This window comes from Nonomuraea sp. NPDC054003, assembly GCF_055585125.1.
Window position 1 is genome coordinate 1 of record NZ_JBVJKR010000029.1, and the last position, 54,366, is coordinate 54,366.

At 72.3% G+C, this 54,366-nt stretch carries 41 protein-coding genes and 2 pseudogenes; 21 read left to right on the forward strand and 22 right to left on the reverse strand.

Translation table 11 applies throughout. The features are described from left to right. Window positions 1-221: 221 nt before the first annotated feature. The 7 genes from ACZ6YG_RS43465 to ACZ6YG_RS43495 form a co-directional block, all read right to left on the reverse strand. Window positions 222-2,486, reverse strand: a complete 2,265-nt coding sequence (locus ACZ6YG_RS43465) for a hypothetical protein (RefSeq protein WP_466021227.1) — start codon at window positions 2,484-2,486, stop codon at window positions 222-224. 118 nt (window positions 2,487-2,604) lie between these two features. Then, a complete protein-coding gene (locus tag ACZ6YG_RS43470; RefSeq protein WP_466021228.1) occupies window positions 2,605-5,172 on the reverse strand; it encodes an ATP-dependent Clp protease ATP-binding subunit in 2,568 nt (855 codons plus the stop codon). Between the two features lie 90 nt (window positions 5,173-5,262). After that, window positions 5,263-6,042 carry an enoyl-CoA hydratase/isomerase family protein gene (locus tag ACZ6YG_RS43475; RefSeq protein ID WP_466021229.1) on the reverse strand — a complete coding sequence of 260 codons (780 nt, stop codon included), beginning with the start codon at window positions 6,040-6,042 and terminating at the stop codon, window positions 5,263-5,265. Window positions 6,043-6,068: 26 nt separating this feature from the next. Then, a complete protein-coding gene (locus tag ACZ6YG_RS43480) occupies window positions 6,069-7,106 on the reverse strand; it encodes a TIGR03617 family F420-dependent LLM class oxidoreductase (protein WP_466021230.1) in 1,038 nt (345 codons plus the stop codon). Beyond that, on the reverse strand, window positions 7,103-8,671 hold the full coding sequence (locus ACZ6YG_RS43485; protein WP_364234285.1) for an AMP-binding protein: 1,569 nt from the start codon (window positions 8,669-8,671) through the stop codon (window positions 7,103-7,105). Before ACZ6YG_RS43485 ends, ACZ6YG_RS43480 begins: the two co-directional genes overlap by 4 nt. Before the next feature lie 160 nt (window positions 8,672-8,831). Next, a complete protein-coding gene (locus ACZ6YG_RS43490) occupies window positions 8,832-9,749 on the reverse strand; it encodes an SDR family NAD(P)-dependent oxidoreductase (protein ID WP_466021231.1) in 918 nt (305 codons plus the stop codon). A gap of 95 nt (window positions 9,750-9,844) precedes the next feature. Next, window positions 9,845-10,684 (reverse strand): MaoC family dehydratase, encoded by an 840-nt coding sequence (locus ACZ6YG_RS43495; RefSeq protein ID WP_466021232.1) that lies wholly within the window; start codon window positions 10,682-10,684, stop codon window positions 9,845-9,847. Between the two features lie 223 nt (window positions 10,685-10,907). Between ACZ6YG_RS43495 and ACZ6YG_RS43500 the strand changes: the two genes are divergently transcribed. From ACZ6YG_RS43500 to ACZ6YG_RS43510, 3 genes are all read left to right on the forward strand, one after another. Continuing rightward, a complete protein-coding gene (locus ACZ6YG_RS43500; protein WP_364234280.1) occupies window positions 10,908-11,315 on the forward strand; it encodes a Zn-ribbon domain-containing OB-fold protein in 408 nt (135 codons plus the stop codon). Beyond that, complete coding sequence (locus ACZ6YG_RS43505; RefSeq protein WP_466021233.1) at window positions 11,312-12,469, forward strand: thiolase C-terminal domain-containing protein; 1,158 nt, start codon at window positions 11,312-11,314, stop codon at window positions 12,467-12,469. The genes ACZ6YG_RS43500 and ACZ6YG_RS43505 overlap by 4 nt, the downstream gene beginning before the upstream one ends. A gap of 209 nt (window positions 12,470-12,678) precedes the next feature. Beyond that, window positions 12,679-13,236, forward strand: coding sequence for a TetR family transcriptional regulator (locus ACZ6YG_RS43510; protein ID WP_148031111.1), 558 nt, complete (start codon window positions 12,679-12,681; stop codon window positions 13,234-13,236). Between the two features lie 6 nt (window positions 13,237-13,242). Here the strand turns inward: ACZ6YG_RS43510 and ACZ6YG_RS43515 are convergent, their stop codons facing one another. From ACZ6YG_RS43515 to ACZ6YG_RS43540, 6 genes are all read right to left on the reverse strand, one after another. Further along, entirely contained in the window at window positions 13,243-14,007 is a 765-nt protein-coding gene (locus ACZ6YG_RS43515) for an SDR family NAD(P)-dependent oxidoreductase (protein ID WP_466021234.1), read from the reverse strand. A 26-nt stretch (window positions 14,008-14,033) separates the two neighbouring features. After that, on the reverse strand, window positions 14,034-15,263 hold the full coding sequence (locus ACZ6YG_RS43520) for a CaiB/BaiF CoA transferase family protein (protein WP_466021235.1): 1,230 nt from the start codon (window positions 15,261-15,263) through the stop codon (window positions 14,034-14,036). After that, complete coding sequence (locus ACZ6YG_RS43525) at window positions 15,263-16,444, reverse strand: CaiB/BaiF CoA transferase family protein (protein ID WP_466021236.1); 1,182 nt, start codon at window positions 16,442-16,444, stop codon at window positions 15,263-15,265. Before ACZ6YG_RS43525 ends, ACZ6YG_RS43520 begins: the two co-directional genes overlap by 1 nt. Continuing rightward, a complete protein-coding gene (locus ACZ6YG_RS43530) occupies window positions 16,441-17,439 on the reverse strand; it encodes an NAD(P)H-dependent flavin oxidoreductase (RefSeq protein WP_466021237.1) in 999 nt (332 codons plus the stop codon). The genes ACZ6YG_RS43525 and ACZ6YG_RS43530 overlap by 4 nt, the downstream gene beginning before the upstream one ends. Window positions 17,440-17,504: 65 nt before the next feature. After that, complete coding sequence (locus ACZ6YG_RS43535; RefSeq protein ID WP_466021238.1) at window positions 17,505-18,614, reverse strand: acyl-CoA dehydrogenase family protein; 1,110 nt, start codon at window positions 18,612-18,614, stop codon at window positions 17,505-17,507. Between the two features lie 25 nt (window positions 18,615-18,639). Beyond that, window positions 18,640-19,836 (reverse strand): acyl-CoA dehydrogenase family protein, encoded by a 1,197-nt coding sequence (locus ACZ6YG_RS43540; protein ID WP_364234263.1) that lies wholly within the window; start codon window positions 19,834-19,836, stop codon window positions 18,640-18,642. 255 nt (window positions 19,837-20,091) lie between these two features. On the opposite strand from ACZ6YG_RS43540, the gene ACZ6YG_RS43545 reads away from it, so the two are divergent. The 14 genes and pseudogenes from ACZ6YG_RS43545 to ACZ6YG_RS43610 all read left to right on the forward strand — a co-directional run bounded on the left by ACZ6YG_RS43545 (window position 20,092) and on the right by ACZ6YG_RS43610 (window position 38,814). Next, window positions 20,092-20,904: an ABC transporter ATP-binding protein gene (locus tag ACZ6YG_RS43545; protein WP_466021239.1), complete on the forward strand. Its 813-nt coding sequence runs from the start codon at window positions 20,092-20,094 to the stop codon at window positions 20,902-20,904. Window positions 20,905-20,929: 25 nt separating this feature from the next. Beyond that, complete coding sequence (locus ACZ6YG_RS43550) at window positions 20,930-23,758, forward strand: ABC transporter permease subunit (protein WP_466021240.1); 2,829 nt, start codon at window positions 20,930-20,932, stop codon at window positions 23,756-23,758. A gap of 36 nt (window positions 23,759-23,794) precedes the next feature. Further along, window positions 23,795-25,204: pseudogene (locus ACZ6YG_RS43555) on the forward strand (ABC transporter substrate-binding protein). Between the two features lie 141 nt (window positions 25,205-25,345). Then, window positions 25,346-26,338 (forward strand): LacI family DNA-binding transcriptional regulator, encoded by a 993-nt coding sequence (locus ACZ6YG_RS43560; RefSeq protein ID WP_466021241.1) that lies wholly within the window; start codon window positions 25,346-25,348, stop codon window positions 26,336-26,338. A gap of 69 nt (window positions 26,339-26,407) precedes the next feature. Continuing rightward, window positions 26,408-27,868, forward strand: a complete 1,461-nt coding sequence (locus ACZ6YG_RS43565; RefSeq protein ID WP_466021242.1) for an FGGY-family carbohydrate kinase — start codon at window positions 26,408-26,410, stop codon at window positions 27,866-27,868. Between the two features lie 9 nt (window positions 27,869-27,877). Further along, window positions 27,878-29,518, forward strand: coding sequence for a hypothetical protein (locus ACZ6YG_RS43570; protein WP_466021243.1), 1,641 nt, complete (start codon window positions 27,878-27,880; stop codon window positions 29,516-29,518). Continuing rightward, window positions 29,515-31,005 carry a DUF4185 domain-containing protein gene (locus ACZ6YG_RS43575; protein WP_466021244.1) on the forward strand — a complete coding sequence of 497 codons (1,491 nt, stop codon included), beginning with the start codon at window positions 29,515-29,517 and terminating at the stop codon, window positions 31,003-31,005. The genes ACZ6YG_RS43570 and ACZ6YG_RS43575 overlap by 4 nt, the downstream gene beginning before the upstream one ends. Window positions 31,006-31,287: 282 nt before the next feature. Next, window positions 31,288-31,791 (forward strand): annotated as a pseudogene (locus ACZ6YG_RS43580) (glycoside hydrolase family 172 protein); the annotation flags it as partial. Between the two features lie 10 nt (window positions 31,792-31,801). Further along, window positions 31,802-32,182 (forward strand): DUF2961 domain-containing protein, encoded by a 381-nt coding sequence (locus ACZ6YG_RS43585; protein ID WP_466021257.1) that lies wholly within the window; start codon window positions 31,802-31,804, stop codon window positions 32,180-32,182. Window positions 32,183-32,198: 16 nt separating this feature from the next. Then, entirely contained in the window at window positions 32,199-33,515 is a 1,317-nt protein-coding gene (locus tag ACZ6YG_RS43590) for an ABC transporter substrate-binding protein (protein ID WP_466021245.1), read from the forward strand. A gap of 56 nt (window positions 33,516-33,571) precedes the next feature. Continuing rightward, complete coding sequence (locus tag ACZ6YG_RS43595) at window positions 33,572-34,504, forward strand: carbohydrate ABC transporter permease (protein WP_271277532.1); 933 nt, start codon at window positions 33,572-33,574, stop codon at window positions 34,502-34,504. Next, window positions 34,501-35,319, forward strand: a complete 819-nt coding sequence (locus ACZ6YG_RS43600) for a carbohydrate ABC transporter permease (RefSeq protein ID WP_466021246.1) — start codon at window positions 34,501-34,503, stop codon at window positions 35,317-35,319. Before ACZ6YG_RS43595 ends, ACZ6YG_RS43600 begins: the two co-directional genes overlap by 4 nt. Beyond that, a complete protein-coding gene (locus tag ACZ6YG_RS43605) occupies window positions 35,316-37,793 on the forward strand; it encodes a GH116 family glycosyl-hydrolase (RefSeq protein WP_466021247.1) in 2,478 nt (825 codons plus the stop codon). Before ACZ6YG_RS43600 ends, ACZ6YG_RS43605 begins: the two co-directional genes overlap by 4 nt. A gap of 148 nt (window positions 37,794-37,941) precedes the next feature. Next, window positions 37,942-38,814 (forward strand): hypothetical protein, encoded by an 873-nt coding sequence (locus tag ACZ6YG_RS43610; protein ID WP_271277535.1) that lies wholly within the window; start codon window positions 37,942-37,944, stop codon window positions 38,812-38,814. 40 nt (window positions 38,815-38,854) lie between these two features. Here ACZ6YG_RS43610 and ACZ6YG_RS43615 read toward each other — a convergent pair whose 3' ends face one another. Continuing rightward, complete coding sequence (locus tag ACZ6YG_RS43615; protein ID WP_466021248.1) at window positions 38,855-40,306, reverse strand: family 43 glycosylhydrolase; 1,452 nt, start codon at window positions 40,304-40,306, stop codon at window positions 38,855-38,857. A gap of 427 nt (window positions 40,307-40,733) precedes the next feature. Here ACZ6YG_RS43615 and ACZ6YG_RS43620 point away from each other — a divergent pair, with 427 nt between their 5' ends. Then, the gene (locus ACZ6YG_RS43620; protein WP_466021249.1) at window positions 40,734-41,936 is read left to right on the forward strand and encodes an erythromycin esterase family protein; all 1,203 of its coding nucleotides are present in this window, start codon (window positions 40,734-40,736) and stop codon (window positions 41,934-41,936) included. Window position 41,937: 1 nt separating this feature from the next. Here ACZ6YG_RS43620 and ACZ6YG_RS43625 read toward each other — a convergent pair whose 3' ends face one another. From ACZ6YG_RS43625 to ureA, 7 genes are all read right to left on the reverse strand, one after another. Further along, window positions 41,938-43,191, reverse strand: coding sequence for an MFS transporter (locus ACZ6YG_RS43625; protein ID WP_466021250.1), 1,254 nt, complete (start codon window positions 43,189-43,191; stop codon window positions 41,938-41,940). Between the two features lie 32 nt (window positions 43,192-43,223). Further along, window positions 43,224-43,802 (reverse strand): TetR/AcrR family transcriptional regulator, encoded by a 579-nt coding sequence (locus tag ACZ6YG_RS43630; protein ID WP_148031102.1) that lies wholly within the window; start codon window positions 43,800-43,802, stop codon window positions 43,224-43,226. Continuing rightward, the gene (locus ACZ6YG_RS43635) at window positions 43,799-44,431 is read right to left on the reverse strand and encodes a sugar O-acetyltransferase (protein ID WP_466021251.1); all 633 of its coding nucleotides are present in this window, start codon (window positions 44,429-44,431) and stop codon (window positions 43,799-43,801) included. The genes ACZ6YG_RS43630 and ACZ6YG_RS43635 overlap by 4 nt, the downstream gene beginning before the upstream one ends. Before the next feature lie 79 nt (window positions 44,432-44,510). Continuing rightward, window positions 44,511-45,881 carry an APC family permease gene (locus ACZ6YG_RS43640; protein ID WP_466021252.1) on the reverse strand — a complete coding sequence of 457 codons (1,371 nt, stop codon included), beginning with the start codon at window positions 45,879-45,881 and terminating at the stop codon, window positions 44,511-44,513. Between the two features lie 10 nt (window positions 45,882-45,891). Then, the gene (locus ACZ6YG_RS43645; RefSeq protein WP_466021253.1) at window positions 45,892-47,520 is read right to left on the reverse strand and encodes an amidohydrolase; all 1,629 of its coding nucleotides are present in this window, start codon (window positions 47,518-47,520) and stop codon (window positions 45,892-45,894) included. Window positions 47,521-47,540: 20 nt separating this feature from the next. After that, on the reverse strand, window positions 47,541-49,220 hold the full coding sequence (locus ACZ6YG_RS43650) for an urease subunit alpha (RefSeq protein WP_466021254.1): 1,680 nt from the start codon (window positions 49,218-49,220) through the stop codon (window positions 47,541-47,543). Further along, window positions 49,217-49,903 (reverse strand): urease subunit gamma, encoded by a 687-nt coding sequence (gene ureA / locus ACZ6YG_RS43655; protein ID WP_219549592.1) that lies wholly within the window; start codon window positions 49,901-49,903, stop codon window positions 49,217-49,219. Before ureA ends, ACZ6YG_RS43650 begins: the two co-directional genes overlap by 4 nt. 155 nt (window positions 49,904-50,058) lie before the next feature. Here ureA and ACZ6YG_RS43660 point away from each other — a divergent pair, with 155 nt between their 5' ends. Next, window positions 50,059-51,060: a LacI family DNA-binding transcriptional regulator gene (locus ACZ6YG_RS43660; protein ID WP_219549502.1), complete on the forward strand. Its 1,002-nt coding sequence runs from the start codon at window positions 50,059-50,061 to the stop codon at window positions 51,058-51,060. Here the strand turns inward: ACZ6YG_RS43660 and ACZ6YG_RS43665 are convergent. After that, window positions 51,046-52,254, reverse strand: coding sequence for an ROK family transcriptional regulator (locus ACZ6YG_RS43665; RefSeq protein ID WP_466021255.1), 1,209 nt, complete (start codon window positions 52,252-52,254; stop codon window positions 51,046-51,048). The two genes, ACZ6YG_RS43660 and ACZ6YG_RS43665, sit on opposite strands and share 15 nt — an antisense overlap. Before the next feature lie 236 nt (window positions 52,255-52,490). On the opposite strand from ACZ6YG_RS43665, the gene ACZ6YG_RS43670 reads away from it, so the two are divergent. Next, complete coding sequence (locus tag ACZ6YG_RS43670; protein WP_271279956.1) at window positions 52,491-53,081, forward strand: RNA polymerase sigma factor; 591 nt, start codon at window positions 52,491-52,493, stop codon at window positions 53,079-53,081. Between the two features lie 3 nt (window positions 53,082-53,084). Beyond that, entirely contained in the window at window positions 53,085-54,170 is a 1,086-nt protein-coding gene (locus ACZ6YG_RS43675; protein ID WP_466021256.1) for a CU044_5270 family protein, read from the forward strand. The last annotated feature ends 196 nt before the right edge of the window (window positions 54,171-54,366 follow it).

The window sequence follows — 54,366 nt, forward strand, 5'->3', positions numbered from 1 at the left end:
GTTCGACCACGTCCCGATCGGGATCTTCCGCAGCGTGGACCGCCCGGCCTACGACACCCTGATGACCAGCCAGCTCGACGAAGCGGTCGCACAGAAGGGCCGGGGCGACCTCACGCGCCTGTTCGACTCCGGCGACACCTGGCGCGTCCCCTGAGCGACCGGCGTACCGGCGCCGCACGCCGGGCGCCGTACCGGCGCCGACGGCGCGCGGGCGCCCACGCTCACGCGGCCAGCCCCGGCAGGTCGGGCCGGACCAGTTCCTGCTCGATCGCCTCCAGCAGCTCCCGAGCGGTCCTGATCTTGCCGGCGGGCGCGGCCCGGTCGTCGACCCGGCCCGCCTCGACCGCCTTGGTGTGGGCGATCCGTTCCGCCATCCGCTTGTCGACCTTGTCCGCGATCTCCGCGCTGCCTCCGGCGGTCGTGAACACCATCCGCAGCTCCGACCTCGACACCCCGTCGAACTCGCCGAACCAGTTGCCGGGCAGCCGCCCGCAGTGCCGGTGCAGCAGCGCCAGCCGGACCAGCCCGTACCGGCGCAGCGTCGGCGTCCGCTCCGCCAGCAGGAGAGTGCGCACGATCAGCGCCTCGATGTCGCGGCGCTGCGTGGCCAGATCGCGGCCGGACCAGCGCACACCGCGCAGGGCCACCCAGCGCGCGTCCAGCCAGCCGGACGGCCCCCCGGACCGCCCGGCCCCGCGCGGCGGCTGCGGCCTGGCCGACGAGTTGGCCGCGACGGCGCGCGCCGACTCGTCCCACAGGTCCGCGAAGCGGTCGGCCAGGTCCTGGTCGCGGCCCTTCCACGTGTCCTTGCGCGTGCGGGTGATACGGCCGCGCAGCAGCTCCAGTTCGCGGGTGGACGACAGGCGCAGATAGCGCTCCAGCCGCCGGAACGTCCGGTGGAACCAGCTCGACCCCATCCGCTGCGACCACAGCGACTTCGCCGTCACGCCCAGCACGATCGCGGCCAGCAGGCCGAGGACGCCCCACACCATGGCGTGCAGCCGGCGGTCCGCCATGAACAGGTCGTCCACGACCTGCTTGTGTTCGATCTCCATGAAGAAGTCCATAAAGGTGAGGACCGCGAAGGCGCCTATCGTCATGCTCAGCCAGAAGCCCGCCCGTTGCAGCACCTCCAGCTCCCTGACCCGGCGCTCGTCGAAGGCGTGCGCCATCGACTCGAGCAGGTTCTTGTACTGCTCGGTGGCGCGGTCGGCGACGTCCCGCGCCCGCGAGCCGAACCGTTTGAGTTCGGTGAAGTGGCTGGCGTCGGCCAGCGCCTCCCGCAGCCCGCGGCCCGCCCAGCCGAGCGTCTCGGCGAACCGCTCGTCGGCGAGGTGCTCCAGCCGTTCGATCCGGCTCACCCGTTCGTCGACGTGGCTGGCCACGTCGGCGAGGTCCGCCATGCCCTGCAGCAGCATCAGGTGGATCAGCTCCACCGCCCGGTGCGCGCGGTTCAGCCGCCACCAGCGCCGGATCGGCAGGTGGGTGGCCACCCCGTCCCACAGGGCCCCGGCCGTGCGGGCGGCGTGCTGGTAGATCATCGCGTGCTCGCGCCAGACCTGGAGCTGCTCGCGGATGTCGTTGCCGGAGGCGGCCAGCGCCTCCAGGGTCAGAAGCCCCGCCACCGCGGGACGTAATCGCTCCCCCACGACCGTGCCGTTGAGATGCGGCGTGTCGGGCAGCACCACGTAGCATTCGCGTACCGTGCGGTCGTCGCGCCGGGCGGGCTCCACACACACGTCCGCGCTGCTCAGCTCGGTGATGCCGGCGCCACCGAGCAGCCGGCGCAGCGGGAAGCGCCTGCGCGCCCCACCGGACGTGGCACCTCCGTGCACCACCTCGTACAGGTCACGCGCGTTCTTCAGGCTCGGCCGGTCCCCCGTGCCGTTGTCCTCCAGCGCGATCCAGAACTCCGGGGCCTCGTACTCCCTGATGTCCTGCTTCGCCTTGCGGAAGTGGGCTCTCACGTGGGTGCGGGCCTGCCGCTCGCAGCGCATGAACCATTCGTGCCGCCGGTGGGCGCTCGTCTCCCGCGGTGCGCGGCCCAGCGCCTCGTCGGGGATCCAGTTCGGATCGCCGACCCAGAAGCTGACGCCGATGAACATCATCCGCGAGCTCCAGCGGTTGCGGAACTGGATGTCGAACAGGATCCACGGCTTCCCGCCCCCGCCCTCCCGCTTGAACGGCCCCACTTCGTGGTCGGGGTGGATCAGGACGTGGTACCAGTGGAGGCTGTCGGCCGCGTCCAGGTAACCGGCCTCGATCTCCCGGTACGCCTGGTCGACCTTCTCGTTGCCCCGGTCGAGCTCCCGCAGCGCGGCGTCGCCGGTGCGCCAGGTGACCTGGTCGAGCAGGCCGTCGGGCGACGTCGCCAGCCACACCCCGGGTTCGGCGCCCCCGTTCGACTCGAGCAGCTCCCTGATGATGCGGTCGTCCGCCTCGCCGCCCCCGGGCCCCCACGCCCGCCACTCCCGCCAGTACGTCACCAGATAGACCAGATGTGTGGACGATTCCGACGACCCCACCGAGAACCCCCCTTCACTCCCCCCTCATGTGATGATCGGTGGAGTGAAGGGACTAACGCGACACATCGTCACGATCCGATTACAGATAGAGCCCGGGGTCGCTCCGGTCGCGGCGTTCCTCGGGGGAACGCGGCTCGGGCTTGGCCAGGACCTGCGGCTCGGTGTCCGGGCCCACCTCGGCCCCCGCGTCGAGGACGGTGATGGCCAGGTCGCCGTTCCTGACGCCGATGTGGGCGTGCTGTTCCGGCTTGAGCGTGCCGTCCAGCAGCAGCCGCGACAGCGTGTTGTCGAGCTTGCGCTGGATGGTGCGGCGCAGCGGCCGGGCTCCGTACTGCGGCTGGTAGCCCTCCTTGGCGAGCCAGTCGACGGCCGCCGGCTCGATCTCCATGACCACCTTCTGCGCGTGCAGCCGCCGCCGGGTCTCCTCCAGCAGCAGGACGGTGATCTGGCGGAGCTGCTCGGCGTCGAGGCCGCGGAAGATGATGATCTCGTCGACGCGGTTGAGGAACTCCGGCCTGAACTGCATCTGCAGCAGCCGCGAGAGCTGGCCGCGCAGCGCCTGCGGGTCCTCGCCGGCGTGCGCCATGATGAGGTCGGCGCCGAGGTTCGACGTCATGATCAGCACGGTGTTCCTGAAGTCCACCGTCCGGCCCTGCCCGTCGGTCAGCCGCCCGTCCTCCAGCACCTGCAGCAGCAGGTTGAACACGTCCGCGTGGGCCTTCTCGATCTCGTCCAGCAGGACCACCGCGTACGGCTTGCGCCGGACCTGCTCGGTGAGCTGGCCCGCCTCCTCGTAGCCCACGTAACCGGGGGGCGCCCCCACGAGCCGTGAGACGGTGTGCCGTTCCTGGAACTCGCTCATGTCCAGCCGGATCATCCGGTCCTGCTCGCCGAACAGCGCTTCGGCCAGGGCCCGGGCCAGCTCGGTCTTGCCCACGCCGGTGGGCCCGAGGAACAGGAAGGAGCCGATCGGCCGGGCAGGGTCGCTCAGGCCGGCGCGGGAGCGGCGCACGGCCTCGGCGACCGCCTCCACCGCCTGGTCCTGGCCGATGACGCGCTGGTGCAGGTGTTCCTCCAGGGCCAGGAGCCGGTCCCGCTCCTCCTCGGTGAGCTGGGCGACCGGGATGCCGGTGGCGCGGGAGACGACGGCGGCGATGTCGTCCGGGGTCACCTCGGCGACTCTCCCGCGGCCGTCGCGGGTCTGCTCGATCCTGGACTGGAGATCGGCGATCTCGTCGCGGAGCTCGCGGGCGCGTTCGTAGTCCTCGCGCGTCACCGCCTGCTCCTTCTCCCGCTGCCGGTGGCCGAGCTCCTCCTCCAGCTCGCGGGTGCCGGTCGGGGCGGTGCCGGTGCGCAGGGCCACCCGGGCGCCCGCCTCGTCCATCAGGTCGATCGCCTTGTCGGGCAGGAAACGGCTGGAGATGTAGCGGTCGGACAGGTCGGCCGCCGCCACCAGCGCCTCGTCGGTGAACTTGACCTGGTGGTGGGCCTCGTACCGGTCACGCAGGCCGCGCAGGATCTCGATGGTGTCCGCGACGTCCGGCTCGGGGATCAGGATGGGCTGGAAGCGCCGTTCGAGCGCGGCGTCCTTCTCCACGTGCCTGCGGTACTCGTCCAGCGTGGTGGCGCCGATCACGTGCAGTTCGCCGCGGGCCAGGGCGGGTTTGAGCATGTTGGAGGCGTCGATGGCGCCCTCGGCGCCGCCCGCGCCGACGACGGTGTGCAGCTCGTCGATGAAGATGATGAGCTCCTCGCTGTGCGCGCGGATCTCCTCCATGACCTTGCTCAGGCGCTCCTCGAACTCGCCGCGGAACTTCGTCCCCGCGACCAGGCCGGCCAGATCCAGCTGGACCACGCGCTTGCGCTTGAGCGTCTCGGGCACCTCGCCGTCCGCGATGCGCTGCGCCAGCCCTTCGACGACCGCCGTCTTGCCGACGCCCGGCTCGCCGATCAGCGCGGGGTTGTTCTTGGTCCGCCTCGACAGCACCTCCACCGCCCGGAGGATCTCCTGGTCCCGGCCCACCACCGGATCGATGCCGCCCTCGCGGGCCGCGCCGGTCAGGTCCCGGCCGTACTGGTCGAGCGTCGGGGTGCTGCTGGGCGGCGCCTGCTGGCCGGTCAGCGTCTCCCCGTTGCCCGCGCCTTCCTGGACGAACGACTGCGGGGTGACGTGCGCCTCCCGGAGCAGCCGCCCCGCCATCGACCGGGGGTTCGCCGACATGGCGAGCAGCAGGTGATGCGGGTCGATGTAGGAGGCGCCGGTGGCGTGCGCCACCTGCCTGGCGTCCAGCAGGGCCCGTTTGGCCGCCGGTGCGAGCGACATGGGATCCTGCCGGGGCTCGCGCTTCTCGACGGCCTGCTCGACCTGGCGGGCCAGCGCGTCCGGGTCGGCCCCGGCCCGCTCCAGGAACTGCCTGGCCGTGTCCACCTGGGCGGCCGCCCACAGCATGTGCTCGGTGTCCACGTAGTCGGCGCCCCACTCGGCCGCCTTCTCCGTCGCCGTGCGCAGGAGGTCGACCGCGTCCTCGCTGAGCAGCCTCCCGATGTCGACACGGCGGGGCAACGCCGGCTGGCCGTACCCGAAGAACCTGGCCAGGAGATCGTCCATGGGGCCGTGGCCGTAGTTCCAGAAATCACCCGTTGTCATGGTCCCCTCCCCCGAAGGTGACGTCGGTTACGCCCGCCTACCCCCGACGTCAGGAGGTAACCAACACCTCCCACCCAGGCGCCCACGACGCTACCGGTTGCGGAACACGGGATCCCGCTTCTCCAGGAAGGCCCGGATCGCCTCGCGGGTGTCCTCGGTGGTGCCGTTGATGTTCTGGGCGGCCGCCTCACGCAGGACGCTGTCGTGGAAGCTTCCCGAGGCGGCGAGGTTGAGCATCTCCTTGGTCTGCGACAGGGCGAGGGGCGCGAGGGCCAGCAGCTCACGGGCCCACTCGTACGCCTGCGTCAGGGCCTCCCCCTCGGGCACGACCTTGTTGAGCAGCCCGAGGGCGTGGACGTCGGCGGCGGGGAGCATCCGGCCGAAGAAGGCGAGTTCCTTGGCACGGTGGAGCCCCAGCATGTGCGTCAGGAACCAGGTCCCGCCGAAGTCGACGGAGAGCCCGCGCCTGGCGAAGATCTGCGAGAACCTCGCCGTCTCCTCGGCGACCGCCAGGTCGCAGGCGAGCGCCAGGTTGAAGCCGCCGCCCGCCGCGACCCCGGAGACCGCGGCGATCGTGGGCTGCGGCAGGTCGCGGACGGCGAGCAGCGCCGCGTTGACGATCCGCATCGCGCGGCGCGGCGAGTCCGCGGAGTCGCCGCCTCGCAGGTCGGAGCCGGAACAGAAGTCGCCGCCCGCGCCGGTGAGCACCACCACGCGGTCGTCCGCCCGGCCCGCGATGTCGCCGAACACCTCGGCGAGCTCGATCCAGCCGGCGCGCGGCACGCTGTTCTTGGTGTCGGGCCGGTCGAGCGTGACGGTGACGATGCCGCTTCTGTCACGTTCCACCAGGACGACAGGGTTGTCGGACACGTGATGCCGTTCCTCTCTCCCGCCGGTCAGCGGACGCCGGACGCCTGGTTCTTCAGCGACGCCAGCGCCGCGCGGATCTCCGCCGCGGGCGTGCCGGCCGGCGGCTGGATGTGGACCTGGTCGACCAGCCCGCCGAACCGGCGGGAGACCTCCGCCGTCACCTCCGCGAGGGAGCCGCTGACGCAGAACGTGTCGAGCACCTCGTCGTCGACGAGGTCGGCCATCCGGTCCCAGCGGTCCTCGTCGGGGGTGACCGACAGGGCGTGCAGCCGCTCGTGCAGCTCCTGCCAGCCGTGCAGGTCCAGCACGGCGCGGTAGGCCGGTGTGGAGCCGTAGAAGGCGACCCGCCCGCGCAGCATCCGCCGCTGCGCGTCGACGTCGTCGCCGGGGGCGTGGACGTGCACGAACCCCGGGCAGTGGACGGTCACCTCGGAGCGGTCGCGGCCGGCCCGCGCCAGTCCCTCCTCCAGGGCCGGGAGGGTCACCTCGCGGAAGTAGCGCTCGGTGCTGAAGCCGTGCGGGATCAGCCCGTCGGCCACCTCTCCGGCCAGCCGCGTCATGAGCGGCCCGACCGCGGCCAGGTGGATCGGCGGGTTGCCGTGGCCGTGCGGCGCCGGGCGGAAGGTCGCCGTCATCAGCGTGTGCCGGTAGTGCTCCCCTTCGTGCCGGACCGGGCGGCCGGTGTTCCAGTCGTCCCAGATCGCGCGCAGGGCGGTGATGTACTCGCGCATCCGCGCCGCCGGCCGGCCCCACGGCATGCCGAACCGGCGGGTGACGTGGGGCTTGGTCTGGGTACCGAGGCCGAGGACGAACCTGCCTCCGGAGAGCGCCTGCAGGTCGTTGGCGACGTACGCCATCGTCATCGGCGTGCGGGCGAAGGCCACCGCGATCGTGGTCGCCAGCCGCACCCGGCTGGTGTCACGGGCGGCCAGCGCCAGCGGCAGGAACGGGTCGTGGTCGACCTCGGCGCTGGCCACGACGTCGTAGCCGGCCTCCTCGGCCCACGCGGCGCAGGCGGCGACGTCGGCTATGCCGGCCTCGAAGGCGTGCACGCCGGTCTTCACGGCTTCTCCCCCTCACCCGCGTAGTGGTCGCGGAGCTTGCGGCGCTGCAGCTTGCCGGTCTCCGTCCGGGGGAAGTCGGCCCGGAACTCGAAACGCCGGGGGATCTTGAACGAGGCCAGGCGCTCGGCGCAGTGGGCGCGCAGCGCGGCGGCGAGCTCGTCGCCGGGGACCGCGTCCTCGGCCGGCTGGACGACGGCCAGCACGTTCTGGCCCCAGTCCGGGTCGGGGACCCCGATGACGGCGACGTCGGCGACGGCGGGATGCGTGATCAGGGCCTGCTCGATCTCCGCCGGGTAGATGTTGACGCCGCCGGAGATGATGAGGTCGGTGCGCCGGTCGAGCAGGAACACGTAGCCGTCCTCGTCGAAGTAGCCGTAGTCGCCGACGGTGGCGAGCCCTCCCTTCCGGCTGGCGGCGGTCTTGGCCGGGTCGTTGTTGTACTCGAAGAGCGCCTCGCGGCCGGGGATGCCGAAGTAGATCGTGCCCGCCGTCCCGGCCGGCACCTCCTCGCCGTCCTCGCCGAGGATCTTGACGATGGTGTTCGGCGTCGGGCGTCCCACGGTGCCGGGCTTGCGCAGCCACTCCCGCGGGCTCACCAGGGAGACGCCGCCCTCGGTCGAGGCGAGGTACTCCCACACCACCGGCCCCAGCCAGTCGAGCATCCGCTGCTTGATCGGCACCGGGCACGGCGCGCCCGCGTGGATCACCGCTTCCAGGCTGGACAGGTCGTACCTGGCCCGGACCTCCTCCGGCAGCCGCAGCATCCGGTTGAAGTGGGTGGGGACCATGTGCACGCTGGTCACCCGGTGCCGCTCGATCGCCTCCAGCACGCCCTCGGCGTCGAACTTGCCCTGGATCACCACGGTGTGCCCGAGCTGGAGGAACGCGTAGGCGTGCCCGGTCGGGGCGGCGTGGTAGATCGGCGAGCACACCAGGTGCACGCCCTTGTCCAGGGTGACCTCGTAGCGGGCGGCGAGTCCCCCGTACAGGGCGCTGATGACCGGCTCCGGCTCGGAGTCGGGGTAGAGGAGGGACCGCACGCCCTTGGGGTTGCCGGTGGTGCCGGAGGTGTAGCCCATGGTGCCGCCGAACCGGCGGTCCGGCGGCGCGTCGGACGGCTCGCCCTCGCCCAGCTCGGGGTACGGGCGCCAGCCGGCCGCCTGCCCGCCGATCACGAACCGGTGCTCGGGCAGCGACTCCTCCGGCAGCGTACGGGCCTGCTCGACGTCGGCGACGACGACCCTGGCTCCGGAGTCCTTGATGATGTAGAGCATCTCCGCAGGGGTCAGCCGCCAGTTGACCGGGACGAGGAACATGCCGACCTGCCCGGTGGCCAGCATCAGCTCCAGATACTCGTGGCCGTTGTGCACCGCCACCGCCACGCTGTCACCGGCCGACAGGCCGTGGGAGCGCAGCGCGCGCGAGACGCGGTTGACCCGCGCCAGCAGGTCGCCACAGGTGATCGTCGATCCGTCGGGGTCGATGATGGCGGGCCGGCCGGGGTCGGCGGCGGCGATCTCGTAGAAGCCGGTGGGTGCCGTGGTCGAGTGAGTGGCAGAGGACATGGTGCGTCTCTCTCCTGTCGGCGTGACGTAGCTAGACGATCCCCCCCGTGGCCCCGTGCCCCCCGGGCCCCCGTGCGGTGGCGGCCGGGCGGGATCGCGGCCCGCCCGGCCGGTGCGTCCCGGTGAGCGGCCGCCCGGCCGCTTCACCTGGACGCGGCCCTCACTTGGGAAGCTGCCCCATGAAGATCGACGGGTGCAGGCCGTCCGCCTTGGGCCGGAACGACGTGGTGAGCTTGGCGGCGAGGTCCTGCAGGTCCCACGGCCCGTCGGAGCTGATGGTCTCGACGACCTCGGGGTTGTTCCACAGCCGGACCTCGTGGCCGGCCGCGCCGATGGTGCGGCCCGACAGCCAGTCGGACTCGGTGCCGGCGAGGTAGGTGACGATCGGCGCGATGTTGTCCGGCGACATGAGCTGCTCCTCGCCGGGGTCCTCGCCGAGCTTCTTGTCGTCGGGGACCGTGGCGGTCAGGCGGGTGGCCGCGCCGGGGGCGATCGCGTTCGCCGTCACGCCGTACCGGGCCAGGCCGTTGGCGAGGGAGGCGGTCAGGCCGATGATGCCCATCTTCGCGGCGGCGTAGTTGGGCTGGCCCGGGGAGCCCTGGAGGGCGGAGTCGGAGGTGAAGTTGATGATGCGGTAGTGCCCGTCGGGGTTGCGCTGCTGGCGCCAGTAGGCGGCGGCGGGCTTGATCGTGCTGAAGTGACCGCGCAGGTGCACCCGGATGACCTCGTCCCAGTCCTCCTCGGGCAGGTTGAAGATCATTTTGTCGCGGAGGATGCCGGCGACGTTGACGACGACGTCGAGGCGCCCGTAGGACTCGACGGCCATCTCGACGAGACGCCGGCCGGTCGCGGTGTCGCCGATGTCGCCGCCGTCGGAGACCGCCTCGCCGCCGAGGTCGATGACCTCCTTGGCGATGTCCTGCGCGGGCCCGGCGTCGCCGCCGCTGCCGTCCGGGCCGGCGCCGAGGTCGTTGAGCACGAGCCGCGCGCCCTGCTGGGCGAACGCGCGGCTGATGGAGGCTCCGATGCCGCGGCCGGCACCGGTGATGATGGCGACTCTGCCGTCAAGAGATCCCATGGGACGCCCTTCCGATGTGGAGGAGATGGAGGTGTTCGCGCGGCGGGGCCGCGCCTTCTGACGGGCGCGGCGGGGCCGCGCCTGTAAGAAGCCGGTCAGCGGATGACCGCGGTTCCGTGGTCGATCACCACGGCTCCGGTCTCGTCGGTCGTCCGGAACCGGACGTCGGCGCCGTCGGCCCAGATCGACACCGTGATCGTCTGCCCGGGGAGTATCGGCTTGGTGAAACGGCCGGACATGGCGCGAAAGCGCCCGGGGTCGGATCCGGCGGCGGCGTGCAGCAGCGCGCGGCCGGTGAAGCCGTAGGTGCACATGCCGTGCAGGATCGGCCTCGGGAAGCCGCCCCTGCCGCTGAAGGACGGGTCGGTGTGCAGCGGGTTCCGGTCGCCGGTCAGCCGGTAGAGGAGCGCCTGATCGGGCCGGGTCGCGTAGGTCACGACGTGGTCGGGGGCGCCGGTCGGCAGCTCCCACGACGTGCCCGGCCCCCGCTCGCCGCCGAAGCCGCCGTACCCGCGGAAGAAGAGCGAGGTACGGATCCTGGCGAGCGGTTGGCCGGCGGAGTCGCGGGCGAGCGTCTCACTGGCGACGATGGCGCCGGATCCCTTGTCGTAGACGCCGACGATCTCGCCCGTCGCCTCGACCTCGCCCGCGGCCGGGACCGTGCCCAGCAGCTCGAAGGCCTGCTCGGCGTGGAGCATCCTGGTGAGGTCGAGGTCGTCAGGCAGGGACATGCCGCCGCCCATCGCCACGTTGCAGAAGGTCGGCAGGACCCGCTGCGGCTTGCCCTCGGTGTTCTCGGTGGTGAACTCCAGCTCGGTCAGCGGGTCCTCCTGGCCGGCGCCGACGGCGATCGCGTAGAGCAGCGCGTCGGCGGGCGTCCAGGACCTCGTGAGGGGCTCGCTCTTGCGGCCGACCAGAGATGCGTCGATTGGCATGATCCTCATTCCCCGCGAACGCTCGGCGGACATGACCACGGGATCCGTCCAGGTCCCACAACTGACGACAAGTAGAACACGTTACGGCAAACAGAACAAGAGTCCGTACCCCCTTGACAAGGGCCACTCTGGCTTCAACCCTGCTATAAGCAGAACATGTTGTCTTTAACTCGGCCGGGCTCGGCCCGCCGACCGTCGTCCCGCGCCGTCGAAAGGAACCGCCATGCCCGGCCCGGCCCCCGCGCCCATCCCGGAGACGCTCCCGTTCTGGGAGGGCGCCGCGGACAAGGAGCTGCGCGTCCAGCGCTGCACCCCCTGCTCGCGGCACTACTTCTACCCCCGCCCGTTCTGTCCCCGGTGCGGCTCGGAGGAGGTGGAGTGGACGACGGTCAGCGGCGACGCGCGGCTGGTGTCGTACATCATCAACTACCGGCCGTTCCCGCCCTTCGACCCCGCGACGCCGGTCGTCGTGGCGCTGGTGGAGCTGGCCGAGGGGCCGCGCATGATGACGAACATCGTCGGCGTCGCGCCCGAGCCCGAGAACCTGGAGCTGGACATGCCGCTGAAGGCCGAATTCATCGAGTACGAGGACTACACGCTCCCGGTGTTCGCCCCGGCGGTGGCCCGATGACGTCGATGCACCGCGGCGGCATCGCCGTCGTCGGCGCCGCGGAGACCACCGGCATCGGCGTCCGCCCCGAGATGTCCGTCCTCGGCCTGCACGCGGAGGCGGCCAGGAACGCCCTCGCGGACGCGGGGCTCACCGCCGCCGACGTGGACGGCGTGGCCACCGCCGGGCCGCTGGCCATGGAGGTCTCCCACCACCTCGGCATCGAGCCGCGCTGGCTCGACGGGACCCTCGTCGGCGGCTGCAGCTTCATGCTGCACGTCCGGCACGCCGCGGCCGCCATCGCGGCCGGCGCCGCCGACGTCGTGCTCGTCACGCACGGCGAGTCCGGCCGCTCGCGCGTCGGCGTCGCGCCCTGGGCGCCCAACCCGGCCTCCGCGAGCGGGCAGTTCGAGACCGTGTACGGAGCCCAGGCCCCGTACTCCACCTTCACCCTCCCCGCGCTGCGCTTCCTGCACGAGCGCGGCATGACCCGCGAGCACCTGGCCCAGGTCGTGGTGGCGCAGAGGTCGTGGGCGCTGAACAACCCGCGCGCCTTCCGGCGCAAGCCCGTCACCGTCGAGGAGGTCCTGGCGGGTCCGCCGATCGCGTATCCGTTCACCAGGGACATGTGCTGCGTGGTGACCGACGGCGGCGGCGCGCTCGTGCTCACCTCGGCCGAGCGGGCGAAGGACCTGCCGAGCGGCGACCGGGCGGTGTACCTCCTCGGCTCGGGAGAGGCGGCCGAGGGCCCCCTGGTGTCGCAGATGGCCGACCCCGGATCGTTCGCGGCCTTCCGCAAGGCGGGCGCGGAGGCGTTCAGGACCGCGGGCATCACGCACGCCGACGTGGACCATCTCATGGCCTACGACGCCTTCGCGCACGTCCCGCTCTACATGCTGGAGGACCTCGGGTTCGTCGGCCGGGGCGAGTCGGGCGACTTCGTCGCGGAGGGCAACACGGTCAAGGGCGGCTCGCTGCCGATGAACACCAACGGCGGCGGCCTGTCCTACACCCACACCGGCATGTACGGCATGTTCGCCATCCAGGAGGCGGTGCGCCAGCTCCGGGGCGAGGCCGTGGAGCAGGTCCAGGACGTCGACGTCAGCTTCGTGCAGGGCGTCGGGATGTTCTTCGCCGCGGCCGGCAGCCTCGTGCTCTCCCGCCACCGCGGCTGAGCCCGGCGGGGCGGCGCCGGGGAAGGCGCCGCCCCACTCGATAACCTGTACTCTTTGTTTCCGGCTTTCAGCCGTCGACGCCGTACCACGCGGGTGGCCGTCGCGTTCTCCACCGGCCGGAAAGGGGGCTCTTCGTGGGCCGTGTCAGCAGGAAGGGCCGGACGCCCGAGGCCCGGGCCTTCAGAGCGGAACGCGTTTTGGATGCCGGGATGGCCCTGGCCACCAGAGGCGGCTACGAAGCGGTCCAGATGCGCGAGGTCGCCCGCATCGCGGACGTCGCCCTGTCGACCCTCTACCGCTACTACCCGTCGAAGGACGCGCTGATCAGCGCCGCCATCATGGTGCAGCTCGAAGAGCTGCGGCAGGACATCATCCGGCGCCCGCCACGGCAGCGCACCCCCGAGGGACGGGCCGCTGAGGTGCTCAACCGCGCCTTCCGGGCCATGCAGTACAACCGGGGCTGGGCACACGCCGCGCTCAGCGCCTACCACATCCCCAAGCCGCTGGGGCAGCAGCCGGAGGACGCCTCGCCGCTGGTGGAGAAGTCAGACCCGACCGCGCTCACCGACCTCCTCGCGCTCGCGGCCTGGGGCCCGTCACACCGCACCACGACGGCCGAGTACCGCGTGCTGCACATGCTGGAGTCGCTCTGGAACAGCAGCGTCATCGGCTGGCTCAACGACCAGATGACGCCCGAGTACGTCGAGGAGCGGCTGAAGTTCGCCGCCAAGCGCCTGCTCGCCCCGGAGCCCGAGGCGGGCAGGTGATCCGCGTCAGCGCGCGCCCTGGCCGTCGTCGACCTTGACCACCGTCCCGGTGACGAACTCGGAGTGCGGCGAGACCAGATAGAGCAGCGTGCTGTCGAGCTGCCGCGGGTCGCCCATGCGGGCCCGGGGGAAGTAGCCCGTCGGGTCGGCGCCGGTCCGCTCCATCATGCCGTCCATCATCTCCGAGGCGAAGGCCCCCGGCGCGATGGCGTTGACGTTGATGTGGAACCTGGCCCACTCGACGGCGAGCACCTCCGTCATCCTGGACAGGGCGGCCTTCGTCACCGAGTACAGCGCCGCTCCCCCGCCTCTGTACTCGTAGGCGCCCATGGAGGAGATGTTCACCACCCGGCCGCCGGTGCCCGCCTTGATCAGCCGGCGCGCGAAGTCGCAGGACAGGAGCCAGGGCGCGCGCAGGTTCGTGCCCAGCACGCGGTCGACGAGCTCCACGGGCATCTTCGTGGCGTACTGGGCGTCGGGGACGCCGGCGTTGTTGACCAGGATGGTGGCGGTGCCGAACCGCTCCTCGGCCGCGTCGAGCAGGCCGCCGAGCTGGGCGTCGTCGGTGAGGTCGGCGCCGAGCGGCAGGCAGGAGCCGCCGGCCGCCTCGATCTCGTCGGCGAGGTCCTTGAGCCGGTCGGCCCGCCGCGCCACCGCGACCACGTGGGCCCCGTGCTCCGCCAGGGTGACGGCGAACCGCCGCCCGAGGCCCGAGGAGCAGCCGGTCACGACGGCGGTCTGGCCCGTGAGGTCGACGATCTGAGGGGACATGGCGGTCACCTTCCGTTGCGGGTGGGTCAGTCGAGGACCTGCTCCAGAGTGCCCGACGCGGCGAGTTCCGCCACCTCGGCCCGGCTGAAGCCCAGCAGTGCGGTGAGGACCTTCTCGTTGTCCTCGCCGAGCAGCGGGGCCGCCTTGGTGACGCGGTGCGGCGTCAGCGACATCTCCGCCTGGGCGCCCTCGTAGGGCATCTCGCCCATGACGGGGTGCGGGTGCCGCCGGAAGTAGCGCCGGTGCGCCACCTGCGGGTCGGCCTGGAGCCCCCGGGCGTCGTGCACCGGCCCGGCCGGCACGCCCGGCTGGAGCGCGCCGGCCACCTCGGCGGCGGTGCGGGCGCGCGTCCAGGCGGCGAGCTCCGCTTCGAGCCGGTCCTCCTGCTCCTTGCGCCCGGCCAGGGTGCCGAGGCGGGCATCCGCCGCCCATCCGGGGTCGCCCAGCGCCCGGCGCAGGGCCGCCCACTCGGCGTCGGACGTCACCGCGATGGCGACCCACCGCTCGCGGCCGTCCTCGGGCAGGCACGGGAAGACGCCGTGCGGGGCGGCCCCGCGGCTCCGGTTGCCGTCGCGCGTGGCGACGCGCCCGGTCCGCTGGTGGTCGACCAGCTCCGGCGCCAGGAACATCAGGGCCGTCTCCATCTGCGACAGGTCGATGTACTGTCCCTCGCCGGTCCGGTCGCGGTGCTCCAGCGCGGCGATGACGGCCGCGGCCGCGAACCGCTGGGCGATGAAGTCGGTGTACGCGCCGTACGGGGAGCCCGGGTCGCGGTCGGGCCACCCGGTGAGCTCGCAGAAGCCGCTCATGGCGGCGAGCACGGTGCCGAAGCCGGCGAAGTGGCGGCGCGGGCCGGTCTGGCCGTTCATGGACGTCGAGATCATGATCAGCGCGGGGTTGACCTGCCGCAGCCGGTCGTAGCCGAGCCCGAGCCGGTCCATCACGCCGGGCGTGAACGCCTCGATGACGACGTCGGCCCAGGCCGTCAGCCGGTTCGCGACCCGCTTGCCGCCTTCGGTGGACAGGTTCACCCCCAGCCCCAGCTTGGAGGCGTTGTAGTCGGCGAAGAACTGCGAGCGGTTGACGCCCGGCACGCCGTCCTTGAACGGCGGCGCCATCCGCAGCACGTCCACCGACCGGAGGCTTTCCGTGCGCACCACCGTGGCACCGTACTCCGCCAGGTATCTCGCCGTCAGCGGGCCGACGCCCACCCACGACGCGTCCCACACCTTGACGCCGCCGAGCGGCCCGGCCATCAGATCACCCCTTCGTCGCGGTGACGGCGCAGTTCCCGGGCGGAGAGCCCGGCCTCGTCCCGCCACACCGTCTCGTTGTCGGCCCCGGCCTCGGCGACCTGCCCGCCGCCCGCCAGCGGGGTCGCGGACAGGCGGGCCCACGTGCCGGGCACGCGCAGGGTCTCGCCGCCCGCGCGCACCGTGCGGAAGTAGTCGCGCCCGGCCAGCTGCTCGTCCTCCATCAGGTCGGCCACCGTGTTGACGGGAGCCACCATGAGCCGGCGCTCCAGCGCCTTGCGGGTCAGCGTCGCCTTGGTCTCGGTGCGGAAGTACGCCGCCAGCGCGCCGGCCAGCAGCTCGGGGAACGCGGGATCGCCGTCGGCCGGAGCCTCCAGCCCGGGAGTGAGGTGCCCCTCGTCGCGCAGCCAGGCGAGATACCCCTCCGGTCCTGGCCCGAAGGGGACGGTCGCCAGGACGTGCCCGTCGCGGCAAGCGTACAGCTGGCGGTAGGGCAGGCCGGGGACCGGCTCCCCGAAGGAGGCCCGGTCCACGACCGAGCCGTCCGTGTACGGGCCGGGCACCGCGTTCATGAGCGAGCGGATCGTCGCCAGCTGCGCCGACACGTCGACGTGCTGGCCCCGCCCGGTGAGCCTGGCGTGCCGGACCGCCACGAGCGTGTGCACCACGGCCTCGGCCGCGGCGTGCAGGAAGTACTGGTCGGAGCTGATGCGGACCGGCGGGCGGTCAGGGTCGCCGCTGAGCCACACCGCGCCGCCGGTGGCGGCGACGACGAGGTCGGCCGCCCGGTGGCGGGCGTACGGGCCGGTCTGGCCGAAGGGGGTGACGCCGGCCAGCACGACGCGCGGGTTCACCGCCGCGAGCGCGTCGTGGCCGAGGCCCAGCTCCTGGAGCGTTCCCGGCGCGTACGACTCGACCACGACGTCGGCGCCGGCCACCAGCCGCAGGAACAGGTCGCGGCCACGGCACAGGTCCAGGGTCACCGAGCGCTTCCCCCGGTTGAAGGCGAGCCACGCGGGACCGGACCGGGCGGGATGCCCGCCGGGCGGCTCCACCAGGGTGACGAGTGCTCCGAGGTCGGCCAGGACGCGCCCGCTCAACCAGGCGCGCTCAGTGGTCAGGTCGAGCACCCGCAGCCCCGCGAGCGCGCCGGGCGGGCCTTCACTGCCGCCGTGACCGGTCATCGCCGCACCCCGGAGGCCAGGGCCAGCATCGCCTCGGCCGCTTCCCCGTACTCGCGGGCGAGCCGGTCCACCAGCTCGGCGACGGACGGCACGTCGCGGACGCCCGAGACGGAGTGGCCGGCGCTCCAGATGTCGCGCCACCGTTTCGGGGCTCCGCCTTCGCGGCCTTCCAGCGCCGTCATGGAGAAGCGCTTCGGCCCGATGCCGAACTCGGCGGGGTCGAGCCCCTGGGCCAGCAGGGACCGGCGCAGCAGGTTGGTCTCCAGGCCGGACAGGGCGTTGGTCAGGTGGATGTCGTCGAGCTCGCTCTCGACGATGAGGTCCTTGTAGCGCGCCTCGGCGCGGGCCTCCCGCGTGGCGATGAAGCGGGTGCCCATATAGCCGAGGTCGCAGCCCAGCGCCTGCGCGGCGAGCAGGGCCGCGCCGTCCGCCTGCCCGCCGGACAGCGCGATGATGCCGTCGAACCTCTCCCGTACGGCACGTACGAAGGCGAACGGGTTGGCGTTGCCGGTCTGGCCGCCCGCTCCCGCGGTGAGCAGGATCAGCCCGTCGGCGCCCGCGTCGGCGGCCCGCTGGGCGTGGTGGACCGTGGCCACGTCGCACCAGACCTGGATGCCGGCGTCGCGCAGCGCGGGGGCGACGGCGGCGGGTGAACCGACGGAGGTGATCACCGCGGCGGGGCGGTGGCGGATGATGACCTCCAGGTCCTGCCGCAGCCTGGGGTTCGAGCGGTGCACGATGAGGTTGGGGACGCAGGGGGCGGCGTCCGGCGTCTCGGCGCACTCTTCCCCGATGCGGCGCAGCCACTCGTCGAGCCGGCCCTCCTCACGGCAGTTCGCCGTCGGGAAGCTCCCGAAGACGCCCGCCCGGCAGGCGGCGATCACCAGTTCGGGACCGGAGACGAGCAGCATCGGGGCGGCGACGAGCGGCAGCCGCGCGCGGCGGAGTATCGCCCGTGGGTCCGTGTCGGCGGGGGCCTGCGGGTCAGCGGTCATGGTTCACCCCAGGTGGGAGGCGTGGGAAGGCGGGCGCCGTGCGGGCGCCCGCCCGTGGCCGCGTGTCAGACGCCGAGCTTGTCGGCGAGCCGGTCCTGCTGGTAGTCGGCGTCGCCGGCGAGCACGTTGCCGGCGATCGCGTTCTTGTAGAAGAAGTGGGCGTCGTGTTCCCAGGTGAAGCCGATGCCGCCGTGCAGGAGCATGGTCTCCTTGGCCGAGGTGAGGTAACCGGGAGAGGAGAGCGTCCGCGCGGCCGCGGCCGCCGTGCCGAGCTTCGCCGGCTCCTCGTCGGCCGCCCGCGTCGCCTCCCGCAGCGCCGCGTCGGCGAGCGCCCACAGGTTGTACATGTCGGCCAGCTTGTGCTTGACGCCCTGGTAGGCGCCGATGGGCTGGCCGAACGCGTAGCGGACCTTGGCGTACTCGGTGGTCATGGTGAGGCACGCGAGCATGGCTCCGCACTGCTCCGAGGCGATCGCCAGGTTCGCGAGGTCGGCCACGCGGTCGAGCGCGGCGACGGCGTCGCCCGTGACGAGCCGGGCCGGGGCGCCGTCGAGCGTCAGGGTGGCCGAGCTGCGGGTCGGGTCCACGACCTCGTCCTTGGTCACGGTGAGGCCGCCGGCCGAGCGCTCGACGAGGTACAGGCCCACGCCCTGCGGGCCGCGGGCCTGCACGAGCAGGACGCCGGCCTCCGCGCCGTTCAGCACCGCCACCTTCGTGCCGGACAGGGTGACCGCGTCGCCGGAGCCGGTCGCGGTGGTCACGGGCTCCCCCGGGATCCACCGGCGGTTCCCCGGCTCACTGACGGCGAGCGCGCCGACGAGGGCGCCCTCGGCGATCCGCGGCAGCACCTCCCGTTTGGCCTCCTCGTCGTCCAGGGCGAGCAGGGCGCCGGCCGTCAGCACACAGGCCAGCAGCGGCGAGGGCACCAGCCCCGCGCCCAGCTCGCGCAGCGCCGCCGACAGGTCGGCCTGGGTGGCGCCGGCGCCGCCGTACTCCTCCGGGATGGTCAGGCCGGCCAGGCCGAGGTCCCCGGCCAGCCGCGACCACACCTCCTGGTCGTAGGCCTGGTCGCCGCCGATGACCTCGCGGACCTTCGGCAGGGGCGTGCGCTGCGCGACGAAGCGCCTGACCGTCTCGGCGAGGCTCTTCTGGTCGTCGGTGAAGATGAGTGACACGTGAGCTCCTGAGGTGATGGCCCGGTCAGCGGGACAGCTTGAGCTGGTTGAAGGGCGTGTTCCGGTCGACGCCGGGATCCTTCGCCAGCCCGAGCACGCGCTCGCCGACGATGTTGCGCTGGATCTCGTTGGTGCCGCCCGCCACGGCGCCGCCGGGGGCGGCCACGATGGCCGAGACCACCCGCTCCAGGTCGGCGCCGCCGAGCGCGATGTCGCTGCCGATGATGTCCTGCGCCAGGTCGGCCGCCCAGAGGGCCAGCTCGGCGCCGGCGAGCTTCGCGGCGGACCCGCGGGCGCCGATCTCGACGCCGGCGGTGGTCTCCTCGTGCAGCACCCGCCCGTACGCGCCGAGCGCGGACTCCCGGGCGTACAGGACGGCGAGCCTGCGCCGGACGGCGGTGTCGGTCTCCAGGCCGCGAGCGCGGGCCAGCTCGACGAGCGAGTCGAAGCCCAGCGGGTTGGAGCGGGCGCGGCCCCCGGCGCCGATGGTGACGCGCTCGTTGCGGAGCATCACCACCGCGGCGCCCCAGCCCTCGCCGACCTCGCCGACGACCGCGTCCGCCGGCACCTCGACGTCGTCGAAGAACACCTCGTTGAACGGGGCGTGCCCGGTGGCCACGACGAGGGGCCGCACGGTGACGCCCGGGTGGTGCATGTCGACGATGAACATGGTGATGCCGCGGTGCTTGGCCACCGTCGGGTCGGTGCGGGCGATGATGGTGCCGAAGTCGCTGTACTGGGCGCCCGAGGTCCACACCTTCTGGCCGTTGATGAGCCAGCCGGTCTCGGTCCGCGTGGCCGTGGTCTGCAGGCCGGCGACGTCCGAGCCCGCGCCGGGCTCCGAGAAGAGCTGGCACCAGATCTCGTCGCCGCGCAGCAGCGGGGGCAGGTAGCGCTTCCTCTGCTCCTCCGTGCCGAGCTCCAGGATCGTCGGGCCGGGCATGCCGAGGCCGATGGTGAACGGCCCGGTGGGCAGGTCGAAGTCGGCCGCCTCCTCGTTGAAGGCGATCAGCTCCGCGGCGCCGAGGCCCTGCCCGCCGTACTCCTTCGGCCAGGTGATGCCGGCGAACCCGGCCTCCCACAGGGCCTTCTGGAACCGCTTCGACTCCTGGAGCGGGACGGCGCTCCCCTCCAGGTCGTATCCGGCCGCCTCGTCGAAGGGTTTGGCGTGCTGCTCCAGCCAGGCTCGCGCCCTGGCACGGAACTCATCGATCGACGTCATCCGCGTTCCTCTCGGAGATGGAGACGGCCGGACTGCCGGGCACATCACGACCGTTTGGTAACACGTTCTGTTTAGCGAAGGCTCACCCGTCCGGCGGCATCTGTCAAGAGTGCCGCCGAGATTCTGGTGGCAGCGGAGATATTGACAAGCGGTACTCGGCTGGTCACGCTACCTCCAACGGTAACGGGTTCTCTTTGCCAGGACGCCGGTCGGCGCTCGCGGTGGAGACGCGCCTCTCCGAGGAAGTGAGCACACATGAACCTTGCCCAAGCCGCCCATGCCCGCCCGCCCGGCGACCCCGGCGGCGAGAACGTTCTCCGCCTGGCGGACGTGACGGTGCGATTCGGCGGGATCACGGCGGTCGACGCGGTCACCCTGGACGTCCCCGGCGGCCAGGTGGTCGGCCTCATCGGCCCCAACGGCGCCGGCAAGACGACACTCCTGGACTCGGTCTCGGGGCTGCGCACCCCCACCGAAGGGCGCATCGTCCTCGACGGCGCGGACGTCACCGCCAGGACGGCCTCCTGGCTCTCCCGGCACGGCATCCGCCGGACCTTCCAGCGGCACCAGGCGTTCGGCTGGCTGACCGTCCGGCAGAACGTGCTCGTACCGCTGGAATGGCGCACCCGAGGGCGCGGGCTGCTGGGCGACCTGCTGGGCCTGCCGCACCGCAGGCGCGAGACCGAGGCCCTGCTCCAGCGGGTGGACGAGGTCGTCGAGCTGTGCGGGCTCTCCGACGTGCGCGACGTGAGCGCGGCGACGCTGCCGATCGGCCGGCTGCGGCTGCTGGAGTTCGCCAGGGCCATCGTGGACTCGCCCAGGCTGCTGCTGCTCGACGAGCCGACCTCGGGGCTGGGGCAGCGGGAGACCGAGCTGCTCCGCGAGGTCCTCCTCGGGCTGGTGCGGCGGCACGAGCTGACGGTGATCCTCGTGGAGCACGACGTCGACTTCGTGATGGGCCTGGCCGACCGCGTCGTCTGCCTGGTCCAGGGGGCGGTGCTGGCCGACGGCACGCCCGCCGAGATCCGCAGGAACCCTGAGGTCATCGCGGCCTACCTCGGCAACTGACGCTTCAGGCACGTGAGGAGTATCTGTGCAGTTCTTCAGCATCGCGATCAGCGGCGCGGTGTCGGGAGCGATCTACGCCCTGCTCGCGATCGGGCTCGTCCTGTCGCACTCGACGTCACGCATCTTCAACTTCGGCCACGCGGCCACCGCCTTCGCCTCCGCCTACCTCTACCACCAGCTGCACGTCGCCCTGGGCTGGAACAAGTGGCTGACGCTGCTGTTCGTCGTGGTGCTGTTCGCCCCGCTCATGGGCTGGGCCTGGGACCGCCTGGTGTTCTCCCGGCTGACCGACGCCGAGGAGTCGACGAAGATCGTCGCGGGCGTCGGCGTCCTCATCGTCGTGCCGGCCTTCGTGCTGCTGGTCTGCGGTGCGCTGCGTGACCTGTTCGGGATCCCGTTCCAGGACGTGGCCGAGGTGTACCAGGTGCCCGGCGTGCTGCCCCCCGCGCAGCACGTGCTGGCCGAGGGGCTGGTCCTGAGCAACGACCAGCTCGTCGCCCTGGCCGCCAGCATCCTGCTCTTCCTCGCGATGTGGGCCTTCCTCCGCTTCACCTCCCTGGGCCTGCACATGCGGACCGCGGTGGACAGCCCGGTGCTGGCGCGGCTGCGCGGCATCGACACCGGCCGGGTCTCGACCCTCTCGTGGGTGATCAGCTTCTTCGTGGCCGCCATCGCGGGCGTGCTCGCCGCCCCGTTCCCCGGCCCGTTCGGCCTCGTCAACGACAACTACACGCTGGCCCTGTTCGTCGCCACGACGGCCGCCGTGGTGGCGGGACTGCGCTCGGTCCCGCTGGCCTTCCTCGCCGGCCTGCTCATCGGCGCCCTGCGGAACGTGGTCGTGGCGTACGTCAACGAGGACTACCTGGGCGCCGTCGGCGCCTGGGCGGCCAAGGTCTACGGCCTGACCGCCTCGGTGCCGTACGCCGTGCTGTTCATCGCGCTGATCTTCCTCGGGTACGACCGCAAGCGGCGCAAGGCGGGCACCAGCGCGTCGGCGGCCAAGCCGACCCCGGACTACCGCGACGACCTCACGCCGTTCAAGAAGGCCCTGCCGTGGATCATCAAGTCGGCGATCGTCCTGGTGCCGGCCCTGACCTTCGCCAACGGCATCTGGCGGCAGCTGATCATCTACGGGCTCGCGCTGGGCATCATCCTGCTGTCGTTCACCATCGTCACCGGGCTCGGCGGCATGGTGAGCCTGGCCCAGGGGGCGTTCGCCACCGCGGCGGGTCTCACCGTCGGCCTGCTGCTGGCCAACGGCTGGCACTACGTGCCGGCCGCCGTGGTCGGCGTCCTGGTGGCGGCCGCGCTCGGCGCGCTGACCGCGCTGCCTGCGCTGCGATTGTCCGGGCTCAGTCTCACCTTCGCCACGCTGGCTCTGGCGCTGCTCGCCACCAACGTGCTGTTCAAGATGGAGTGGTTCTCCAACGGCACGGCCGGCTGGTCGATCCCGAGGCCGCGGTTCGGGCCGATCGACCTCGGCGACGACCGGGTGCTGCTGGTCGTCTGCTTCCTCACCGTGCTGCTGATGGTCTGGATCGCCGGCAACCTCACCGACTCCGCGGCGGGACGCGCGATGATCGCGGTGCGTACGGCCGAGCCGGCGGCGTCGGCGTCGGCCGTCTCCCCGCCGGTCACCAAGCTCCTCATCTTCGTCATCTCCGCCGCCGTCGCGGGGCTGGGCGGCATCCTGGCCGTCACGGTGTACGGCACGATCCTCAACACCGCCAACCCTCCGCAGGCCACGTTCCTGTGGCTGGCGATCGTCGTGATCATCGGGATCCGCCAGCCCGGGGGCGCCATCGAGGCCGGCATCATCAGCGCCGTGCTGCCCTGGATCATGGCCCACGGCTTCACCCTCGGGCCGATCAGCTGGGGCGGCACCAGCAACGACCTCATCCCCCAGGTGCTCTTCGGGCTCGGCGCCATCCAGCTCGCGGCCCAGCCCAACGGCCTCCTCGCCGCACAGTCCAAGGCCGCCCGACACCGCCGCGACCGCAAACGAGCCGAACTCACCGCGACCGCAGCCAGCACGACGGTGGCGGCCGAGGCGGCGGAGGAGCCGCCCCTCACGGTGCGGGAGCCGGACGCCGCCCCCGCGACCGCTGCGGCTGGGGCCGCCGCTGGGACCGCGGCCGGGAACGGTGGCGGGTCCGGACTGCTGGAGTTGGATGGGGTGCGGGCGGCGTACGGGGAGGTCGAGGTTCTGCATGGGATCGACCTGGCCGTGCGGGAGGGGACGATTCTGGCGCTGCTGGGCGCGAACGGGTCCGGCAAGACCACGCTGTGCTCTGCCATCGCCGGGCTGGTGCCGCCGACCGGCGGGCGGATCGTCTTCGGCGGCGAGGACATCACGGCGCTGGGCGCGCTGGAGCGCGTGGAGCGCGGTCTCGTGCTCGTGCCCGAGTCCCGGGGTGTCTTCCCCTCGATCACCGTCGACGAGAACCTGAGCATCTGGCTCCCGTCCAAGGCCGACCGGGCCAAGGTCTACGAGCAGTTCGAATCGCTGGCCCGCCGGGCCGGGCAGCCGGCGGGCAACCTGTCCGGCGGCGAGCAGCAGATGCTCAGCCTGGCCCCCTTCCTCGTGCGCCGGCCGCGCCTGCTCATCAGCGACGAGCCGTCGCTCGGGCTGGCGCAGCTCGTCACGGCGGAGATCATGGCCGCCTTCCAGCGCCTCCAGCGGGAGGGCACCACCGTGGTGCTCGTCGAGGAGAAGGCGCGGGACGTCCTCACCGTCGCCGACCAGGTCGGCGCGCTCCAGACCGGCCACCTCCGCTGGGTGAACGACCGGTCGGAGGTCGACGAGCAGCAGGTCGCCGCCGCCTATCTCGGCATGTCGGCCGTCGTGCACTGACGCCCCCATGGGTGACCGAACCAGAAAGGCAACACCATGACCATTCCTCGTCCCCGCCGGTTCCGGCGGGTCACGTCAGCGGTGGCCGTGACCGCCCTCTTCTCCTTCACCACGGCATGCGGCGGGGGCTCCGGCACCGCCTCCTCCGGTTCGTCAGGCACGGGTGCCGCCAAGGCCGCGACCGAGCCGCTGACCGCGCAGCAGGCCGGTGAGGAGGTCGCCAAGCTCCTCGGCGACCTGCCGGAGCTCACCGGCGAGACGGTGCGCGGCGTCAACGGCAAGGTCATCACCGTGGGCGGGACCGGGACCAACACCAAGGCGGGCCAGCACACCCTGCCCGGCCTCGACGTGGGCGCGCGGGCCCGCTTCGAGCGGGCCAACCGCGAGGGCGGCGTGAACGGCTACACCTTCGAGTACGCCGGGTTCCAGGACGACAACGGCCAGCCGGCCGCCTCGCAGCACGCCACCCAGAACCTCGTCGAGTCCAAGAAGGTCTTCGCCCTGGTGCCGTACGTGCCGGCCTCCGGGGTGAACGGCGACTACATCGCCAAGCACAGGGTCCCGACGTTCGGCTGGCTGGGGCAGGACTTCTGCACCTGGGACAAGAACCCGTGGATGTACAGCAACTAGGGGCAGACCTCGTGCCCGGAGGTGCTGCCCGGCAAGGCGGTGGGCTCCTCCGCCTCGCTGGAGCAGTATCTCAAGGCGACCGGCAAGGACGCCGCCTCCATCAAGTTCGGCGTCTTCGCCTCCTCCGACCCCTACGGCAAGGCGGGCGTCATCTCGTCCCGGGCGACCGCCGAGAACCTCGGCCTCAGCGTCGTCTACGCCGAGGCGGACCTGCCCAGCGCCACCGAGCCGCCGCTGTCCGACTACACCCCGATCGCCTCGCGCATCATGGCGTCGGGCGCGAACGTGGTGGCGGCCAACGTCACCGCGCCGGCGCTGCTGGGCGTGCTCGGCGCGCTGAAGTCGCTGGGCTGGACCGGCGACATGATCTACGGGCAGGCGGCGCAGGCGCTGCTCGACAACCCCGGCACGGCGCAGACGGTCGACGGCATGATCGGCACCACGGCCCAGGGCGCCATGGCGTTCGGCGGGGACAGCTTCGCCCAGGTCAGCGAGGACCTCAGGGCGATCGGGTCGGACGCCCCGGCCGACGGCATCGGCACGGTGACGACGTACTGGGCGGCCGACCTGTTCCTGCAGGCGTTCGCCGAGATCGAGGGTGAGCCCACCGCCGAGAAGCTGGCCAACGTGCTCAACGGCGGCTCGTTCGGCTACGAGGCGATCCAGGGCGTCACCTGCTCGCAGTCCTGGCCCGCCGGACGGGTGCTCGCCGCCGCCTGCGCCGGTGTCGTGAAGTACGACGCCGCCGCCAAGAAGCTGACGCCGCTGGCTCCGCTGGAGAACACCGGCGGCTACTTCATCGTCGACGCCCAGTAGCGGCGGGCCCGCCGGCGGGGTGGCCGAGAGCACCCCGCCGGCGGGCGTCCACCCGGAGTCCGGCCGGATCGGGACAGCGCCTCCCGACGGGGGAATCGATTGCCGTTAGTCTTCCCCCAGACGATCCGAAACGAGGACGGGATGACGACGATCTACGACGTGGCGCGCCACGCGGGGGTGTCCGCGGCGACGGTTTCGCGGGTGGTCAACGGGCGGTCGAGCGTGGATCCGGCGCTGGCCGAGCGGGTCCGGCAGGCCATGGGCGAGCTCAAGTACCGGCCCAACGCCGTGGCGCGCAACCTGCGCAGGAGCCGGACCACGCTGTGGGCCGTCATCATCTCCGACATCGGCAACCCGTTCTTCACCGCGATGGTCCGCGGCGTGGAGGACGTCGCGCAGAAGGCCGGCTTCTCGGTCGTCCTGTGCAACAGCGACGAGGATCCCGCCAAGGAGGGCAAGTACGTCACCGCCGCGCTCAACGACCAGATGGCCGGGGTGATCATCTCTCCTTCGGGCCGGGGCGGGCACGTGAACCGGCTGGTGGAGGCCGGGGTCCCGGTGGTCGTCATCGACCGGCTGCCCCGCGGCGTCGCCGTCGACACCGTGATGGTGGACAACGAGCACGGCGCGCAGCTGGCCACCGAGCACCTCATCGAGGCGGGATACGAGCGCATCGCCTGCGTCACCGGCCCGCGCCGGTTGTCGACGGCGGCCCAGCGCCTGCGCGGCTACCAGCGGGCACTGCGCGCCGCCGGCCGCAAGGTCAGGACGGAGCTGATCAGGTTCGCCGACTTCCGCGAGGAGGGCGGTTACGCGGCGATGGCGGACCTGCTGCGGCAGGATCCCCGGCCCGACGCCGTCTTCGCGGCCAACAACCTGATGACGGTCGGCGCCGTCGAATGCCTGGTCGACCAGGGGGTGCGCATCCCCCAGGAGGTCGGCGTGGCCGGGTTCGACAACATCCCGTGGGCCCACCTGGTCCGGCCCACGCTGACGACCGTGGACCAGCCCACCTACGAGCTGGGCCGTACCGCCGCCCTGCTGCTCGCCGAGCGGATCACCGAGCCGACCCGCCCGGCGAGCAGCGTCACCCTGCACACCCAGTTGCACGTACGGGAGAGCTCGCGCCGCTGAGCTGTTGACTCCGTCGGCGGGGTTCATTAGCGTCGGCGAAGTCAGCAATCGATTTCCCAGGGGTTGCTCGTGTACGTGCTCGGCGTCGACATCGGGACCTCCAGCAGCAAGGGCGTGCTGGTCGGCCCCGACGGCACGGTGCGTCGGTCGGCGGCACGCGAGCACACGGTGGACCGGCCGGGGCCGGGACGGTTCGAGATGGACGGCCGCCACTGGTGGCGGGAGTTCGCCGAGCTGGCCCGTGAGCTGGCGCGGGACGTGACGGTCGGCGCGGTCGGGGTGAGCGGCATGGGGCCGTGCGTCCTGCTCGCCGACGCCGGCGACGAGCCGGTGCGGCCCGCGATCCTCTACGGCGTCGACACCCGCGCCACCGCGCAGATCGACCGGCTCGAACGCGAGCTGGGGAAGGACGAGATCCGGCGGAGGGGCGGCTCGGACCTGTCGAGCCAGGCGGCCGGCGCGAAGATCGCGTGGATCGCCGACGAGGAGCCCGGACGGTACGCGAGGGCGCGGCGGCTGTACATGCCGAGCTCCTGGCTGGTGCGCAGGCTCACCGGCGCCTACGTGCTCGACCACCACTCGGCCAGCCAGTGCACGCCGCTCTACGACGTCGGCGCCCTCGGCTGGCACCGGCCCTGGGCCGACGCGGTCGCGCCGGGCATCGAGCTGCCCCCGCTGCGCTGGCCCGGCGAGCAGGCGGGCACGGTCACCCGCGAGGCCGCCCGGGAGACCGGCCTGCCGGCGGGCATCCCGGTGACCACCGGGACGATCGACGCCTGGGCCGAGGCGCTCAGCGTCGGCGCCCACGGCGCGGGCGACCTCATGCTCATGTACGGCACGACCATGTTCCTCGTCCACACCACCGCCGAGCACCTGACCTGGCCCGGCCTCTGGGGGACGGTCGGCGCGGTGCCCGGCACCTACAACCTGGCCGGCGGCATGGCGACCTCGGGCGCGATCACCACGTGGCTGCGCGACCTGTCCGGCGCCGGCTACGAGGAGCTCCTGGCGGAGGCCGGAGAGTCCGGCGCAGGCGCCAACGGCCTGCTCATGCTGCCCTACTTCGCCGGCGAGCGCACCCCGGTCATGGACCCGCGCGCCAGGGGCGTGATCGCCGGCCTGACCCTCTCGCACACCCGCGGCGACCTCTACCGGGCCGCCCTGGAGGCGACCGGCTTCGCCGTGCGCCACAACGTCGAGACCATCCGGGCGGCCGGCGGCGACGTGCGCCGCGCCGTCGCCGTCGGCGGCGGCACCCGGGGCGCCCTGTGGACCCAGATCGTCTCCGACATCACCGGCCTGCCGCAGGAGGTCCGGGTCACCTCCATCGGCGCCTCGTACGGCAGCGCGCTGCTCGCCGCCGGGCTCGTCGGCGAGGCCGGCGCCGACGCCTGGAACCCCGTGCGCCACGTGGTCACCCCGCAGCCGGAGTCGTCGGCCGCGTACGACGAGCTCTACCGCCTCTACCTGCGGCTCTACCCCAGCACGGCGAGCCTCGTCCACGAGCTCGCCGACCGTCAGCATCGTTGAAGGGCAGACATGTACGCATTCCCCCAGCTCATCGAGCCGCCCGCGGCGGAGCCCGGCGTGGTCTACACCGTCGCGAGCGGCGACCTGCGCCAGAGCGCCAACCAGACCTGCTGGCCGGTCCAGGAGAAGCTGGAAGCCGATCTCGCCAGGGCGCTCGGCGAGCTCGGCTGGTCGGTGCGGCGCGGACACGAGGTCGACCCCGTCAAGGGTCACGGTTTCATCGACAGCCAGCGCGCCGGCATCGACGTCTTCAGGACCCTGCCGCCGGACGCGCCGCTCATCGTCGTCGAGGCGGTCTGGCAGTACAGCCACCACGTGCTGGCGGGGCTGCGCGGCCATCGCGGCCCGGTCCTGATCGTGGCCAACTGGAGCGGGCAGTGGCCCGGCCTGGTCGGCCTGCTGAACCTGGCCGGGAGCCTGACCAAGGCGGGTCGCCCGTACTCGGTGCTGTGGAGCGAGGAGTTCACCGACGAGTGGTCGCGGCACGGCCTCAAGACCTGGCTGGAGACCGGAGAGATCACCCACGACACCAGACATGTCACGAAATATCAGCCGGAAGGGGACAGCCTGGAGATCGCCCTCGGCAAGGCCGTCGCCCGGCAGCTCGCCACCGAGAAGGCCATCATCGGCGTCTTCGACGAGGGCTGCATGGGCATGTACAACGCCATCATCGACGACGAGCTGCTCAACCCCCTCGGGATCTACAAGGAGCGCCTGTCGCAGAGCGCGCTCGTCGCCGAGATGCGGCGGGTCGGCGACGAGGAGGCCGGGCGGGTCCGCGCCTGGCTCGACCGGGAGGGCCTGACCTTCCACCTCGGCACGGACGAGGCCACCGAGCTGACCGAGGCCCAGCTGACCAGCCAGTTCAAGATGTACGTCGCCGCGCTGCGGATCGCCGACGACTTCGGCCTCGACGCGGTCGGCATCCAGTACCAGCAGGGCCTGAAGGACGTGGTCCCGGCCAGCGACCTGGCGGAGGGCCTGCTCAACAACGTCTCCCGCCCGCCGGTGCTCAGCCGCGACGGTTCCCGCGAGCTGTACGCGGGACGGCCGCTGCCGCACTTCAACGAGGTCGACGAGGGCGTCGCCGTGGACTCGCTGATCACCAACCGCGTCTGGACCGCGATGGGCCTCGACCCGGCCACCACGCTGCACGACATCCGCTGGGGCGAGGAGTACGACGGCCGGTTCGTCTGGGTCTTCGAGATCTCGGGCTCCGTACCCGCCTCGCACAACGGCGGCTACCGCGCCTCGTGGAGCATGCGGCAGCCCCCGATGTACTTCCCGCTCGGCGGCGGCACGCTCAGCGGCGTCTCCAAGCCGGGCGAGATCGTCTGGTCGCGCGTGTTCATCATGGACGGCGAGCTGCACGCCGACCTCGGCCGGGCGACCGTCGTCGAGCTGCCCGAGGAGGAGACCAGGCGCAGGCTCGACGCCACGACCCCGCAGTGGCCGATCATGCACGCCGTGCTGCACGGCGTCACCCGCGACCAGTTCATGGCCCGCCACCGGGCCAACCACCTCAACGTGGCCTACGCGGACGACGCCGACGGCGCGGACCGCGCCCTCGCCGCCAAGGCCGCGGCCTTCGCCGAACTCGGCGTGCACGTGCACCTGTGCGGAATCTCCTTAGAAGGAGGGGCCCTGTGAAGCCCTTACGCATCGCGCTGATCCCGCTCCTGGGCCTGGCGCTGACCGGGCCGGCCCAGGCCTCGACGACCCACTCCCCCGCCGTCGTGGTGAGCAAGATGACCGGTCCCGGCTCGGTCAGCGCCACCGACACCGCCTGGCAGGTCAAGGCGACCGACCTCGGCGTCATGTGGGACAACGGCCGCGGGGAGATCCTGGCCGCGTTCGGCGACACGTTCGGCGCCTCCTGGCAGCCGCCGGGCGCCAACGGCGACGACTGGCGCAGCCAGGTGCTGCTGCGCAGCACCGACCGGAACCTGGCCGACGGCATGTCCTTCAGCGGCGCGGCCACCGACCGGCCCGGCCACGCCAAGGAGCTCATCCCGAGCAGGAAGGCCGACGGCGACGAGATCACCGTGATCCCCACGGCCGGGGTGTCGGTGGGGACGCGGCAGTACCTCGCCTACATGTCGGTGCGGCACTGGGGCGAGCCCGGCTACTGGGACACCAACTACTCCGCCATCGCCTACTCCGACGACAACGGCCAGACCTGGGTGACCAGCGGCGGCCCTCGCTGGGACAACCCCGGCGGCGCCGACCACTTCCAGATGGCGGCCTTCGTCCGCCGCGACGGCCACGTCTACATGTTCGGCACGCCGAACGGCCGCCAGGGCGCCGCCTACCTGGCCCGGGTGCCCGAGACCGCGGTCCTGACCAAGTCCGCCTACCAGTACTGGACGGGCAGCTCCTGGCAGTCCGGCGCCGACACGCTCGCCGCCCCGATCGTCGCGGCGCCGGTGTCGGAGCTGTCGGTCCAGTTCAACGCCCACACCGGCAAGTGGCTGATGACCTACCTCAAGGGCAGCGACGTCGTGCTGAGGAGCGCGAGCGCGCCCACCGGCCCGTGGAGCGGCCCGGCGGTGGTGGCGAGCTTCGCCGACTTCCCCGGGCTCTACGGCGGCTACATGCATCCCTGGTCGTCGGGGCCGGACCTCTATCTGGCGCTGTCGCAGTGGACGCCCTACAACGTCTACCTGATCCGCGTCCAGCTGAACCCGGACGGGACCATCGCCAACCCGAACCTCGTCCGCGACCCGAGCTTCGAACGCCAGACCACGAACACGGTCGCGGCGCCCTGGAAGGTGCGCGGCAACGGCGGCGTCGACCAGGGCACCTGGGCCTTCACCGCCGACCGCAACGCCTTCGTCCGCTACAACCGCGGCTGGCATGACATCTACCAGACCGTCCAGGTCACGCCCCACACGAACTACACGCTGACCGGCTGGCTGCGCACCTCGCCCGACAACGACAACGGCTTCTTCGGCGTCCGCGCCCCCGGTGGCGCCCCGTTCGCGGAGCTCAACTTCCGCGCGCTCGGCGGCTGGACCAAGCGCACCGTCACCTTCAACAGCGGAAACCGCGGCTCGATCGAGGTCTTCGCGGGGATCTGGACGGACAACGGCGACATGTGGCTGCAGCTGGACGACTTCGCCCTGGTGAAGTCCTGATCGATGTGCGGGACCCCGTACATCGATCGCGTAACGCTCATTGACCTGTCACCCGCGGGGCGATAGGAAGCGGCAATCGATTTCTCATATCCAGGAGGAACCGTGACGTATGGCCAGTACGGCAGCAGCCTGCGCGACCTGCCGCGGCTGCGCTCGCAACGCCGCAGGAGGGTGTCGAGCTGGGACCGTTCGGGCGGCAACGACGACCGCGTCACGGTGGCGCCGGGCGAGACCGTGACCCTCGCCGACATCCGCGGCGCCGGCTCGGTCAACCACATCTGGATGACCGTGGCGCCGCGCGACCCCGGCACGCCGGAGACGCACGACCGCGACTTCCTCCGCAAGCTCGTGCTGCGCGTCTTCTGGGACGACAACGAGCACCCCAGCGTGCTCGTGCCGCTGGGCGACTTCTTCGGCATGGGCCACGCCCGCACCGCGAACTTCGTCTCGGCGCCGCTGCAGATGAGCCCGCAGGACGGCAAGGCCTTCAACTGCTGGTTCCACATGCCGTTCGGCAGCCGGGCGAGGTTCGAGCTGACCAGCGAGTGCGAGGAGGAGGTGCTCTGGTTCTACTACTACATCGACTACGACGAGTTCGACGAGCTGGGTGACGGACTGGGCCGCTTCCACGCCCAGTGGCGGCGGGAGAACCCCGCCGACGGCGTCGGCCAGGGGTCCATGACGAACGCCGAGTACCTGTTCGGCGGCACCAACCAGGACGGGGCGGGCAACTACCTCATCCTGGAGGCCGAGGGCCGCGGCCACTACGTGGGCTGCGTCCTGAAACGTCACCAACCTGCGCCGCACCTCCGACTGGAACTGGTACGGCGAGGGCGACGACATGATCTTCATCGACGGCGAGGCCTTCCCGCCCAGCCTGCACGGCACCGGAACCGAGGACTACTTCAACACCGCCTGGTGCCCGAGCCAGTCCTACCACGCCCCGTACCACGGCCTGACACTGCCCGGCGGGGAGAACTGGTCGGGGCAGATCTCGATGTACCGCTTCCACGTCGAGGACCCGGTGCCCTTCACCACCTCCATCAAGGTGACCATCGAGCACGGTCACGCCAACCGCCGCCAGGACGACCTGTCCTCGGTCGCGTACTGGTACCAAGAGCTCCCGCACCGGCCGTTCACGCTCCCGCCCGTCAGCGCCCGGCTGCCCATCCTGTGACGCGAAAGGAGACGTCGTGCGCACACCACTCATCCGGCTGGTCGCGGCCGTGGCCGGCGCGACCGTGCTGGCCGCCGGCTGCGGATCGGGCGCCGGCCCGTCGGCGCCCGGCAAGTCCGAGATCACGCTCTGGCAGCAGAAGTTCACCGACCAGGAGGACGCCTGGTACAAGAAGGCCGTCGCGGCCTTCAACAGGTCCCAGGACAAGGTCGTGCTCAAGCACGTGATCGTCCCGGCGGACACCTGGGACCAGAAGATGAGGTCCGCCCAGGCCGCGGGCAAGGCGCCCGACGTCTACACGGTCAACTACAGCAAGGTGCCCGGCTTCGCCCGCACCGGCGTGATCCAGGCGCTCGACCCGCTCATCCCGGCCGACAAGTGGACCGGGCTGCAGGAGCCGGTGCTCGCCTCGGTGGAGCACGACGGCAAGAAGTACGGGTACCCGATGCTGGTGGAGCCGTCGGCCGTGCTCTTCTACCGCAAGGACCTGTTCGCCCAGGCCGGGCTCGACCCCGAGCGGCCGCCGGCCACCTGGCAGGAGCTCATCGGCTACGGCAGGAAGCTGACCACCAAGGACGTCGCGGGCGTCGTCACCGCCGCCAACCAGATCGACCTGGCCTGGTCGACGTGGGGCCTGCAGTGGAACGCGGCCGGGCACCTGCCGATCAGCGACGACTGGTCCGCGCCGCGCGCCGCCGACCCCGCCTACAAGCAGCTGCTGCAGGTCTACCAGACGCTCTACCAGCAGGGGATCATGCCCAAGCAGCCGCTCGCGCCGTACGCCGACGCCAACCCGCTGGGCCAGGGCAAGACCGCGATGATGGTGTGCGGCTCGTGGGCGGCCAGCGTGCTGCTGCAGGACTATCCGAAGCTGGTGGGCCAGATCGGCGCGGCGGCCCTGCCCTCCTTCGACGGCGACGCCACCAAGCCGACCGCGACGCTCGGCGGCTGGACGCTGGTCGTCGACGCCAAGTCCCGCGACGCCCGCGCCTCCGCCGGCTTCGTCTCCTGGCTGCTGGCCGAGGACACCACGCTGCTCGTCGAGTTCTTCAAGAACACCAAGTTCTCCAAGTACTCGCCGCGCGCCGCCGTCGCCGAGGCGATCGCGAAGGACCCGGCGGCGACCGAGAACCCGTGGGCCAAGACGATCGAGGAGCGGGTCGTGCGGTACGCCAAGGCGGAGCCGGCCTATGACTGGGCCGTCAGCCTGGCCTTCGGCAAGGCCGTCGAGAAGGCGCTGCAGGGCAAGGACATCGACGAGGCCCTGCGAGCGGCCGACGCGGAGATCAAAGAGCTGATCGCCAAGAACGACCTGGCCGGACAGGGATCCTGATCCCGCACAGCCCGCCGCCGGTCCGCGCCGGACCGGCGGCGGAGAAAGGAGTGCCGGTGGCTGTCACGTCACTGCGGGCCACGCGCGCCCGGCCGCGCGCCGGCGCCCGCCCCCGGCCGAGGCGGGAGAACCGGGCCGCCTTCGTCATGCTGGCCCCGCTGCTGGCCCTGCTCGGCGTCTTCGTCGTCTGGCCGCTGCTGCACGCGGTCTACATCAGCTTCTTCACCTGGAGCTTCTACGACCCGGCCGTCTTCGTCGGGCTGCGCAACTACCTCAACGTGCTCACCGACGTGGAGTTCGTCAACTCGGTGACGCGCGGCCTGCTCTTCTCCGCCATCGTGGTCCCCGCGCAGGTCACGATCGCGTTCGTCTTCGCCAACCTGGTCAAGTCGGTCAGCCGGCGGATGGCGACCGTGATGAAGGTGACGATCTACGTGCCCGCGGTGATCTCCGAGGTGATCGCGGCCATCGTCTTCACGCTCATCTACACCCACCGCGGCGGGCTGCTCAACTGGTTCCTCGACTTCTTCGGCATCGAGGCGATCCCCTGGCTCGGCGACACCGTCACCGCGCTGCCGGCCATCGCGGTCCCGGCGATCTGGATCGGCATGGGCGTGGCCTCCCTGATCATGCTGGCCGGGCTGCTGGACATCCCGGAGACCTACTACGAGTGCGCCTCGCTCGACGGCGCCGGCCCGTGGACGAAGATGTTCAGGATCACGCTGCCGCTCATGAAGAACGTCATCCTGTTCCTGCTGATCACCGGCTTCGCGGCGTCGCTGCAGTTCCTCATCCTGCCGTTGCTGATGACCCAGGGCGGCCCGGTGAACTCCACCAACCTGCCGAACCTGTTCATCCTTCAGCATTTCACCACCGACCTGTACGTCGGCTACTCGATCGCCGCCGCGCTGCTGCTGTTCGCCGTGCTCGGCACGGTGTCGGCGATCATCTTCCGGCTGGTCAGATCAGAGAAGGCGATGGACGCATGAGAGGCGCACCCGGCGCGATCCTGCGGTACGGCCTGGCCGCGGTCTTCGTCGTCGCCGCGTTGTTCCCGCTCGCGTGGCTGGCGATGGCGGGGTTCAAGGCCAAGACCGAGGTCGTGGCGACCCCGTTCCAGTTCTTCCCCGAGATGTGGCGCTGGGACAACTACGCGCAACTTCTGGCCGACGAGGCGTTCCTGCGCTCGCTGGGCGTGACGTTCGCCGGCGCCGCCCTGTTCGCGGCGCTCAGCCTGGTGGTCAACGCGCTGGGCGCCTATGCCTTCGCGCGGCTGGAGTTCGCCTTCAAGCGGACGATCTGGGTCATCGTGCTCACCACGATGTTCATCCCGGGGATCGCGATCATGCTGACCTCCTTCATCGTGGTGACCGAGCTGGGCATGCTCGACAGCCTGGCGGTGCTGGTGATCCCCGGCGCGGCGGCGGGCGTGCAGGTCTTCTTCCTGCGCCAGTTCTTCCTGTCGGTGCCGGCGGTGCTGGAGGAGGCCGCCCAGCTCGACGGGGCGGGGCCGTGGCGGATCTTCCGCCACATCTTCGTCCCGCTCTCGAAGGGCGCGTTCGTGGTGGTCGGGGCGACGTCGTTCCTGATGTTCTGGAACTCCTACATCTGGCCGGTGCTGACCATCACCGATCCTGAGCTCTTCCCGATCCAGCAGTACCTGGCGACCTTCCGCTCCGAGCGGACGAGCGAGCACGGCCTGCTGATGGCCGGTTCGACGCTGGCCGCCCTGCCTGTCATCGTGCTGTTCCTGATCTTCCAGCGGCACATCATCCGCGGCGTGCGCCTCTCGGGGCTCAAGTGAACGGCGCGGCCCGGCCCATCCCGCACGGGCGGGGCAGGCACGTGGCCATGCCGCTCGGCGGGATCGGCACCGGCAACCTCGCGATCGGCGCGGACGGCGGGCTGCGCCAGTGGCAGCTGCAGAACTGCGGCAACCATCGCGGCGTCCTGCCGTACACGTTCTTCGCGCTGCGCGTCAGCACGTGGGAGCCGCCCGCGAACGAGCTGTTCGTCCTTCAGGCGCGGTCCCCGGACGCTCCGGCCACGCCGCTGGTGAACGACGACCACGTGCCCGCGTGGCAGCGCGATCTGCTGCGCACGCGCCGGGGGGTGAGCGGGACGACCTTCCGCGGCCTCTATCCCTTCGCCCATCTGGAGTACCACGGGCTGCCCGTCGAGGTCGGGCTGGAGGCGTTCAACCCGCTGGTCCCGCTCGACGTGGACGACAGCTCGCTGCCGGTCGCGCTGTTCACCTTCACGATCGCCAATCCGGGGCCGCTGCCGGCGCAGGTGTGGCTGGCGGCGGCCGCGCAGAACCCGGTCGGGCATGACGGGACCACGCCGATCGACGGCGTGCGCGGGCTCGGCTACGGCGGCAACGTCAACAGCGTGCGCCGCGCGGGCGGCTGGACCTCGCTGGTCATGGAGAACCCGGTGATCGACCCGGTGTCGCCCGGCGCCGGGCAGATGGTGCTGACCGTGGACGCGGCCGACGCGGCGGTGCTGCCGCAGTGGACGCATCCCGACGAGTTCCTCGCCTTCGTGGCCGGGCGCGCGGTCTACGGTGACGCGGAACGGGCGCGGCACGCGTCCTGGCAGGCCGACTACCAGGCGAGCGGGCCGCGGCAGGGGTTCGGGCCGAGCCCGGCGGGCCTGACGTGGAACGGCGGCGTGGTCGCTCCGATGGTGCTGGCTCCCGGTGAGACCCGTGCCGTCCGGTTGTGCCTGGCGTGGTACTTCCCGAACCGCTACGCGAACTTCGTACAGTTCGGTCCGCCGAACCCGCAGTGGGGGCCGACCAGGTTCTGGCTCGGCAACGCCTACGCCACCCGCTTCGCCGACGCCCTCGACGTGGCGGCCCACGTGCGCGAGCGGTGGACGCCGCTCCGCGACACCTCGCTGCGGTGGGTGGACGTCCTGGCGGACAGCAGCCTGCCCGCCCAGGCGGCCGAACACCTGGCCGCGCAGGCGTCGATCCCGCGCAGCCCGTCGTGCTTCCGGACGGCCGACGGGGCGTTCTTCGGCTTCGAGGGGGTGCTGGGCGCCTCGACCGTGATGTGGTCGGGCGACGTGGGGGGCTCCTGCCCGCTCAACTGCACCCACGTCTGGAACTACGCGCAGGCGGTGGCCAGGCTCTTCCCGTCGCTGGAGCGGAGCATGCGCGCCACCGAGTACGAGGTCATGCAGGCGCCGGAGGGTTACCTGCCGCACCGGGTGATCGCGCCGACCTACCTGCGCCAGCTCTGGGACGTGCCCATCGGGGGGCCGGTCGAGCCCGCGCTCGACGGCATGCTCGGGGCCGTGCTGAAGACCTACCGCGAGGTACGGCACGGCGCCCCGCTGGAGCCCTGGTGGCCCGGGGTGAAGCGGCTGCTGGGGCACGTCCGGGCGACCTGGGACCCCGAGGACAGCGGGGTGCTGCACGGCGTGCAGCCGTCCACCCACGACATCGACCTGTGCGGGCTCAACCCGTTCATGGGCACGCTCTGGCTGGCGGCGTTGCGGGCCGCCGAGGAGATGGCGGTGCCGGCCGGAGAGCCGGGCCTGGCCGCGGAGCTGCGCGAACTGTTCGACCGCGGCAGCGCCCGCTACGACGAGGCGCTGTTCAACGGCTCGTACTACGTGCAGGTTTTGGAGGAGGGCGATTCGGCCGAGTTCCAGTGGCTCGAAGGCTGTCTGGCCGACCAGCTCATCGGGCAGTGGTGGGCGCACCAGCTCGGCCTCGGCCACCTGCTGCCTCGCGAGCACGTCGTCTCGGCCCTCCGCGCGATAGTCGGGCACAACCTGCGCACCGGTTTCCGCGACTTCGACCATCCCTACCGGGTCTTCGCCGACGAGGACGACACCGGGCTGCTCATGTGCACCTGGCCGCTCGGCGGCCGGCCGGCGGTGCCCACCCGCTACTGCGACGAGGTGTGGACCGGCAGCGAGTACCAGGTCGCGGCGCACTGCCTGTGGGAAGGGCTGGAGGAGGAGGCGCAGGCGATCCTCGCCGGGCTCTGGCGCCGCTACGACGGCGGCCGGCGCAACCCCTACAACGAGATCGAGTGCGGCGACCACTACGTGCGCGCCATGGCCGGCTGGTCGGTGCTCGACGCCCTGGCGGGAGCCTCCTATGACGCCACCAGCGGGCGCCTCACCCTGGCGCCGCGCGGGCACGGCCGATGGCCGCTGCTGCTCCCGACGGGCTGGGGAACCCTGGTCCGGGACGCCGGCGGCGCCCGCGTGGTTCCCGCGCACGGCGAGCTGAGGATCAGCGAGATCATCTGTCACTGAACGCCCGCTACTCAGCCGGACGCTGCTGACGGCATGGCAGATCGTGGAATGATCTATTCGTGATCGGTCTGTCATGCATGGTCCGCTATATTCGGCACGTCGCCGCCTCCGCGACATACGGCACCACTTCGGGGGTCATGGTCACCGCATGAGCCGCCTGGACGATTCCGGCCTGACCAGCGTCGGTCAGCTCGGAGGGCTTGGCCCGCCCCACCGCGGCCGGGGCGACGCCGACGTGGCCCTGGTCGACGCGCTGGACCCGCTGACCTGGCGCGCGGCCATGACCTGGCTCGCGGGCAGGCCCTCCACGGCCCGGCGGCGGACCTGCCTGCGGGTCCTCGCCTCATGGCTGCGCTGGCTGTACGCGGCCGAACAGGGCCTCGAACCGCTGGCCGCCTCCGCCACCCATCTGGACGCCTACTGCTACGCCGCACTCACCACCGGCGACGGCGTCGCCGCCAGGCCGCTGGCCCAGGCGACGGTGGCAGGCAGGCGCGCCGTCGTGGCCTCCTTCTACGCGCACGCCGAGCGGACCGGCGCCGTACGGGCGCAGCGCATCCTGAACGGCACGTCCCGCCTCACCCGGGACGAACGACGCCTGCTGCGCAGGGGGATCGCGCGGCTGGCCGGTGACGGCCGGCGCGCCGAGGCGCTCGCCGTCGCCCTGCTGGAGGCCACCGGCACGTCCGCGGACGCGCTCGCCTCGCTGTCGGCCCGCGACCTGCACGCGCTGCCCGGCGACGGCCCGCCCGTCGTGCTCGTCGTGCGCGACGAGCGGGACCCGGTCGCGTACCCGATCTCGCCGCAGATCCGCCGCCTGCTGGAGGCCGAGTCCGCCGGACGGGGCGCCGACGAGCCGCTGATCAGGCGGCCGGACGGCGGTCAGGTGGAGCCCGGCTGGATCGCCGACGCGCTCACCGGCGCCGCGCGGGCCGGCGGGCTGCCCCTGCAGCGGGCCGAACTCCTGCGCCCGCACCTGCTGCGGGCGACCGGGGTGCACGGGGACGCCGGGGGCGGGTAGAGGGCGGCCGGGCGCGGCGCGTGCCGGCCGCCCTGCCGCGTCAGTGGACGTACGGCCAGCCGGCCGCGTCATAGCCGATCTTGTTGATGCCCAGCCGGGACGAGTTGTCCGCCGCGTACCAGTGGTAGAAGAGGACGTCGCCGTCGGTGTCGGCGAGGACCGCCTGGTGGCCGGGGCCGTGGATGTCGCCGTGGCCGGCCAGGATCTGCGTGCCGCCGCCGGCGGTCAGCGCCACCCCGTTGCGGTCCACGTACGGGCCGGTCACCGAGGTGGAGCGGCCGGCCATGACGCGGTAGGTGCTGGCGGCGCCCCGGCAGCACGCGTCGAAGGAGACCAGCAGGTAGTAGTAGGCGCCGTGCCGGTAGACGGTCGGCGCCTCGATCGCGCCGCCGTTGCGGCCGGCGATCGAGTGGAAGGCCGAGCCGAGCCGCCTGCCGGTGGCCGGGTCGAGCTGGATCATCTTGATGCCGGACCAGAACGAGCCGAAGCTCAGCCACCAGCGGCCCTGGTCGTCGACGATGAGGTTGGGGTCGATGGCGTTGAAGTCGTCCGAGGTCCGCGACTCGATGACCAGGCCCTGGTTGGTCCACGACCCCGACGCCCCGCTCGTGCTGGTGGCGAGGAAGATCGCCGAGCGGTTGGAGCCGAAGGTGGAGGCCGAGTAGTACATGACGTAGCGGCCGCCGGTGTAGGTGATGTCCGGAGCCCAGAGCGTGTTGCCGCCGTTCGTGTACGGATGCGCCCACGGCACGCCGCCGGGGAAGGCGGACCCGGCGTTGCGCCAGGCCGTCCGGTCGGCCGAGGTCTTCAGCTGGATGCCCTCGCCGGTGTGGGCCAGCAGATAGCCGCCGGCGGGAGTCTTGGCCACCTCGGGATCGTGCACGTTGACGGAGCCGGTGACGGTGCCGGGGTCGGGGTAGGAGGGCGGCGGCGTGGACGAGTCGCCCAGCTTGACGAGCTGCCACTGCTGGTTGGCGCCGTTCAGGTCGGCGTACTGCGACAGCCGTCCGCCGTCGGCGGTCGACCACTCCCAGACCTCCAGAGCCTTGCCGCTGTTGCGGTTGATCAGCTTGACGAAGCCGTTGTCGGTGTCGGCGACGCGGAACTGCTGGTTGGCGCCGTTGCGGTCGCTCCACTGGACGATGTTCGCGCCGTCGGCGGTGGAGTTGTCGCGGACGTCGAGGACCTTGCCGCTGTGGCGGGAGCGCAGGCGGTAGTGGCCGCCTCCGGAGTCGACGAACTGCCACTGCTGCCAGGCGCCGTCGTTGCGGGCCCACTGGACGATGGACGCGCCGTCGGCCGTGGCGCGCTCGTAGACGTCCATGACCTTGCCGCTGTGCCGGTTGACCAGCACGTACCAGGCGCTGGTGTCGATCGTCGCGGCGGCCGCCTGCCCGGCGGCCACGAGGGTCTGGCACATGGCCAGCAGCGCCACGACGGCTGCCGTGACGGCGCGGCGGGGTCTCGGTCGTGAGGGGGCGGGTCTGTTCATGGAGCGCCTCTCGATGTTAGCGCTAACAGATGGCTGGGCTGTCGAGAAAGGAAGGTCGATCGAGAACTACACCACCGAGGGCCGACGGGTCATCCTGGTTGTGCGCCCAGTGTTAGCGCGAACACCCGGCCGGTCAAGGAATCGCGCGCAGCCCCGCCGTACCGCAGGAACGGCGCCCGCCGCCGCCCGCGGTCCCCGCCGCCGCCCGCCACCTGCCCGTGATCCCCACGGGGGATCGCCCCGCGCGGCTCCGGTCGCCCGGCGCGGCGCGCTGAAAGTTTCACCGCTCGCGACCGTCGCGCGTCCGTGCCGCCGCGCCCGTGGCCGCTAGGTCGGACAGCTGACCCCTTTTTGAGGGTTGTGCGCCTCAACCAGGCATGGAGGCGAGCAAAGTCTCAACCGTATATCCAACGATACCGTTGATGGCATGACTAGTGGCATCAAGGACACCGCCCATGCCGTCGAGGCCGCCGCCGTCATGCGGCTGCTCCCGGCTCGGCCGCGGGTGCTCGCGCTGGGCGAGCCGACCCACGGCGAGGAGCTCCTGCTCGACGTCCGCAACGAGCTCTTCCGGCAGCTCGTCGAGCAGGAGGGCTACACGACGATCGCCATCGAGAGCGACTGCGTGATGGGCCTGGTCGTGGACGACTACGTCGCCACGGGCGAGGGCACCCTCGACGAGGTCATGGAGCGCGGCATCAGCCACGGGTGGGGCGCGGCGGCGGGCAACCGCGAGCTCGTGCGCTGGATGCGCGCCCACAACGAGGGCCGGCCCGCGCCGGAGCGGCTGCGCTTCGCCGGTGTCGACGGCCCGATGGAGATCACCGGCCCGGCGAGCCCCCGGGAGTCGCTCACCGCTCTTCACGGCTACCTCGCGGCCCTGGTGCACGAGAGCCTGCTCCCCTGCACCGCGGAGACGCTCGACCGCCTGCTCGGCGCCGACGAGCGGTGGACCGACGAGGCGGCGATGATGGATCCGTCCCGGTCCGTGGGACGGTCGGCCGAGGCCCGCGAGCTGCGGCTGCTCGCCGACGACCTGGCGGCGCTGCTCGACGAGCGGACGCCGCACCTGATCGCGGCGACCTCACGGGACGCCTGGGAACGCGCGCGCCAGTACGCCAGAGCCGCCACCGGCCTGATGCGCTACCACTTCTGGATGGCCGACGACTCGCCGGGCCGCATGGCGCGGCTGCTGGGCGTACGGGATTCGATCATGGCCGACAACCTCCTCGCGGCCGCACGGCGGGGTCCGGTGCTGGTCCACGCCCACAACCTCCACCTGCAGCGGCACGAGGCCGCGATGCGGATGGGCGACCTGCCGCTGGACTGGTGGGGCGCCGGCGCGCTGGTGAGCGCCCATCTGGGCGAGGAGTACGCCTTCGTGGCCGGGGCTCTCGGCACGATCCGGCACCAGGGGGTGGACACCCCGCCCCCGGACACCGTCGAAGGGCTCCTGTACGCGCTCCCGGAGGACCGCTGCGTCGTCGACGCCCGCCGGCTGGCCGCCGTCCTCGCCGATGCGCCGCCCGGGCCCCGCGAGTCCTCCTGGTTCGGCTACTTCCCCCTCGATCCGGCCCACCTGGCTCAGAGCGACGGCATCGTGTACGTCAAGGACATGCCGCCGAGGTAGGTCAGCGCGACTGGACGTGTTCCCGGTCGACCAGGGCACGGGCGAAGACGACCGTGACGAGGCCCGCCAGCACGACGGAGAGCAGCCCGGCGCGGAGGCTGACGAGGTCGGCGACGAGTCCGACGAGGAGCGGGGACAGCAGGAGTCCCCCGCGCAGCAGCCAGCTGACGACGGTCAGGCCGGTGCCGGGGGGCAGCCCCGGCAACTCGTCGGCGGTGTGCATGGCGGCGGGGACGAGCGTCGCGAAGCCGAGCCCGGCCAGGGCGAAGCCGATCAGCGCGGTCGCGATCGACGGCACGGCGAGCGCGCCGCCCATGCCGGCGGCGGCCAGCACCCCTCCCGCCCGCGCGACGGCGCGCCGGCCGAAGCGGTCCACCACGCGGTCGCCGGTGAGGCGGCCGGCGGTCATGGCGGCCTGGAAGGCCACCACGGCCAGACCGGCGGTGGCGGCGTCGGCGTGCAGGCCGCTGAGGTAGAGGGCGCCCCAGGACGCGCCGGCGTCCTCGACGAGCGCGCCGCAGGCCGCCAGCACGCCGAGCGCGGCCAGCATCCGCACGGCGGGGCCGGCGAACGAGCGCCGCCCGCCGCGGACGGGCGGGGCGGCCGGATGGCCGTCGGCGGCGGCCGGGGCGGCTGGATGGCCGTCTGCGGCGGCCGGGTCCTGGGCCTCGGCGGTTCGCTCGGCGTCCTCCGGGCCGGACAGCAGGAACCGGTAGGCGACCACGGCGACGACGCTGAACAGCGCGGCGGAGATGGCCAGGTGGATCGCCAGGGGCAGCCGGAGACCGGCGGCGGCCGCGCCCATCAGGCCGCCCAGCACCGCGCCGACGCTCCACAGGCCGTGCAGCGAGTTCACGATGGAGCGCCGGTAGAGCCGCTGGACGCGCAGGCCGTGGGCGTTCTGGGCGACGTCGACGATCGCGTCGAGAGCGCCCACGACGAACAGCACGCCGCCGAACGCGACCCAGTTCGGCACGAAGGGCAGGACCAGCGTCGCGATCGTCGTCAGGACGATCCCGAACGCCGCCACCCGCGCGGAGCGGAAGCGGCGGATGGCGGCGCCGGCGAGGAGCCCGGCCAGCAGCGCGCCCAGCGGGTATCCCGCGAGCGCGGTGCCGAAGACGGCGTTGGTCACCCCGAGGTCGGCCTTGATCTGCGGGTAGCGGGGGACGATGTTGAAGAACACGGCGCCGTTGGTGAGGAACAGCGCCGCGACGGCGACGCGGGCCCGGCGGGCGGGCGCGGTGACGGACATCGGCTTTCCGATCGGGGTAGAGGGGGTGGGGGTCAGCGCAGGTAGCGCTGGATGGCGTCGCGGATCTGCGCGGGCGTCATCGGCTCGGTCGACAGCGCGTTGTGCAGCGTGAGGCCCTCGATGAGCGCGTCGAGGCCCCGGGCGGTGTCGGCGTCGAAGTGGCGTTCCAGCGCCTGGCGGCTGCGGGCCATCCATTCCTGGGTGACGGCTCTCAGGACCGGGTTGCGCGCCGCGGCCACGTACAGCTCCACCGTGAGCACGAGGTCGCGCTGTGAGCCGAGCAGGTCGTCCGAGACCAGCGTGATGACGGCCTCGACCGCCGCGTCCCGGTCACGGGCGGCCGCCATCCGCTCGTCGAACACCCGGGCCACCGTGGCGGCGTACCGCTTGAACGCCTCGGCGAGCAGCTCCTCAAGAGAGGTGAAGTGGTAGGTCGTCGAGCCCAGCGGCACGTCCGCCACCCTGGCGATCTCCCGGTGGGTGGTTCCGGCGAGACCACGCTCGGCGATGACGGTGAGCGCGGCGTCGATCAGCCGGTCACGCCGGCCGGGGTCGTGGCGGCGGGCGCGCCGTGGCGCGGCCCCGCCGTCCCCGCCGGAGACACGACTCACCCCGCGCCCGGACCAGCGCCCGGACCAGCGCTCGGTCCGGCGGCCGGACCGGTGTGCTCGATCGTGCGGATCACCCGGGCCGGGTTGCCGGCCGCGACCACGTTGGGCGGGAGGTCGCGGGTGACCACCGCGCCGGCGCCGACGACCGCGTTCTCCCCGATCGTGACCCCTGCCAGGACGATCACGCCGCTGCCCAGCCAGACGTTGTCGCCGATGGTGATCGGCGCGGCGGACTCCCACTTCGCCCGGCGGAGGTCCGGGGCCACCGGATGGGTCGGGGTCATCAGCTGCACGTTCGTCCCGATCTGCACGTCGTCGCCGATGGTGATCGGCGCGACGTCCAGGGCGACGAGGCCGAAGTTGGCGAAGGACCGGGCGCCGACGCGGATGTGGCTGCCGTAGTCGACCCGCAGCGGCGGCCGGATCTCCGTGCCCTCGCCGACCGCGCCGAGCAGCTTGGCGAGCAGCCGCCGCCGCGTCTGCGGGTCACGGGCCGACGTGGCGTTGTACGCGTCCATCAGATCCGCGGCCCGCCGCATGTGCTCGGCCAGCTCCGGGTCGTCGGCGATGTACAGGTCGCCGGCGAGCATCCGCTCACGCATCGAGCGGCCGTCCGAATCATGCGTCATAAGGACGAGTGTACACATTATATGTACATTCGTACGTAAAGGATGTTTTCCCCGGTGGAAACGCGTCGGCGGGGGTGATCTACGTGGTCGGCACGGTGACGTCGTCGTCCCGTTCGACCTCGCCGAGGCGCAGCTCCGGCGGGCGGCGGGTGAACATCCGGGTCAGGCCGAGCAGGTAGACGAATCCGGCGCCGACCCAGGACAGCCCGACGACGAACGTGAGGCCGGACAGGCTGGTCCACAGCCAGAGGCAGAGCAGCACGCCGACGGCGGGCGCCACGCCGTACTTGACCAGGTCCGCCGGAGTCCGCCTGCCCTCGTTCACGACGTAGTGCTTGATCACCGAGAGGTTGACGAAGGAGAAGGCCACGAGCGCGCCGAAGCTGACCATGGCGGACGCCAGCTCCAGGTCGATGACCAGCGCCACCAGCGACAGCGCGCCGACCGCGAGCGTGGCGAGCACGGGGTTGCGGAGCCTGGGGTGCACGTAGCCGAAGAACCGCCGCGGCAGCACGCCGTCGCGGCCCATGGCGTACAGGATGCGCGAGACGCTCGCCTGCGAGGTCATCGCCGAGGCGAACGCGCCGGAGATGTAGGAGGCGGTGAAGAAGGCGGCCAGCAGCGTCCCGCCGACGTGCCGCATGACGTCCAGGGCCGCCGAGTCCGGGTCGGTGAACGACTGCCAGTCAGGGAAGGCCAGGTGGCCGACGTAGGAGATGACGATGAAGAAGACGCCGCCGGCCAGGGTCGTCAGCATGATCGCCCGGGGGACCCGCCGCCGGGGGTCGTGCGTCTCCTCCGACAGCGTGGAGACCGCGTCGAACCCCAGGAAGGACAGGCACAGGATCGCGGCGCCGCCGAGGATCGTCGACAGGTCGGTGCCGTCGCCGAAGAACGGCTCGGTGATCGACGGCATCGGTTCACCGGCGATGGCGCGCAGGGCTCCGGCCAGGAACACCACGACGAACACGACCTGGATCCCGATGAGCACGACGTTCATCCGGCTGACCATCCGGATGCCCAGCACGTTCAGCCCGGTGACCAGGGCGATCGCGCCGACGACCCAGACCCAGGCCGGGATCGCCTCGAAGGCCGCGTTCAGGTAGATGCCGATCACCAGGTAGTTGATCATCGGCAGGAACACGTAGTCCAGCAGCAGGGCCCAGCCCGCCATGAAGCCCAGGTGCGGGCCGAACGACTTCTGGGTGTAGGTGTAGGCCGAGCCGGCGTACGGATGCGCCCGGACCATCCGCCCGTAGCTGTAGGCGGTGAACAGCATCGCAACGAGGGTGACGACGTACGCGCCGGGCAGGTGGCCCTCGGTCATCTCGGTGACGATCCCGTACGTGGTGAACACCGTGAGCGGCACCATGTACGCCAGGCCGAACAGGACAAGCGAGGGCAGACCGAGCACCCGCCGCAGGTGTGGGGTGGGGGGTTGGCTGGACAAGGGTTCCTCCTCAGGGGCGTTCGTAGACGACGGACCCCTCGGTGATGGTGTAGTCGACGCGGGCGTCGGCGGCCGGGCCGGCGGCGCGGGCGAACAGGTTGCGGTCGAGGACGGCGAGGTCGGCGCGGTTGCCGACGGCGATGGTGCCGGCGTCGGCGTCGTGGTTGACGTACGCGGAGCCGGCGGTGAACGCGGCCAGCGCGACGGGCAACGGCAGCGCCTGCTCAGGCAGGAAGGGCGCGTTGTCCCGGTTCTCCGGGTCGACGCGGGTGACGGCGACCTCGATCTCCTCCAGCGGGTTGGCGGTGGTCACCGACCAGTCGCTGCCCATCGCCAGGGTCGCGCCGGAGCGCAGCAGGTCGCCGAAGGGGTACTGCAGGTCGGCGCGGTCGCGGCCGAGGAACGGCAGCGTCAGCTCCTCCATCTGCGGCTCCATCTGTGCCCAGTACGCCTGGCAGTTGGCCGTGACGCCGAGGGCGCGGAAGCGGGGGACGTCGTCGGGGTGCACGAGCTGCAGGTGCGCGATGTGGTGCCGGCGGTCGCCGGGGCCGTTGGCGGTCCTGGCGGCCTGCACGGCGTCGAGCGCGTTGCGCACGGCGCGGTCGCCGATCGCGTGCAGGTGCGTCTGGAAGCCGAGCCGGTCGAGCTCGGTGACCGCGGCGGCCAGCAGGTCGGGTTCGACGTAGGTCAGGCCGTGGTTGGCGGTGTGCCCGCCGCAGCCGTCGCAGTAGGGCTCAAGCAGCGCGCCCGTGTAGTTCTCCATCACCCCGTCGGTCATGATCTTCACGGTGGTGGGGCGGAACCGGGCGGTGCCCGTCTCCCTCTGGCCGAGGAACTCCGGGATCTGGTCCAGCCCGCGATGCCGGTCCCACCACAGCGCGCCCACGACGCGGGCGGTGAGCCGGCCGGCGGAGTCCAGGGAGCGGTAGGCGTCCAGGGTGGCCGGGGTGACCCAGGCGTCCTGCCAGCCGGTGATGCCGAGGGAGTGCAGGTGCGCCTGCGCGTCGAGGATGGCGTCCTCCCACTCCTCGCGGGAGGGCAGCGGGACGTGCCGGTCGTTGAAGGAGTAGGCCGCGCCCTCGTGCAGGGTGCCGGTGGGCTCGCCGGTCCGCGGATCGCGCTCGATCCGGCCGTCGGGCGGGTCGGGGGTGGCGGCGGTGATCCCGGCCAGCGCGAGCGCGGCGGAGTTCACCCACGCGCCGTGCACGTCCCGGTTGAACAGGAACACCGGCCGGTCCGGCACGATCGCGTCGAGGTCCTCCTTGCGCGGGGTGCCGCCGGGGAAGTACTCCATCGCCCAGCCGCCGCCGACGATCCAGGGCCGGTCCGGCTCCCCCGCCGCGTAGGCGGCGATGCGGTCGAGGTAAGCCTGCCGGCCCACCAGCCCGTTGAGGTCCACGTTCAGCCGGTTGCGGCCGGCGAACGGCGCGTGGACGTGCGCGTCCTGGAAGCCGGGCAGCACCATCCCGCCGCGCGCCTCGATCACCCGGGTGCGCGGGCCGACGAGCTCGCGGACGGCGGGCTCGCCCAGCGCGACGATCCGGTCCCCGCGCACGGCCACCGCGTCGGACCAGCTCCGTGCGGCGTCGACGGTGTAGACGTCGGCTCCGACGATCACGAGATCGGCGTGTGGGGTCACTCGGTGCACCTTCTTCGGGGTCAGAGGAAGTACAGGCGGGACAGGGACACCTGCTCGGCCGGTGCGGAACTGATGGGCTCGCCGTCCAGCCGGACGGCGCCGGTGCGCGGGTCGACGTGGACGTGGCCGGTACGGGCGTTGCGCACCATGTCGGGCAGGCCGATGCCGCGCGTGCCGCGTACGGGGACGCGGCGGCGGCGGGTGGGCAGCAGATCCGACCCCGCCTCGGCGGCGGCCCGGCTGACGAAGGCGACGGCCAGCTCGGCGGGGGCGGCCCCGTACCCGCCGAACTGCGGGCCGAGGACGAGCGGCTGCGCCTCGTCCACCGCCGCGTTCGGGTCGCCGGTCACGCCCCAGGCGGGGAACCCGGCCTTGAGCACCAGTTGCGGAGTGGCGGCGAACCTGGCCGGCTCCCAGAGCACGAGGTCGGCGAGCAGGCCGGGCCGCAGCGAGCCGATCTCGTGGCCGAGCCCGTGCGCGAGCGCCGGGTTGACGGTGAGCTTGGCCAGGTAGCGCAGGACCCGGGCGTTGTCGTGGCGGTCGTGCTCGGCCCCCCGCTCGGCCTTCATCTTCGCGGCCAGGGCGAAGGTCCGCCGGACCGTCTCACCGGCCCGGCCCATGCCCTGGGCGTCGGAGGAGGTGATGGGTATGACGCCGAGGTCGTGCAGCACGTCCTCGGCCCCCATGGTCTGCTCGCGAATCCGGTCGCGGGCCATCGCCTCGTCGCAGGGCAGGTCCGGAGAGAGCCCGTGGCAGGAGACGATCATGTCGTAGTGCTCGGCGACGGCGTCCCGGCCGAACGGCAGCGTCGGGTTGGTGGAGGAGCCGATGACGTGCGGCTGCCCGGCCAGGCTGAGCACGTCGGGCACGTGACCGCCGCCGCAGCCCTCGATGTGGAAGGCGTGGATGGTGCGCCCGTCCAGCACCGCCAGCGTGTCACGTACAGACAGGCTCTCGTTCAGCCCGTCGGTGTGCAGCGCGACCTGCACGTCGTGCTCCTCGGCCACCCGGAGCGCGGTGTCCAGCGCGCGGGCGTGCGCGCCCATGTCCTCGTGCACCTTGAACCCGCAGGCGCCGCCCTCGGCCAGCGCCTCGACCAGCGGCTCGGGCCGCGACGAGGAGCCGCGGGCGAGGAACCCGACGTTGACCGGCCAGGCGTCGAACGCGGCGAAGGCGGTGCGCAGCGCCCACGGCGAGTTCACCCCGACGCCCCACACCGGGCCGAACTCCTGGCCGAGGATGGTGGTCACCCCGGAGGCGAGCGAGGCCTCCATCACCCGCGGCGACAGCAGGTGCACGTGCGTGTCGATCACTCCCGCGGTGGCGATCAGGCCTTCGCCGCTGATGATCGTGGTGCCGGTGCCGGCCACCACCTCGACGCCGTCGAGGGTGTCGGGGTTCCCCGCCCGCCCGATCGCGCAGATGCGGCCCTCCCGGATACCGATGGAGGCCTTGCGCACCCCGAGCAGCGGGTCGAGGATCAGCACGTTGGACACGATCAGGTCGCACGTGTCGTGGGTCGAGGTGGCCTTCAGGTGCAGGCCGTCGCGGGCGGTCTTGCCGAAGCCGGCGAGGAACTCGTCCCCGCGCCGCTGCGCGTCCGCCTCGACCTCCACCACCAGCCCGGTGTCGCCGAGCACCACCCTGTCCCCGGTGGTCGGCCCGTACACCGCCGCGTAGCCGCCGCCGTTCACGGTCACTCCGATCCCAGGTAGCCGCAGGCCCGAGCGCGTTCCAGCGCCGCCTCCCGGGCGCCCGGGGCGTCCAGCGGCCCGTCCACGAGGCCGGCGAAGCCGACCACCACGCGCGCGCCGCCGATCGGCGCCAGCCGCACCCCGGTGGTCTGGCCGGGGTCGAACCGCGTCGCCGTGCCCGCCGGCACGGCCAGGTGGCGCCCGTAGGCGGCGGCCCGGTCGAACCGCAGCCGCGGGTTCACCTCGAAGAAGTGGAAGTGCGAGGTGACGCTGATCGGCACCGCCGCCGTGTTGGTGACCAGGACCGTCACAACCTCGTCGCCGTACGGCTCGGGACGGTCCGCCCCGGGCAGCAGGGCGCCCGGCCCGGCCGGGTCGGGCACCGCCGGGCCGAACGGGGCGGTGACCACGGCCAGCCGGGTCCCGTCGTCGAAGACCGCCTCGACCTTCACCTCGGTGACCACGTTGGTGACGCCGGGCAGCACGTCCTCGTGGGTCAGCACGGAGCGCCCGGCGGCGATCGCCTCGCTCAGCCGCCGGCCGTCACGGGCCGCCTCGCAGACCGTGTCCGCGATCAGCGCGGTGGCCTCGGGCACGTTCAGCCGCAGGCCCCTGGCCCGCCGCGCCCGCGCCAGCTCCGCCGCGGTGAACAGCAGCAGCCGGTCGCGTTCCGCAGGAGTGAGATGCACGACGACCCGCCTCCATGACCTGTAGGGAATCCGCCGAGGTGGGCATGATTAGAACACGTACAGGAACGTTCCTGCAATGGTCTGGAGAAACGTTCCTGCACAGGCGCGGGAACCACGGCCGCGACCGCCGTCGCGCGGGAGTACGGTTGCCCTTGATGAACGCGCCTCGACCGATCACCCTGCAGGACGTGGCCCGCGCGGCGGGGGTGTCGACGACGACCGTGTCCGACGCCCTGAGCGGCCGGGGCCGGCTGCCCGCCGCGACGCGCGAGCGGGTGGCCGCGGTCGCCCGCGACCTGGGCTACGTCGCCAACCGGAGCGCCCGCAACCTGCGCAGGGGCCGCACCGGGGCCATCGGCCTCTACTTCCCCGGCCGCACGATCGGTCTCGAGTACTACATGCACCTCGCCATCGGCGCCGCCGAGGAGGCCCTGGCCCACGATCTGGCGCTCACGCTCATCCCGGCGACGAAGGATCCGGGGCGCGCGCCGTCCCTCCACCTCGACGGCGTGGTGGTCTCCGACCCCGTGCTCGGCGACCCGATGCTGGAGACGCTGACCGGCCTGCGCGTGCCGATCGTCACCTGCGAGCGCGACCTGACGCCGGGCGCCCGGCACGCGGGCCGGGTCGAGTCCGACCACGCCGCGGCCACCCGCACGCTGCTCGGCCACCTGTCCCGCCACGGCGGCCAGATCGCGATGCTCTGCCCCGGCGAGGAGACCGCGTTCGGCCTGGACATCCGCACCGCCTACCAGGGGTGGTGCGCCGAGACCGGCCGGACGCCGCTGGTCTATGACGTGCCGCTGGTCTGCGAGCCGCAGGACGTCAGCCGCGCCGTGGCCGAGGCCCTGCGGGCGCCCGGCGGAGTCGAAGCGATCGTCTCCGTCCCCGACGGCGGCGCGAACAGCGCCGTGCAGGCCGCCTTCCAGCAGGGCCGCCACGTGCCCGGTGACCTGCGGGTGGCCTCGTACGTCGACAGCCCTTCCCTGCGCGGCCTGGCCACCCCCATCACCGCGATCGACATCGCGCCGCGCGAGATGGGCCGCCGGGCGGCGCGGATGCTCGCCGACCTCCTCACCGGCGCCGTCGCGCCGGGCGCGGTGGAGGTCCTGCCCACCCGGCTCATGGTGCGGGCCAGCACCTCACCGGCGGGCTGAACACGGCGCGGTACGGGCGAGCACGCCCAGCGGGTCGGCCAGCAGGCCGGAGAAGCCGAGTTCGGCGGCGCCGGCCAGCGTGGCATCGTAGCCCAGGGCCGACGTCCGCAGCCGTACCCGCTCCCGGGCGACGGGCAGCGCGTTGGCGGCGATGCGGGCGCGCACCTGTGCCGCCATGCCTGGATAGATCTCGCGCAACGTGCCGCCGAAGATGACCATGCCGGGGTTGAAGAGGTTGCACAGGTTCGCCACCCCGATGCCGAGCCAGTCGCCGATCCGGTGCAGCGCCTCCTGGACCGCCGGATCGCCGCGGTCGGCGTCGTCCGCCACCGCCCGCACGGCGTCGCGGCCGAACAGCTCGGCCGGTCGCCCGGCGGCGTCGAGCAGGGCCCGCTCGCCGACCTCCGCCTCCAGGCAGCCGTGCGAGCCGCAGCCGCACGGGCGCCCGTCGTACGGGTTGACCACCATGTGCCCCAGCTCGCAGCCGTATCCGCTGTCGCCGTCGAGCAGCTTGCCGCCGACGATGATGCCGCCGCCCACGCCGACGTCACCGTGGAGGTAGATCAGGTTCTGGAAGTTCGCGCCGGCTCCGCGCTGCTGTTCGGCGAGCGCGCCGAGATGCGCCTCGTTCCCCACCGACACCGGCAGGCCGAGCCCGAGGCGGCGCCCGAGCTCGGCGCCGAACGCCTGGTCGACCCAGCCCAGGTCGGGCCCGAAGCGCACCATGCCGTCGCCGGGCCGGATCATCCCGCAGTAGGACGCGCCGACCCCGACGCACAGCGCGTCAGGAGGAGCCTCCCCGTGCAGCCGGCGACCGAACTCGGCGAGCACCTCGACCACGCGGTCGAGGTCCGCCCCGGCGCGCGGGCGGACCGCCTCCCTGCGGTCGAGCACGATCCCGCCCAGCGCGACCCTGGCGGCGACCAGCCTGTCCACCGCCACGTCGAAGGCCAGCACGTACGCCCGGCCCGACTCGGGCCGGACCACGAGCGACGGCCGCCCCGCCCGACCAGTGCCTTGGGGAAGCTCCTCGCGCACCAGGCCGGCCCTGGTGAGCTCCGCTATCAGCGCCATGATGGTGCTGCGGTTGAGCCGCATCCGCTCGCTCAGCGCCGTACGGGAGACCGAACCGCCCAGGTGCACGTGTCGGAGCAGGGTGCCGACGTTGTTCCGGCGGATCTCCTCCTGAACCAACCTGACCTCCGCGATCGTCCGGCTTCCCAGTATCGCGGAGTATGCCCCGGAAGTGTGATCTTCGGCACCCGGACGGCCGGGGCGGCCGGTCCTCCGCCCGCCCCGCGGATACAGTGACCTGCCGTGGCCGGGGGCGCGACGGGACGCCGATCGTCGTCACCGTCCGGAGGGCACCGCGAACAAGAACGCCCGCATCGGGCAATCAGCGCCGACCCTCTTCTCGAGAAAGGCGCCGGATGCATGACCCTTCGTACCCCGCCACACGGCTGGCCGCGGAGCCGGACGACGCGTCGGTCATCGCGAACTCCCGGCACGAGCCGGAGTGGTTCTCGGTGATCTTCGACCGGTACTTCACCGCGATCCACCGCTACGCCGCCGCCCGGCTGGGGTCCGGCGCCGCCGACGACGTGGCAGCGGAGACGTTCCTGGCCGCGTTCGACCAGCGCGACCGCTACGACCTGACCCGCCCGGAGGCCAGGGCCTGGCTGTACGGCATCGCCACCAACCTCATCGGCCGCCATCGCCGCGGCGAGCTCCGCCTCTATCGGGCACTCAGCCGCTCGGCCGCCCGCGACGACGTGGAAGGCCACGCCGACCGCGTCACCGACCGGGTGACCGCCGAGCAGCTCAGCCCTCGGCTGGCGCGCGGCCTGCAGGGCCTGTCCCGGGGCGACCGCGACGCGCTGATGCTCGTGGCCTGCGCCGGCCTCAGCTACGCGGAGACCGCCTCGGCCCTGAACATCCCGATCGGCACCGTCAGCTCCCGGGTGAACCGGGCCAGGGCCAAGCTGCGCGAGGCACTGGGTCACGTGGCGAAGGAGGTCTGAATCATGGACGAGCTGCAGGAACTGCGCCGCTATCACGACGCGCTGCCGGAGACCTCCGCTGAGACCATCGGCGCGGCCCGGTCCCGCCTGGCGGATCACGCGCGAAGGCGTCCGCGGGCCCGCCGCCTCCGGCCGGTGTGGGGGCTGGGCCTGGCCGGGGCGGCCGCGCTGCTGGCCGTGGCCGCGACGATGGTTCCGGGCGTCACCCAGGAGAAGGGCGGCGAGGTCGCCGGGGCGCGGCACTCCCCCGCCGTCACCGAGCTCCGGTTGCGACCGGTGGCGAACGCCCAGGATCTGGCCGACAACGCGGCGGTGCTGGCCTCCGGCGAGCCCGGATGGAGTGCCGGCCCCGAGCAGTGGGGCTACGTGAAGAGCCTGCGGGCCCGGACACGGGTGGACGGCGGGCGCTGGCTGATCGGCAGGCCGGAGGTGACGAGCACCCACGAGCAGTGGCGGCGGCTCGACGACAAGGCGTTCGCCACCGTCGAGAAGGGCAGGCTCAAGGTCTCCAGGGGGTCGGAGTTCGAGGTGACCTACCCCTACCTGCTCTCCCTGCCGGCCGACGCCGGTCCCCTGCTGGCCCGCGTCTACGAGACCGTCGACACCGAGAACGCCAGGAATCGCGCCTCCTTCCTGCGCTCGGCCCGGGAACGTGCGGAGAACAGGGGCAAGACCCCCGAGGAGGCGAAGCGGCTGGCCGAGGAGTCGCTGCCCGCGTTCACCTCCCAGCACCGCGACCGGTGGGCGTTCCAGCTGATCGCGATGGGCATGAGGGAGACCGCGCTGCCGCCCAGGCTCCGCGCCGCCATGTACGGCGCGATGGCGAAGATCCCGGGCGTCCGCTACGAAGCCGAGGCCTCCGACCTGCTCAAGCGCCGAGGCGTCACCCTCTACCACGTCCTGGACGGCTACCTGCGCGACGAGATCTTCATCGATCCGAAGACCTGCGAGTATCTGGGCTACCGCACCCTCGTGGTCGAGGACCACGAGGACAGGCCTTTCGGGACCATGAAGAAGGGCGAGATCCATGACTGGGACGCCCTGATCACGGCGGCTGTCGTCGACAAGCCGGGGCAACGGCCCGGCTGACTCCGCGTGGACCGTGGGGCTCGCCCTACATCCCCGGCGGACTCAGCCGATGCGCCAGGTGTCGCCGCCCATCAGCAGATCGGCCAGATCACCCTGGCCCTTCTGCGCCACCGCTTCGTCGAGCTGGCTGGTCATCAGCGTGTCGTAGGCCGGGCGGTCCACGCTGCGGAAGATCCCGATCGGGACGTGGTCGAAG

Bases quoted from the DNA above. Each gene is read 5' to 3' on its own strand.
- ACZ6YG_RS43470 (WP_466021228.1), bottom strand. From the start codon at position 5,172: ATGACAACGGGTGATTTCTGGAACTACGGCCACGGCCCCATGGACGAT.
- ACZ6YG_RS43485 (WP_364234285.1), bottom strand. From the start codon at position 8,671: ATGTCCTCTGCCACTCACTCGACCACGGCACCCACCGGCTTCTACGAG.
- ACZ6YG_RS43490 (WP_466021231.1), bottom strand. From the start codon at position 9,749: ATGGGATCTCTTGACGGCAGAGTCGCCATCATCACCGGTGCCGGCCGC.
- ACZ6YG_RS43495 (WP_466021232.1), bottom strand. From the start codon at position 10,684: ATGCCAATCGACGCATCTCTGGTCGGCCGCAAGAGCGAGCCCCTCACG.
- ACZ6YG_RS43500 (WP_364234280.1), top strand. From the start codon at position 10,908: ATGCCCGGCCCGGCCCCCGCGCCCATCCCGGAGACGCTCCCGTTCTGG.
- ACZ6YG_RS43505 (WP_466021233.1), top strand. From the start codon at position 11,312: ATGACGTCGATGCACCGCGGCGGCATCGCCGTCGTCGGCGCCGCGGAG.
- ACZ6YG_RS43510 (WP_148031111.1), top strand. From the start codon at position 12,679: ATGGCCCTGGCCACCAGAGGCGGCTACGAAGCGGTCCAGATGCGCGAG.
- ACZ6YG_RS43515 (WP_466021234.1), bottom strand. From the start codon at position 14,007: ATGTCCCCTCAGATCGTCGACCTCACGGGCCAGACCGCCGTCGTGACC.
- ACZ6YG_RS43520 (WP_466021235.1), bottom strand. From the start codon at position 15,263: ATGGCCGGGCCGCTCGGCGGCGTCAAGGTGTGGGACGCGTCGTGGGTG.
- ACZ6YG_RS43525 (WP_466021236.1), bottom strand. From the start codon at position 16,444: ATGACCGGTCACGGCGGCAGTGAAGGCCCGCCCGGCGCGCTCGCGGGG.
- ACZ6YG_RS43530 (WP_466021237.1), bottom strand. From the start codon at position 17,439: ATGACCGCTGACCCGCAGGCCCCCGCCGACACGGACCCACGGGCGATA.
- ACZ6YG_RS43540 (WP_364234263.1), bottom strand. From the start codon at position 19,836: ATGACGTCGATCGATGAGTTCCGTGCCAGGGCGCGAGCCTGGCTGGAG.
- ACZ6YG_RS43545 (WP_466021239.1), top strand. From the start codon at position 20,092: ATGAACCTTGCCCAAGCCGCCCATGCCCGCCCGCCCGGCGACCCCGGC.
- ACZ6YG_RS43560 (WP_466021241.1), top strand. From the start codon at position 25,346: ATGACGACGATCTACGACGTGGCGCGCCACGCGGGGGTGTCCGCGGCG.
- ACZ6YG_RS43570 (WP_466021243.1), top strand. From the start codon at position 27,878: ATGTACGCATTCCCCCAGCTCATCGAGCCGCCCGCGGCGGAGCCCGGC.
- ACZ6YG_RS43600 (WP_466021246.1), top strand. From the start codon at position 34,501: ATGAGAGGCGCACCCGGCGCGATCCTGCGGTACGGCCTGGCCGCGGTC.
- ACZ6YG_RS43610 (WP_271277535.1), top strand. From the start codon at position 37,942: ATGAGCCGCCTGGACGATTCCGGCCTGACCAGCGTCGGTCAGCTCGGA.
- ACZ6YG_RS43615 (WP_466021248.1), bottom strand. From the start codon at position 40,306: ATGAACAGACCCGCCCCCTCACGACCGAGACCCCGCCGCGCCGTCACG.
- ACZ6YG_RS43620 (WP_466021249.1), top strand. From the start codon at position 40,734: ATGACTAGTGGCATCAAGGACACCGCCCATGCCGTCGAGGCCGCCGCC.
- ACZ6YG_RS43625 (WP_466021250.1), bottom strand. From the start codon at position 43,191: ATGTCCGTCACCGCGCCCGCCCGCCGGGCCCGCGTCGCCGTCGCGGCG.
- ACZ6YG_RS43635 (WP_466021251.1), bottom strand. From the start codon at position 44,431: ATGACGCATGATTCGGACGGCCGCTCGATGCGTGAGCGGATGCTCGCC.
- ACZ6YG_RS43660 (WP_219549502.1), top strand. From the start codon at position 50,059: ATGAACGCGCCTCGACCGATCACCCTGCAGGACGTGGCCCGCGCGGCG.
- ACZ6YG_RS43670 (WP_271279956.1), top strand. From the start codon at position 52,491: ATGCATGACCCTTCGTACCCCGCCACACGGCTGGCCGCGGAGCCGGAC.
- ACZ6YG_RS43675 (WP_466021256.1), top strand. From the start codon at position 53,085: ATGGACGAGCTGCAGGAACTGCGCCGCTATCACGACGCGCTGCCGGAG.